Origin of the sequence: Oceanicaulis sp. HTCC2633, from assembly GCF_000152745.1 — a bacterium.
Taxonomy (GTDB): Bacteria; Pseudomonadota; Alphaproteobacteria; order Caulobacterales; family Maricaulaceae; genus Oceanicaulis.
The window spans coordinates 929,456-984,651 of record NZ_CH672428.1; the positions used below are offsets into that span (position 1 = coordinate 929,456).

At 63.4% G+C, this 55,196-nt stretch carries 56 protein-coding genes, 1 tRNA gene and 1 pseudogene (2 of these 58 running past the window's edge); 29 read left to right on the plus strand and 29 right to left on the minus strand.

The window, feature by feature from the left end; all coding sequences use genetic code 11:
• The 3 genes in view from OA2633_RS04495 to OA2633_RS15190 are tightly spaced (at most 59 nt apart) and all read right to left on the minus strand, a layout consistent with a single transcriptional unit that may run on beyond the window.
• A protein-coding gene (locus tag OA2633_RS04495) for a hypothetical protein (RefSeq protein WP_009801300.1) crosses the window boundary here: on the minus strand, positions 1 to 327 show its beginning. 1,002 nt of this gene lie to the left of the window's left edge; only the first 327 of its 1,329 coding nucleotides appear in the window; the start codon lies at positions 325 to 327; the stop codon falls past the left edge of the window.
• 50 nt (positions 328 to 377) lie between these two features.
• Positions 378 to 1,151: a putative hydro-lyase gene (locus tag OA2633_RS04500; RefSeq protein ID WP_009801301.1), complete on the minus strand. Its 774-nt coding sequence runs from the start codon at positions 1,149 to 1,151 to the stop codon at positions 378 to 380.
• A 59-nt stretch (positions 1,152 to 1,210) separates the two neighbouring features.
• Positions 1,211 to 2,707: a LytTR family DNA-binding domain-containing protein gene (locus OA2633_RS15190; protein WP_009801302.1), complete on the minus strand. Its 1,497-nt coding sequence runs from the start codon at positions 2,705 to 2,707 to the stop codon at positions 1,211 to 1,213.
• 108 nt (positions 2,708 to 2,815) lie between these two features.
• Between OA2633_RS15190 and OA2633_RS04510 the strand changes: the two genes are divergently transcribed.
• The gene (locus tag OA2633_RS04510) at positions 2,816 to 3,862 is read left to right on the plus strand and encodes a serine hydrolase (protein ID WP_009801303.1); all 1,047 of its coding nucleotides are present in this window, start codon (positions 2,816 to 2,818) and stop codon (positions 3,860 to 3,862) included.
• Positions 3,863 to 4,046: 184 nt separating this feature from the next.
• Here the strand turns inward: OA2633_RS04510 and OA2633_RS04515 are convergent, their stop codons facing one another.
• Positions 4,047 to 4,658: a DNA-3-methyladenine glycosylase gene (locus OA2633_RS04515; protein WP_009801304.1), complete on the minus strand. Its 612-nt coding sequence runs from the start codon at positions 4,656 to 4,658 to the stop codon at positions 4,047 to 4,049.
• A gap of 135 nt (positions 4,659 to 4,793) precedes the next feature.
• Between OA2633_RS04515 and OA2633_RS04520 the strand changes: the two genes are divergently transcribed.
• The 3 genes and pseudogenes from OA2633_RS04520 to OA2633_RS04530 all read left to right on the plus strand — a co-directional run.
• Positions 4,794 to 6,896: a TonB-dependent siderophore receptor gene (locus OA2633_RS04520; protein WP_009801305.1), complete on the plus strand. Its 2,103-nt coding sequence runs from the start codon at positions 4,794 to 4,796 to the stop codon at positions 6,894 to 6,896.
• A gap of 17 nt (positions 6,897 to 6,913) precedes the next feature.
• Entirely contained in the window at positions 6,914 to 7,501 is a 588-nt protein-coding gene (locus OA2633_RS04525) for a hypothetical protein (protein ID WP_009801306.1), read from the plus strand.
• 68 nt (positions 7,502 to 7,569) lie between these two features.
• Positions 7,570 to 8,610 (plus strand): annotated as a pseudogene (locus tag OA2633_RS04530) (PepSY-associated TM helix domain-containing protein); the annotation flags it as partial.
• Between the two features lie 413 nt (positions 8,611 to 9,023).
• Here the strand turns inward: OA2633_RS04530 and OA2633_RS04535 are convergent.
• The 4 genes from OA2633_RS04535 to OA2633_RS15755 all read right to left on the minus strand — a co-directional run bounded on the left by OA2633_RS04535 (position 9,024) and on the right by OA2633_RS15755 (position 11,113).
• The gene (locus OA2633_RS04535) at positions 9,024 to 9,455 is read right to left on the minus strand and encodes a hypothetical protein (RefSeq protein WP_009801308.1); all 432 of its coding nucleotides are present in this window, start codon (positions 9,453 to 9,455) and stop codon (positions 9,024 to 9,026) included.
• Between the two features lie 66 nt (positions 9,456 to 9,521).
• Complete coding sequence (locus OA2633_RS04540) at positions 9,522 to 9,797, minus strand: hypothetical protein (RefSeq protein WP_009801309.1); 276 nt, start codon at positions 9,795 to 9,797, stop codon at positions 9,522 to 9,524.
• 703 nt (positions 9,798 to 10,500) lie between these two features.
• Positions 10,501 to 10,758, minus strand: a complete 258-nt coding sequence (locus OA2633_RS16040; RefSeq protein WP_009801310.1) for a hypothetical protein — start codon at positions 10,756 to 10,758, stop codon at positions 10,501 to 10,503.
• Complete coding sequence (locus OA2633_RS15755; RefSeq protein ID WP_162010966.1) at positions 10,724 to 11,113, minus strand: AbiV family abortive infection protein; 390 nt, start codon at positions 11,111 to 11,113, stop codon at positions 10,724 to 10,726. Before OA2633_RS15755 ends, OA2633_RS16040 begins: the two co-directional genes overlap by 35 nt.
• Positions 11,114 to 11,125: 12 nt before the next feature.
• Between OA2633_RS15755 and OA2633_RS04545 the strand changes: the two genes are divergently transcribed.
• Positions 11,126 to 11,209, plus strand: a tRNA-Leu gene (locus OA2633_RS04545).
• 303 nt (positions 11,210 to 11,512) lie between these two features.
• On the opposite strand, the gene OA2633_RS04550 is transcribed toward OA2633_RS04545, so the two are convergent.
• Both OA2633_RS04550 and OA2633_RS04555 read right to left on the minus strand, forming a co-directional pair.
• Positions 11,513 to 12,133 carry an ATP-dependent Clp protease proteolytic subunit gene (locus OA2633_RS04550; protein WP_009801311.1) on the minus strand — a complete coding sequence of 207 codons (621 nt, stop codon included), beginning with the start codon at positions 12,131 to 12,133 and terminating at the stop codon, positions 11,513 to 11,515.
• Between the two features lie 137 nt (positions 12,134 to 12,270).
• Positions 12,271 to 13,023, minus strand: a complete 753-nt coding sequence (locus OA2633_RS04555; protein ID WP_009801312.1) for a molybdopterin-binding protein — start codon at positions 13,021 to 13,023, stop codon at positions 12,271 to 12,273.
• 71 nt (positions 13,024 to 13,094) lie between these two features.
• Between OA2633_RS04555 and sfsA the strand changes: the two genes are divergently transcribed.
• The 4 genes from sfsA (at position 13,095) to map (ending at position 16,920) form a co-directional block, all read left to right on the plus strand.
• Positions 13,095 to 13,796, plus strand: coding sequence for a DNA/RNA nuclease SfsA (gene sfsA / locus OA2633_RS04560; RefSeq protein WP_009801313.1), 702 nt, complete (start codon positions 13,095 to 13,097; stop codon positions 13,794 to 13,796).
• Entirely contained in the window at positions 13,793 to 14,302 is a 510-nt protein-coding gene (locus tag OA2633_RS04565; RefSeq protein WP_241760691.1) for a thioesterase family protein, read from the plus strand. Before sfsA ends, OA2633_RS04565 begins: the two co-directional genes overlap by 4 nt.
• Positions 14,303 to 14,391: 89 nt before the next feature.
• The gene (locus OA2633_RS04570; RefSeq protein WP_009801315.1) at positions 14,392 to 15,996 is read left to right on the plus strand and encodes a M28 family metallopeptidase; all 1,605 of its coding nucleotides are present in this window, start codon (positions 14,392 to 14,394) and stop codon (positions 15,994 to 15,996) included.
• Positions 15,997 to 16,095: 99 nt separating this feature from the next.
• A complete protein-coding gene (gene map, locus OA2633_RS04575) occupies positions 16,096 to 16,920 on the plus strand; it encodes a type I methionyl aminopeptidase (protein WP_009801316.1) in 825 nt (274 codons plus the stop codon).
• A 498-nt stretch (positions 16,921 to 17,418) separates the two neighbouring features.
• On the opposite strand, the gene gltX is transcribed toward map, so the two are convergent.
• Positions 17,419 to 18,771, minus strand: coding sequence for a glutamate--tRNA ligase (gene gltX, locus OA2633_RS04580; protein ID WP_009801317.1), 1,353 nt, complete (start codon positions 18,769 to 18,771; stop codon positions 17,419 to 17,421).
• 160 nt (positions 18,772 to 18,931) lie between these two features.
• Here gltX and OA2633_RS04585 point away from each other — a divergent pair, with 160 nt between their 5' ends.
• From OA2633_RS04585 to OA2633_RS04600, 4 genes are all read left to right on the plus strand, one after another.
• Positions 18,932 to 19,723, plus strand: coding sequence for a DUF3667 domain-containing protein (locus tag OA2633_RS04585; RefSeq protein ID WP_009801318.1), 792 nt, complete (start codon positions 18,932 to 18,934; stop codon positions 19,721 to 19,723).
• Positions 19,720 to 20,721, plus strand: coding sequence for an NADP-dependent oxidoreductase (locus OA2633_RS04590; RefSeq protein WP_009801319.1), 1,002 nt, complete (start codon positions 19,720 to 19,722; stop codon positions 20,719 to 20,721). Before OA2633_RS04585 ends, OA2633_RS04590 begins: the two co-directional genes overlap by 4 nt.
• A gap of 199 nt (positions 20,722 to 20,920) precedes the next feature.
• Positions 20,921 to 21,352: a PaaI family thioesterase gene (locus OA2633_RS04595; RefSeq protein WP_009801320.1), complete on the plus strand. Its 432-nt coding sequence runs from the start codon at positions 20,921 to 20,923 to the stop codon at positions 21,350 to 21,352.
• A 56-nt stretch (positions 21,353 to 21,408) separates the two neighbouring features.
• A complete protein-coding gene (locus tag OA2633_RS04600; protein ID WP_009801321.1) occupies positions 21,409 to 22,131 on the plus strand; it encodes a hypothetical protein in 723 nt (240 codons plus the stop codon).
• Here the strand turns inward: OA2633_RS04600 and OA2633_RS04605 are convergent.
• Positions 22,116 to 22,307 carry a hypothetical protein gene (locus OA2633_RS04605; protein WP_040612472.1) on the minus strand — a complete coding sequence of 64 codons (192 nt, stop codon included), beginning with the start codon at positions 22,305 to 22,307 and terminating at the stop codon, positions 22,116 to 22,118. The genes OA2633_RS04600 and OA2633_RS04605 overlap by 16 nt on opposite strands.
• Before the next feature lie 208 nt (positions 22,308 to 22,515).
• Here OA2633_RS04605 and OA2633_RS04610 point away from each other — a divergent pair, with 208 nt between their 5' ends.
• Positions 22,516 to 22,782, plus strand: coding sequence for an HU family DNA-binding protein (locus OA2633_RS04610; protein WP_009801323.1), 267 nt, complete (start codon positions 22,516 to 22,518; stop codon positions 22,780 to 22,782).
• A gap of 92 nt (positions 22,783 to 22,874) precedes the next feature.
• On the opposite strand, the gene OA2633_RS04615 is transcribed toward OA2633_RS04610, so the two are convergent.
• The 4 genes from OA2633_RS04615 to OA2633_RS15195 form a co-directional block, all read right to left on the minus strand.
• Positions 22,875 to 23,924: an FAD-dependent oxidoreductase gene (locus tag OA2633_RS04615; protein WP_009801324.1), complete on the minus strand. Its 1,050-nt coding sequence runs from the start codon at positions 23,922 to 23,924 to the stop codon at positions 22,875 to 22,877.
• Positions 23,925 to 23,948: 24 nt separating this feature from the next.
• Entirely contained in the window at positions 23,949 to 25,325 is a 1,377-nt protein-coding gene (locus OA2633_RS04620) for a class II 3-deoxy-7-phosphoheptulonate synthase (RefSeq protein ID WP_040612474.1), read from the minus strand.
• A gap of 149 nt (positions 25,326 to 25,474) precedes the next feature.
• Positions 25,475 to 26,878, minus strand: a complete 1,404-nt coding sequence (gor, locus tag OA2633_RS04625) for a glutathione-disulfide reductase (protein ID WP_009801326.1) — start codon at positions 26,876 to 26,878, stop codon at positions 25,475 to 25,477.
• A gap of 97 nt (positions 26,879 to 26,975) precedes the next feature.
• A complete protein-coding gene (locus OA2633_RS15195) occupies positions 26,976 to 27,449 on the minus strand; it encodes a DUF2059 domain-containing protein (RefSeq protein WP_009801327.1) in 474 nt (157 codons plus the stop codon).
• Positions 27,450 to 27,505: 56 nt separating this feature from the next.
• Between OA2633_RS15195 and radC the strand changes: the two genes are divergently transcribed.
• Positions 27,506 to 28,219 (plus strand): DNA repair protein RadC, encoded by a 714-nt coding sequence (gene radC, locus OA2633_RS04635; RefSeq protein WP_083783199.1) that lies wholly within the window; start codon positions 27,506 to 27,508, stop codon positions 28,217 to 28,219.
• 21 nt (positions 28,220 to 28,240) lie between these two features.
• Here radC and OA2633_RS04640 read toward each other — a convergent pair whose 3' ends face one another.
• Positions 28,241 to 28,630, minus strand: coding sequence for a VOC family protein (locus OA2633_RS04640; RefSeq protein WP_009801329.1), 390 nt, complete (start codon positions 28,628 to 28,630; stop codon positions 28,241 to 28,243).
• 36 nt (positions 28,631 to 28,666) lie between these two features.
• Here OA2633_RS04640 and OA2633_RS04645 point away from each other — a divergent pair, with 36 nt between their 5' ends.
• The 6 genes from OA2633_RS04645 to OA2633_RS04670 all read left to right on the plus strand — a co-directional run bounded on the left by OA2633_RS04645 (position 28,667) and on the right by OA2633_RS04670 (position 36,218).
• Positions 28,667 to 29,911: a threonine synthase gene (locus OA2633_RS04645; protein ID WP_009801330.1), complete on the plus strand. Its 1,245-nt coding sequence runs from the start codon at positions 28,667 to 28,669 to the stop codon at positions 29,909 to 29,911.
• Positions 29,912 to 30,019: 108 nt separating this feature from the next.
• Positions 30,020 to 31,306 carry an MFS transporter gene (locus OA2633_RS04650; RefSeq protein ID WP_009801331.1) on the plus strand — a complete coding sequence of 429 codons (1,287 nt, stop codon included), beginning with the start codon at positions 30,020 to 30,022 and terminating at the stop codon, positions 31,304 to 31,306.
• A 69-nt stretch (positions 31,307 to 31,375) separates the two neighbouring features.
• Entirely contained in the window at positions 31,376 to 32,680 is a 1,305-nt protein-coding gene (purB, locus tag OA2633_RS04655) for an adenylosuccinate lyase (RefSeq protein ID WP_009801332.1), read from the plus strand.
• A 209-nt stretch (positions 32,681 to 32,889) separates the two neighbouring features.
• Positions 32,890 to 34,677, plus strand: a complete 1,788-nt coding sequence (locus tag OA2633_RS04660; RefSeq protein WP_009801333.1) for a murein L,D-transpeptidase — start codon at positions 32,890 to 32,892, stop codon at positions 34,675 to 34,677.
• Between the two features lie 2 nt (positions 34,678 to 34,679).
• The gene (locus OA2633_RS04665) at positions 34,680 to 35,702 is read left to right on the plus strand and encodes a D-Ala-D-Ala carboxypeptidase family metallohydrolase (RefSeq protein WP_009801334.1); all 1,023 of its coding nucleotides are present in this window, start codon (positions 34,680 to 34,682) and stop codon (positions 35,700 to 35,702) included.
• A gap of 84 nt (positions 35,703 to 35,786) precedes the next feature.
• Positions 35,787 to 36,218, plus strand: a complete 432-nt coding sequence (locus OA2633_RS04670; protein WP_009801335.1) for a thioredoxin family protein — start codon at positions 35,787 to 35,789, stop codon at positions 36,216 to 36,218.
• A gap of 69 nt (positions 36,219 to 36,287) precedes the next feature.
• Here the strand turns inward: OA2633_RS04670 and OA2633_RS04675 are convergent, their stop codons facing one another.
• Positions 36,288 to 36,608 carry a DUF1476 domain-containing protein gene (locus tag OA2633_RS04675; RefSeq protein ID WP_009801336.1) on the minus strand — a complete coding sequence of 107 codons (321 nt, stop codon included), beginning with the start codon at positions 36,606 to 36,608 and terminating at the stop codon, positions 36,288 to 36,290.
• 292 nt (positions 36,609 to 36,900) lie between these two features.
• Here OA2633_RS04675 and purC point away from each other — a divergent pair, with 292 nt between their 5' ends.
• Genes purC through purL form a run of 4 tightly spaced genes read left to right on the plus strand, consistent with a single transcriptional unit; the run spans position 36,901 to position 40,838 of the window.
• Positions 36,901 to 37,662: a phosphoribosylaminoimidazolesuccinocarboxamide synthase gene (gene purC / locus OA2633_RS04680; protein ID WP_009801337.1), complete on the plus strand. Its 762-nt coding sequence runs from the start codon at positions 36,901 to 36,903 to the stop codon at positions 37,660 to 37,662.
• A complete protein-coding gene (gene purS / locus OA2633_RS04685) occupies positions 37,659 to 37,901 on the plus strand; it encodes a phosphoribosylformylglycinamidine synthase subunit PurS (RefSeq protein ID WP_009801338.1) in 243 nt (80 codons plus the stop codon). Before purC ends, purS begins: the two co-directional genes overlap by 4 nt.
• Before the next feature lie 31 nt (positions 37,902 to 37,932).
• The gene (gene purQ / locus OA2633_RS04690; protein ID WP_009801339.1) at positions 37,933 to 38,598 is read left to right on the plus strand and encodes a phosphoribosylformylglycinamidine synthase subunit PurQ; all 666 of its coding nucleotides are present in this window, start codon (positions 37,933 to 37,935) and stop codon (positions 38,596 to 38,598) included.
• Positions 38,595 to 40,838 carry a phosphoribosylformylglycinamidine synthase subunit PurL gene (gene purL, locus OA2633_RS04695; RefSeq protein ID WP_009801340.1) on the plus strand — a complete coding sequence of 748 codons (2,244 nt, stop codon included), beginning with the start codon at positions 38,595 to 38,597 and terminating at the stop codon, positions 40,836 to 40,838. Before purQ ends, purL begins: the two co-directional genes overlap by 4 nt.
• 70 nt (positions 40,839 to 40,908) lie before the next feature.
• On the opposite strand, the gene OA2633_RS04700 is transcribed toward purL, so the two are convergent.
• A complete protein-coding gene (locus OA2633_RS04700; protein WP_009801341.1) occupies positions 40,909 to 41,379 on the minus strand; it encodes a hypothetical protein in 471 nt (156 codons plus the stop codon).
• A 160-nt stretch (positions 41,380 to 41,539) separates the two neighbouring features.
• The gene (locus tag OA2633_RS04705; RefSeq protein WP_009801342.1) at positions 41,540 to 42,490 is read right to left on the minus strand and encodes a M20/M25/M40 family metallo-hydrolase; all 951 of its coding nucleotides are present in this window, start codon (positions 42,488 to 42,490) and stop codon (positions 41,540 to 41,542) included.
• A 96-nt stretch (positions 42,491 to 42,586) separates the two neighbouring features.
• On the opposite strand from OA2633_RS04705, the gene OA2633_RS04710 reads away from it, so the two are divergent.
• On the plus strand, positions 42,587 to 42,820 hold the full coding sequence (locus OA2633_RS04710) for a BolA family protein (protein ID WP_009801343.1): 234 nt from the start codon (positions 42,587 to 42,589) through the stop codon (positions 42,818 to 42,820).
• Between the two features lie 70 nt (positions 42,821 to 42,890).
• On the plus strand, positions 42,891 to 43,223 hold the full coding sequence (gene grxD / locus OA2633_RS04715; RefSeq protein WP_009801344.1) for a Grx4 family monothiol glutaredoxin: 333 nt from the start codon (positions 42,891 to 42,893) through the stop codon (positions 43,221 to 43,223).
• A gap of 128 nt (positions 43,224 to 43,351) precedes the next feature.
• Here the strand turns inward: grxD and rpsD are convergent, their stop codons facing one another.
• The 5 genes from rpsD to OA2633_RS04740 all read right to left on the minus strand — a co-directional run bounded on the left by rpsD (position 43,352) and on the right by OA2633_RS04740 (position 49,458).
• The gene (gene rpsD / locus OA2633_RS04720; RefSeq protein ID WP_009801345.1) at positions 43,352 to 43,969 is read right to left on the minus strand and encodes a 30S ribosomal protein S4; all 618 of its coding nucleotides are present in this window, start codon (positions 43,967 to 43,969) and stop codon (positions 43,352 to 43,354) included.
• 153 nt (positions 43,970 to 44,122) lie between these two features.
• Positions 44,123 to 45,610: a hypothetical protein gene (locus OA2633_RS04725; RefSeq protein ID WP_009801346.1), complete on the minus strand. Its 1,488-nt coding sequence runs from the start codon at positions 45,608 to 45,610 to the stop codon at positions 44,123 to 44,125.
• A 16-nt stretch (positions 45,611 to 45,626) separates the two neighbouring features.
• Entirely contained in the window at positions 45,627 to 46,307 is a 681-nt protein-coding gene (locus OA2633_RS04730; RefSeq protein WP_009801347.1) for a hypothetical protein, read from the minus strand.
• A 144-nt stretch (positions 46,308 to 46,451) separates the two neighbouring features.
• Positions 46,452 to 48,500, minus strand: a complete 2,049-nt coding sequence (locus OA2633_RS15200; RefSeq protein ID WP_009801348.1) for a methyl-accepting chemotaxis protein — start codon at positions 48,498 to 48,500, stop codon at positions 46,452 to 46,454.
• A gap of 193 nt (positions 48,501 to 48,693) precedes the next feature.
• On the minus strand, positions 48,694 to 49,458 hold the full coding sequence (locus OA2633_RS04740) for an RNA methyltransferase (protein ID WP_241760692.1): 765 nt from the start codon (positions 49,456 to 49,458) through the stop codon (positions 48,694 to 48,696).
• 129 nt (positions 49,459 to 49,587) lie between these two features.
• On the opposite strand from OA2633_RS04740, the gene OA2633_RS04745 reads away from it, so the two are divergent.
• Together OA2633_RS04745 and OA2633_RS04750 are read left to right on the plus strand one after the other, a co-directional pair.
• Positions 49,588 to 50,811 carry an NADP-dependent isocitrate dehydrogenase gene (locus tag OA2633_RS04745; protein WP_009801350.1) on the plus strand — a complete coding sequence of 408 codons (1,224 nt, stop codon included), beginning with the start codon at positions 49,588 to 49,590 and terminating at the stop codon, positions 50,809 to 50,811.
• A gap of 143 nt (positions 50,812 to 50,954) precedes the next feature.
• Positions 50,955 to 51,266 carry a hypothetical protein gene (locus OA2633_RS04750; RefSeq protein ID WP_009801351.1) on the plus strand — a complete coding sequence of 104 codons (312 nt, stop codon included), beginning with the start codon at positions 50,955 to 50,957 and terminating at the stop codon, positions 51,264 to 51,266.
• On the opposite strand, the gene OA2633_RS04755 is transcribed toward OA2633_RS04750, so the two are convergent.
• From OA2633_RS04755 to OA2633_RS15205, 4 genes are all read right to left on the minus strand, one after another.
• Complete coding sequence (locus tag OA2633_RS04755) at positions 51,263 to 51,613, minus strand: hypothetical protein (RefSeq protein WP_009801352.1); 351 nt, start codon at positions 51,611 to 51,613, stop codon at positions 51,263 to 51,265. The genes OA2633_RS04750 and OA2633_RS04755 overlap by 4 nt on opposite strands.
• A complete protein-coding gene (locus OA2633_RS04760; protein WP_009801353.1) occupies positions 51,613 to 53,346 on the minus strand; it encodes a cation:proton antiporter in 1,734 nt (577 codons plus the stop codon). Before OA2633_RS04760 ends, OA2633_RS04755 begins: the two co-directional genes overlap by 1 nt.
• 108 nt (positions 53,347 to 53,454) lie before the next feature.
• On the minus strand, positions 53,455 to 54,330 hold the full coding sequence (gene sigJ, locus OA2633_RS04765; protein WP_009801354.1) for an RNA polymerase sigma factor SigJ: 876 nt from the start codon (positions 54,328 to 54,330) through the stop codon (positions 53,455 to 53,457).
• Positions 54,330 to 55,196 carry the 3' portion of a hypothetical protein gene (locus OA2633_RS15205; protein ID WP_009801355.1) on the minus strand. 57 nt of this gene lie beyond the right edge of the window, so the window shows 867 of its 924 coding nt (coding positions 58-924); its start codon lies beyond the right edge, outside the window; its stop codon occupies positions 54,330 to 54,332. Before OA2633_RS15205 ends, sigJ begins: the two co-directional genes overlap by 1 nt.

Consider the following 55,196-nt stretch of genomic DNA (forward strand, 5'->3'; position numbering starts at 1 on the left):
AGGCGGATACGGCAGTTCGTTGCGTACATAGAACTCGCCCAGCCCCGGCCCGTACGCCAGCTCAAACAGGTGACGTTCTGCGTCGGTCAGCGCGAAATCGGGCTCGATCAGGTTGGCCGGCGCGGCCTTGTAATAGCTCGTCCCGATCAGGATGGCGCACATGCGCACCAGACCCGCAAGCACGCTGCGATCCAGGCGGTCAAAGTCCGCCTCCTCGGGAAACACGACCGTCTCTGTAAACGCGCCAATGCCGGGAACATCATATTCGAAGGCGTACCCGTTCTGCCCATCAAGGCGTCTGGGGAAGCAGAGGCGGAAGGAGGTCATGTCGGCTCGCGAAATTCGGTGTTGGACAGACCCTAGCGGGCCTTGCGCGCTTAAACCACCGCGTCGCGCTGCGCCGTGATGATCATGTGGCCGGGCTTGTGAAAAATCGCCAGCTCCGGCTTTGCGTCCAGCACCACAGCCTGGGGCGTCACCCCGCACGCCCAGAACACCGGTACATCGCCCTCTTCCAGGACAGGTTCATCACCGAAATCGGGCTGCATGATGTCCGCAATGCCGATCGCCGCCGGATCGCCGGCATGGACGGGCGCGCCGTGGCTGCCAGGAAACCGTCCGGTAATTTCGCTGACCCGCTCCACAAGCTCGGCCGGATATCCCCGCATGGAGACGACCATGCCGCCCGCAAACGGCCCAACCGGCGTGCACTCAAGATTGGTGCGATACATGGGCACATTGCGGCCCGCATCGATATGGCGAACCGGCAGGCCTTCGGCCAACAGCGCATGCTCGAAGGTGAAGGAGCACCCCAGCAGCAGAGCGACCAGGTCCTCGCGCCACAGCTCGGTCAGGTCCGTGCGCTCCTCGCTGAACTCGCCATTGCGGAACACCTCGAAGCGCGGCGCATCGGTGCGCACATCCACATCCAGCTTGGGGATGGTCGGATCGCCCGGCTCGCTCATGCCCAGAAGCGGACAAGGGCGCGGGTTGAGCTGAGTGAACAAGAGGAAATCATACGCCATGGAGGCCGGCAGAATCACCAGATTGGCCTGGGCGAAGCCCGGGCACAGCCCGGTGGTGGGCTGGTCAAAAGCGCCGGATCGAACCGCCGCAAGATGGGCGTCACGAAGCGAATGCGGGTCAGTCATTGCGAAGTCCTTGATCTGACGCCAGTTCACGTCAGTTCAGCGCAGCACGCAAGCCATGATTAACGACTCATTGCATCCCGGACCGCATCGACGCGAGAACGCCCCACCGGCGCCTCGGCGCCACCAACAAGGCTGAGCGCATAGCGACTGCCCGGACGGGTCAGCAACGCCTCCGTCTTGGCCATGTTCACCGCATAGGAGCGATGCACGCGCAGAAGTCCCGGCCCGGCCTCCTCCAGCACCGCCGCCAGCCCGCGCTGATCGAGCAGCCAGTCGCCGCCGCAGCGATGCACCTCGGTGTAATTGCCTGCGGCCTTCAGATACAGCACGTCCTCAAGCGCGACCCGGTGCAGGCGCCCGGTGGATTGCACCGTCAGCGCCGCCTGTTGCGGCGTGGCGTCGGTCGCCTGTGGTGCAGCGGCGGGCGATAAGAGGTCCGGCGCCCGCACCATCCACACCCCCAGCGCCACAGCGGTGATGGCGTAAACGCCCAGATCGATGAACCGCCCGGGCGCCACAAGGTTCAGGAACAGCAGCGCAATCCATACCCCCGCCATAGCCAGGGCGTTGCGGTCGAGCCGAATGCCAGCGAGCAGAGTCCACACCAGACTGCCCAGCAAGGCGCACATGGTCAGTAGGATGATCTTGCCGTCATAGCCGTCAAACAGGAGCACGCCCAAAAGGGCGCAGGCGGTCGTGATCCCGATGGCGGCGCGGCTCCAGACCCGCCCCAGCACCCAGCGCTTGACCAGAAAGCCCAGACAGCCCGCTGAAAAGCCCGCCATGCCCATCAAGATCACGGCCTGTCGGGGCTGATGCCAGCTATAGGGATAATTGACATAGGCGCGCGAGATTTCCGCGAGCGCGGCGATGACCAGAGCGCCCAGACCCGCCGCCAGCCAATACAGGGCTTTGTCCGCGCGGTCCTGTCCCAGACGGATCAGCCCCACGGCCAGAACGACCAGAATGCCCGCCAGCCCCAGCGTCGGCGCATAAAGGCGCAAAGACCGCCGTGCATCGGCGCGATAGGGCGTGGTGCCCACGGTTTGCAGGATCACCGCCGGATCATAGCCCGCGCGCGTGCTGGAGACCTCAAGCTCGATGATATTACCGCTGGGACGGATCAGGTTCGACGGCAGCGCGATCAGGCTGTCGATCGGCCCGGCCCGCTCTGGCCCGTCCGGGCCGAGGGGACGGCCCTTGGCCCCCACCCTCTCGCCATTCAGAAAAGCCAGAGCGGAAAACGGTCCCGACAACTCGAGCGCCATGGGGGCGCCGGTCTCAAACGCTTCATCGGGCGCCGCCCAGCGCACACGTACGACGCCTTGCGCCGGATCGACGCGCCATATCTGTGCGCTTGCCCAGTCTGAAGAGACCGAAGGATCGGCGCCCGGCGCCAGAACGCTGACCTCGCCCGCGCGCCAGATCAGCGTCTCTTCACCCGGCCAGGGAGCGATCAGGATCAGGGCGCAGACCAACGTCGCCAAGGCGGCTTCCCAAGGACGCAGGGTTTGCCCGATGCGGGCTGTCAAAGCCTTGAGCTGTTCACCCCGCATTTGAGCATTTCGTCCTTTTCAAGTTTCGCGGGCGCAAAACCGCCTGCAGACAGAGGGTGTTGGCGGTCACCGCCTCTCCCCACGCAAACGACAACAAGGACGCCTTTAATGCAAACCCTCATTGCCGCACTCGGCTCCGCCGCGCTGATCACCCTTCCGGCGATGGCCCAGAGCCAGACCGAAACCGCCCAGGCGATCTTTGATCAGTTCGCCGCCGGTTATCCCGCCCTCAACGCCACGGTGATGGTGAATGGCGAGATCGTCTTTGAAGCCGAGGGCGGCACGATGCGCAGCGATCACGATGGCGTCGATACGGACTATAACGTCTATTCAACGGCGAAAATGTTCACCGGCCTCGCCTTCGCCCGGCTGGAAGCCCATCAGGGGCTCGATCTCGATCAGTCCGTTCGCAATATCGATCCCGCCCTGCCCGACCCTTATCAGGACGTGACCTTGCGCCAGCTCCTCAGCCATACCGCAGGCGTGCGCGGCTATACCGGTGATACCGACTGGATCGCGTTCAATGATCTGCGTTGCGAGCTGCCGTCAGACGCACTGGGCCATTTCATCAACGATCCGCTGATCCATGCACCCGGCGCACGCCATGAGTACACCACTTATGGCTTTGTGCTGTTGAGCCATCTGCTGGTCGAACTAACAGGCTCGGACAGCTTTGACGCGGCCATGGAGCAAACACTCGGCGACGCCTATCTGGCGCACAAGGATTCCCTGAACGCGGACAAGGCCACGCCCTATTTTGACGCCGGTGAAGGTCTTGAACCCATGCCCCTGTCAGCAGAGTGCAAATTCGGCGGCGGCGGTCTGATCGCCTCCAGCCGGGATCTGGCGGCCATGGGGTCCGCTCTGGTGGAAGGCCAGCTCTTGAGCGCTGAAGAAATTGACGCCGCCTTCCAGCCGATCCAGACGACAGGTGGTGACGCCGTGAGCTATGTCTACGGCATGGAAGCGGGTTTTGAGCCGAGCCTGAACCTGCATTACGCCGCCCATTCCGGCGGCAGCCCGGGCGGCCGCAGCTTTGTGATGGCCTATGTGGAGCCGCAAGTGGTTGTCGCCACAACCGGAAACGCCGACGGCGACAATCATTACCCGCTCGCCCTGGCCCTGGCGGACCTGTTCGCAGGCTACGCCCGATAAAGTCATCGGGCGCCCGGCTTGCACCGGGCGCCCGATCCAGGCGGAAACCAATGCGGTCGCTGCAGGCCGACCGATTGGTCCGCCACGGATGCGATCCGGATCAGCCCCGCTCACATGGCGCTGATCAGGGACCAGCACCGCATAAGAAACGCGCGCCGAGGCTTTTCGTTCACCGATCGTGCAATCACAGATCCGGCGGCGCGTCGGCATGGCGCCACATATAGCGCGCCAGATAGGAGCGATAGGGCGCAAACCGCGCCGCTGTCCGGACGGTCTTGCGGCGCTTGCTCGTCAGCTTTTCCAGGGTCTTGCGCGCCGTCACATCCCCATCAGGCCAGATATCCGGTTCGCCGAAATAGAAGATGTTGGCCATGTCCGCCGTCCAGCGGCCCACGCCCCAGATTTCGACCAGCCGGTCAGATCGGTCCTCAGGCGGCATCGCCCTGAGAACATCGGCCTCGAGCGCGCCCTGCCGGTTCGCCTCGGCAATGGCGAGCAGGGTCTTCACCTTGGCGCCGGACAAACCGCAGGCGCGCATCCGGTCGGCTTGATTCTCACAGAAGGTCTCAAGCAGGCTGTCCTGCGTCTCGCTCAACGCAGCAACCCGCGCCCAAATGGAGGCCGCGGCCTTCACGCTCAATTGCTGACCAGCCACAGAGCGGCACAGGGATAAAGGAAAGGCCAGGCTCGGAGCGCGCCAGGGCGCCAGCAGGCCCTGCCGCGCAATGGAGTGATGAAGCTCCGGGCTCAGATCCGCCGCAGCAGACAGGCAATGGTCGTGGGCATGCTGGGTCATGCCCCTATCGGGCCTGTTCGCGGAGAGACGGTCAACTGCGCGAGCCATATCGATTCTGCAATTCATTCTCATTTTATATTGATATTGAGAATGACACGCATTAAGCATGCCGCAGATTTGATACGGGGTTTTCTCATGACTTTCCGCTCCTCCCTGCTGGGCGCCTGCGCGCTCATGACGCTGGCGACTTCCGCCCATGCGCAAACCGAGACGAACACGTCCGGTGAAACCGAAGATGTGATCGTGGTCACGGGCGCTCTGGGCGCGTTCGGCGCCACCAAGTCCAGCGCACCGATCCTGGAGACCGCACGCTCTGTGTCGGTCGAGACGTCCTATGACTTCATCTCGCGCGGCGCCCTGAACCTCAGCGACACGCTCAATTACACCTCGGGCGTGCTGGGTCAGGCTTATGGCTTCGCCACCCGCGGCGATTTCTTCACCGTGCGCGGGCTCGACGTGCCGGAATATCGCGACAATCTTCAGGCGCTGTTCGGCAATTACAACAACACCCGTCCCGACCTTTACACCATCGACCAGGTGGAAGTGCTCAAAGGGCCGGCCTCTGTGCTCTATGGCCAAGGCTCTCCGGGCGGCATTGTGAACCTTGCATCCAAGGTCGCAGGACCGGATCTCGGTCAGGAGATCGTGGCGAGCTATGGCACGCATGACCGCGCCGAACTCGCTGGCGATTTCAGCACCACGCTGATCGAGGACACGCTCCATGCCCGCTTTGTCGGCGTGGTGCGCGACAGCGACACCCAGGTCGATTACGTCAATGACGACGCAATTGCGCTGGCGCCGTCCCTCACCTGGACACCGGGCGAGAACACCGAAATCAACCTGCTGTTCAACTATGATGACCGCGACGGCGACGCCGCCGGCCAGTTCATCCCGCTGACCGGCACCTATTATCCCGGCCCCAATGGCGAGACGATCGAGCCGAGCACCTATCTGGGCGAGCCTGGCTTCAACACCTATGAGACGGACTCCACCGCCCTCACAGTGATCGGCAGTCACCGCCTCAATGACATCTTCACGCTGGAAGGCACGGCGCGCTGGCGCGATTCCGGTTCCACCTATCGACAGACCTGGGTCGCCTTCGCGGGCGCAGGCGTTCCGCGCATCCTGCCCAATGGCGACAGCCGGTATGGCCGCCGCTGGTATGACAGCGAAGCCAGCTCCAAACAGCTCGCCTTCGACACGCGCGTGCGCGCAGATTTCGTGACCGGCGCGTTCGAGCACGAGGTTCTGGGGGGCGTAAACTATCAGAATGTCGAGCTGGACAGCGAGTCCTCCTACCTCCTGCAAGGCACGATCAATGTCTTCAATCCGGTCTATGGCGACGGTCTGCCGACCCAGGCCGAGATCGACGCCGTGCGCAGCTACACCTCCAGCGAGACCGACTATTGGGGCTTCTACCTGCACGACCAGATTTCCTGGGGGAACTGGATCTTCAATGCCGGACTGCGCGCTGATGAGGTGAGCAATGAAACCGGCGCCGTGAGCCAGGATGATGACGCGGTCACCTATTCGGTCGGGCTTCTGTACGCCTTCGATAACGGGTTCTCGCCCTATGTCAGCTATGCGGAATCCTTCGAGCCGGTGATCGGCATCGACAGCTTCACCAATCAGGCGCTCAACCCGCAGGAAGGCGAACAGGTCGAGATCGGCGTGAAATACCAGCCCGCCGGGACCCGCACCTATCTGACGCTGGCCTGGTTCGACATCACCCAGACCAACCTGCCGAACCCGGTCGCCCTGCCGACCGCACCGTCCCAGCAGGAGGGCGAAGCCAGCGTCACCGGTTTCGAGTTCGAAGGCGTGACCACGTTCGAGACCGGCTATGGCGACCTGAAGCTGGATGCGGCGCTGACGCTTCTCGACACCGAAGACGCCAACGGCATTCCCTTCTCGGTGATCCCTGACGAGCAGGCCTCGCTGTGGGCCGAGTTCCGCCCCGCCGCGCTTGACGCCCTGCGCATCGGCGCCGGCGTGCGCTATGTCGGCGAACGCGAGAGCAATGGGGTCAGCGTCGTCAATGGCGACATCGTGCGCATCGTGTCTGACAGCTACACCCTCGCCGACCTCCTCATCGGCTATGAGCTTGAGGACTGGAGCGTCGCTCTGAACGTCCGCAACCTCTTCGACGAAGCGTATTACGGCAGCTGCCTGGCGCGGGGCGATTGCTTCCCCGGCGAGGAGCGCACCGTCAATCTGCGCGTCGCGAAACGCTTCTAGGATCGAGTGCTGAGATCGTGGCGACCTCTTCGATAGCAGCACTGATCGTCGGACTGGCGCTGGGCCTTCTGGGCCTGGCGCTGGTCCGTCAGTCCTGGCTCAGGCGTCAGACCCGGCATACGGGTCTGATGGCGACGGGCTGGAGCCTGATGATCCTTGCCACAGCCCCCCTCGTGGTCGCGCTTGGCCCCGATCTGGGCGTTACCACTGCTTTCATGGCGCCCATGCTCGGCGCCATTGCGCTTTTGAGCCCGGGCATGATCCAGCCCGTCGGGGCAGCCTCAAACGCCGTCAGTCCGGCGAGCGCATCACGCACGCATTGGCTGGCGAGCTTGCGCACCCTCATCGTGTGCCTGCTGGCCGGTCCTGCCGCCCTGACCGTGACGCTGATTGCATCCATCGCCCTGCTTCGGATGACACAGGGCATTGGCTGGACCATGCCGGACAGCCTGTTGTTGGTCTTCCTGTTCGCGCCTCTCGCCTGGGCCGGGCTCGCCGTCATCAGCGCGCTCGACGCCCCCTTGCGCTGGCGCAGCGCCAGCCTCGCAGCCCTTGCCGCCGTGTTCGCCATCCTGGCGCTTCTACTTTCGCCTTCCATTTCGTGAGACGTCCCATGGCCGCCCCTGCCCGCCCTTCGATCTGGCCTGATCTGTCCGCCAAGCTGGTGGCGCGCATGCTGTCGGCCCATGCCGGCCTCGGCGTCATTCTGGGCGCCCTGCTCTACATCGTCTCGCTGAGCGGGGTTCTCGTGGTTTTCCACGCCGAGTTCGCCCGCTGGGAACAGCCGCATATCGTTGAGAGGCAGAGCGTGTCGCCCGAGCTGGCGCAAAGCGCAGCGCAGAGCGTGCTCGATCATGCGCGCGCCATGGACGATACCCCCGACGAGATCATGATCTTCATGCCGACCCCGGACTCACCGCGTCTGGCGGGCGGCTATGACGACAGCTACTGGTTCATCGATGATCAGGCCCGGCTGGGCGAGCGGATCGATCACGGCTTTTCCGAATTCCTGATCGACCTGCACTACTATCTGCACCTGCCCTCCACGCTCGGCCTGATCGTCGTGGGCCTGATGGGCGTGATGATGCTGGCGCTGGTGGTCTCGGGTTTTCTGGCCCATCCGCGCGTGTTCAGGGACGCCTTTCGCAGCCGCAAGCCCGGCAATGGCCAGCTCAGCCTGGCGGATCGCCACAACCGGCTGTCGGTCTGGGGCGCGCCCTTTCATGTCATGATCCCACTGACCGGCGCCGCCCTGGGGCTGGCGACGATTGTCGCTTTGGTGCTGGCCCAGTCCGAGCCCGAAATGACAGTGACGGACATGTTCGACACGGTGTTCGGCGCGGGCGCCGAACAGACGGCGCCCGCCGGCCCCCTGCCGGACGCCGCGCAGGCCTTGCGGGTGGTGGCAAAAGACTTCGCCGAAGACGGGCTGATCCCGTGGATCATCCAGATCCACCATCCGGGCGAGGACGAGCAGACGCTGCAGATCCTGACCGCCGCGCCCGACCGCCTGATCTTCGGCGAATACCTCCAGTTCTCACCCGATGGCCGCTTCATCGGCCAGACCGGGCTAGAGAACGGGGAGTTCGGTCAACAGGCCATGGCGTCCGTCTACAACCTGCATTTCGGCAATTGGGGCGGCGCGCCGATCAAGCTGGTCTATGTCGCGCTCGGCCTCGCCCTGTGCGTGGTGTGCGTCAGCGGCGTTCAGCTCTGGCTCTACAAGCGCGCCCGCAAGAAAGGCCCCCAGCCCCGGCTTGAACGCGCCTGGATCGCCCTGGTCTGGGGACCGGTGGCGCTGATCGGACTGTGCCTGACGCTGGATCGGGTCTTCGGGATTGCAGATTCGCTGCTGGCGCCGGTCTTCTGGATCGGCCTGGTCGCCCTCGCCGGTCTCAGCCAATTCGCCCCCTCCAAGGCAGGACTGTCCTGCGGTCTCAAACTGACAGGATCAACGCTGCTCCTGATTGGCGCCAGTGCGCATTTCCTAGCCTATGGGGCCAGCGGCTATCAGAACCCGGCCGCCTGGGGCGTGTTCGCGGGCATCATCCTGAGCGCCCTGCTGCTGACAGGCGACGCACTGCGCCAACCTCGCGCCGGGGTGACGCCTGCCGTGGTCCCGGGAGACTAGATCAGGACCACGGAGTCTTCATCGTGATTAGGCAAGGGGTCCGAAATTGAGCCGTCGCATCCCAGCCAGCCCAGCACATCGCTCCAGTCGGTGAAAGAGCGCGCATCCACGGCGCGTTCTCGCAAGAGATCCACCATGAGCGCCGCTGGGCGGCTGTTTCGCCCGCTGCTGAGATAGCTGACCCGTAATCCGGGCGGCACATGGATGCTCATGCTCAAGGCCAGCTCTGAATACTCGTTGATCAAACGCCGCAGGACCGCCGCCCTGTAATCAATGATGAGACCGCTCAGAACCGGGCGAGCGAGCCGCCTTGCCAGATCCCGGATCAAAGCCGCAGACTGCTCGAGCGTACCCCCTGCCCCCAGAGCGAAGCACCAAACCCTTGGCGCTTCAAAGATCAGCTGACTGGCGTAGACGGGATGCTTCATCCTGCCGCCTTGCCCGATTATAATTTAATAACTTCTGAGCGATTTGAGCGACGAGGCGCATTCTTGCTAGAGCCAAACAGTCGAAGGAATGGGATCCACCGCATACGGACAGCCAAGCCATTTCGCCATGACCTCCCACTCCGCGAAACCTCGCACGAACAAACCGTTCTCAATCAGCAGTTTGATCATTAAAGCCGCTTGTGGCGCATTTCGACGATTGGTCAGATAGGCCACCTGAAAATAGGGCGGCAGAAAGAGACTGAACCGTTTCGCCAGTTCCGCGAATTCACCGGCCATCAAGTTCAAGCGCGCCGCACGATAATCAATGATCAGTCCGCTCAAACGCTCTTCGACTATTCGCCTTGAGAGTCTTTGAAGGTTTCTGACTGATTTGTCTATGGTGACTTCACCGCCTACAGCCGCATACCAGATATTTGGCGCCTCGTGCAGCAAGAAGCGCGCATACAGTGATCTATCCAAAGCCAGGACCCACTACAAATGACTACCTAAACTTCACTTGTTTGTAAATTTGGATTCGATAGATGCATATTGGCAATATGTATGATTATTTTTTACAGTTAATAATTTCTATTCCTATAGAGCCGAATAAGTCATGAAACTCCAGCAAGCTACAATTGCATAAAATCCAGATTGGGGATTCTTTGCATCCAATTACATCATTTTTATGGTAACTGCTCTTGATTATCACGAAAACCTTCGCATCAGGATTGTCAAAGGTCAGGCCTTACTCGCCATACGTGTAAAGCGCTTACTCCTGTGGCCGCAGCGTAGCGAGGAGCGAAAGTCCGGACGGTGTTAAGCATCGGGAAAAACTGGTGCGGGCGGCCGGAGTCGAACCGGCACGGGCGTTGCCGCCCAACGGATTTTAAGTATTATCGCACGAAGTTCAGATGGTAAAACCAATCACCGTTTTCGCTAAGCTATGCTTGGAGATAACTCATACGCGCTCGATCTAATTTTAGAGCCCTCGCGTCACATGTGACGCGAATTGTGACGTCTCGCGTCACATACTTACTGATCCGCGTCACATTACGTCGTCATCAACATTGAAATTTTGAAAGTCATCCGACCAATGAAGGCTGAACAAATACAACCCATTCTTAATTTCCTGAATAAATCGCAGACACTCCTCTGATGATATAACATCAAGATCATCATACAAAGCAGTCATTCTTGCCAAATTCGTGGAAAAAGCCCCATCCACAATTGCTGTATTGGGCCAATCATCAGAACGAACTGAAAGCAAATCAATGACTTTTAGATAAAGCATCACGATATCCATCGCTCTCCCTATCTACACTTAAATTCTCCGAAAAATAAGATAAGAATTTTTCTACCATAACCTCATCTTTATTGGAAAATTTAATATTCTTTATAACGCTAGCAATAACTTGATCAGCGGACATGAAAAAGCTGTTTGAGTAAATAATCCAACGCAGGGCTCTTCGCAGCTTCTTTTTATGATCTTCTAAATCCTTCGTACTTGCCTCCCCTTCTGCCCGAAGAATGGCTTTTCCTAGCTCCTCAAACGCATGAACGGACAGCACATAGGCCGATCTGATACGCTTGTGGGTAAACAGCAATTCAGCATCCTCAATGAGCTGCTCGGCATTGCGATACGCTGGAGATCGGTCCAAAAACAAACTCTCGGCCCCTTGGTGGAATGGTAGACACAGCAGACTTAAAATCTGCGGCTTTCGGGCGTCCCGGTTCGAGTCCGGGAGGGGCCACCAAAGTCAAACAAGTTTAGCTCAAGAAATTGCCGCGTCACATGTGACGCGCCTCGTGACGCATAAGCGTAGCCTGAAATCACATAAAAGGTTGAGAGATGACAACTGGTTGGCAGGCGCCAACAATTGGAATTTTGAAACCGTTTCCAATAGTCGATTGTACTTTCAGTGCTTTTAAGTCCGGTGCGTCTACCAATTCCGCCACGCCCGCCGCGTGTGTTGCGCGAACACCGTTCGTTCTGAATACGAAACGGGCCGGACTTTTCCAAGTCCGGCCCGCTGTCGTTTGGCAGAAAGATAAGGCGGTTAGCGCTTGATCTCGTCCTGGCTGGTGATGATCTTGCCGCACAGGCCATATTCAACCGCATCCTTGGCCGAAAGCCAGAAATCGCGGTCGGTGTCCTTCTCGATCTGATCGAGCGACTTGCCCGTGGCGTCAGCGAAAATCTGGTTCAGACGCTGACGCATGGAGCGCATCTCACGGACCTGGATCTCGATGTCGGACGCCATGCCGCCCGCGCCGCCGGACGGTTGGTGCAGCAAGAAGCGGGTGTTGGGAAGCGCGTAGCGGTCTTCCTTATTAGCGCCCACATAGATCAGCGCCCCGGCGCTCGCCACCCAGCCCGAGCCGAGCACGATCACGCGCGGTTTGATGAACTTCATGGTGTCGTGGATCATGTCGCCCGATTCCACATGACCGCCCGGAGAGGAGATGACCATCAGGATCGGGTCGTCGGACTTGGCCGCCAGCGCGAACAGCTGGGCGCAGACCTCACGCGCCGTCTTGTCCGAAATGCCCCCGGTGATCAGGATGGTCCGGCTCTCAAACAGCGCCTTGCCCACATAATCGGGGGTTTTCGGCGCGTTATTGTCTTCGCCGTCTTCGTCGTCATTGCGGATGATCGGGTCGGTATAGCCGTAAGACATCAGCGGCGGTCCTCAAATCAGGCTGGAAGCCCTGAAGCTCAGGGCCGGTAAGGCAGGTTCAGGCCAAAACGTAAGATGGCCCGCGCGGGACGGCAAGCATGGCCTCCAGCGCGTTAAGGCGCGGTTGCTCCCCGCGCCTATTGCGCGAGCCGGTGCAGCGCCCGCTCCACCTCCGCCAGCGCCTCCGGATCCACGCCCCGCGCGACGAGCGCCACGCCGCGGGTGATGGAGCCGTCCTCGGTCTCCTGGAACCAGGGATAGGAGCCCAGCGACACTTCCGGATAATCGATCTGCAGCTGGCCCAGCGCTTCGGCCAGATCGCCTTCCCGCGCGCCCTCGAGCCGCACCGTGACAGACTGGGTGACAGCGCCCCGGGTCAGGCGCGGCGCGACATCCTCCAGCATGCCGCGGGCGATCTTGGGGACCCCGGCAAGGACGAAGACATTCTCGATCTGGAAGCCCGGCGCCCCGGTGACCGGATTATCGATCAGGATTGCCCCCTCGGGAATGCGCGCCATGCGCAATCGCGCGGTCGTGACCTCGGTCTTGGCGCGGGCGTACCAGTCTTCCAGGATGGCGAGCGCATCGGCCCGCACGTCTATGCTGCGTCCGAAGGCGGCGGCGACCGCGTCGGCGGTGATGTCGTCATGGGTGGGCCCGATGCCGCCCGTGGTGAAGACATAATCGCACCGCGCGGACAGCGCCTGAACCGCCTCGATGATGGCGTCCTGGTCATCGGAGACGATTCGCACTTCCTTGAGGCCGATACCCAGCGGCGCCAGGAACTCGGCGATCTGCTGCACATTGATGTCACGGGTGCGGCCCGACAGGATTTCATCGCCAATGACGACAATCCCCGCGCTGACGGTCTTGTTCCCGGTTTCACTCATGGCCGCCCCTCTCTTGCGTGCGTGGTCGGGCAGACTATGGTCCGCCCCTTCCCGCTCTCCAAGGTCTTGTGATGCGATTTCCCGCCCCGCTCCATCCCGGCGTCCTGATCAAGCGCTATAAACGCTTCCTGGCCGATGTGGCGCTGGACACCGGAGACACCGTCACCGCGCACTGCCCCAATCCGGGCTCCATGATGGGATTGAAGGAGCCGGGCAGTCGCTGCTGGCTCAGCCATGCCGACGACCCCAGACGCAAGCTCAAATACACCCTGGAGGTTCTTGAAGCCGACGGCGCCCTGGTGGGCATCAACACCCACCGCCCGAATGCGCTGGCGGAAGAGGCCATCCGGGAAGGACGCATTCCCGCCCTGTCCGGCTATGGCAGCCTCAGGCGCGAGGTGAGATACGGCGTCAATTCGCGCATCGACCTGTTGCTCGAGAGCGAAGACCGGCCGGCCTGCTATGTGGAGGTGAAGAACTGTCATCTCATGCGCACCCCGGGGCTGGCGGAGTTTCCGGACAGCGTGACGACACGCGGCGCCAAGCATCTGGGCGAGCTCAGCGAGATGGTGCGTCAGGGCCATCGCGCGGTGCAGCTCTTCATCGTGCAGCGTCCCGATTGCGACGCGCTGTCCCCGGCGGAGGACCTGGATCCCGATTACGCCCAGGCTCTGCGTGACGCTGCGGCTGCAGGCGTCGAGGTCCTCGCCTGGGCGTGCGCAGTGACGCTGGACGGGATAGAGGTGATCCGCGAGATCGAGGTGAGACTGTGAGCGAGACCCACGTGCTGAACCCTGAAGACGCCGGCTGGGACCTGCCCCGGCCCTTCATCCTGCCCGTCACGGTGAAGACGGAGGATATCGACGACTTCGATCACGCCAACAATTCGGTCTATCTGCGCTGGGCGGACCAGACCGCCTGGGCGCACTGGGAGGCGGACGGCTACACCCGTCAGAATTGCCGCGATCTTGATCGCGGAATGGCGATCCTGCGCACCGAGGCGGACTATCTGGGTCATTGCCGCAAGGACGAGGACATCGCATGCGCCGTGTGGATCGCCCGGTCAGACGGCAGATTGCGCGCCGAGCGCTGGTACCAGTTCCGTCGCGTCTCGGACGGAGAGACCGTTTTCCGCGCCGTCACGAAACTGGTCTGCTTCCAGCTCAGCACAGGCAGGCCGGCGCGAATGGTGGACAGTTTCGCCCGCCATTACGGCAAGCCCGCCGAGGATCTCAGCCAGGCGGCGGACGCGCTGGACGCCCGCCTGAAACGCGGCTGAAAACCGGCCCATCTGCGCATTACAGACCGGAAAGTTTTCCCGCCGCCTGGACAGGCCTATAGTCCGCGCGTGATTAAGGGGAGACTTTCATGCGTTCCATTCTTGCTGCTGCGGCCAGTGCCCTTGTGCTGACCGCCTGCGCCACCGTTCCGGCGCCCGAACAGGCCCAGACCCAAACCGCTGCGCCGGTTGTGGCGGCGTCCTCCATCGAAGCCCATATCCGCTTCCTGGCTGACGACCTGCTTGAGGGCCGGGAAGCCGGTGAGCGCGGCTATGACATCGCCGCCGCCTACATGGAGAGCCAGTTCCGCCTGATCGGCCTCGAGCCGGGCGGCATGGACGGCTATCGCGCGCCGGTTCCGCTTCAGGTGATGTCCGCGAACCAGGACGAGGCGAGCTTCGTTCTCAACGGCGAATCCCTGACCCCGGGCCAGGACTTCGTCGTGTCCGCACATGCTGCGCTCGATGAAGCCAGCATCGAGGCGGACGCCGTCTTCGTCGGCTATGGCCTCGACGCGCCGCAACTGGGACTTGATGATTACGAGGGCCTCGATGTGGAGGGCAAGATCGTGGTGGTGCTGATGGGCACGCCGGGCGAGCTGCCGTCTGACATTTCCGCGCACCTCAATTCCAGCCGCACCAAGGCGCAGTACGCCGCCGACAATGGCGCGATCGGCATGATCGCCGTGATGCCTGAGGGTCTGTCGCGCTTCACCTTCGAGCGCATGGCGCCCTACGCCGCCGGCGAGAGCATGACCACCGAAGCCGCCTCCGCCGCCTCGGAGCTGCAGGTGCGCGCCGCCATTTCCGACGCGGTTGCAACGCGCATGTTCGAAGCGGCCGGTCAGGACTATGCCGCCATGGTCGAGGCCGCCATCAATGGCGAGACGCCCGAGGGCTTCGACTTCAACCAGACCCTCGCCCTGTCCGCCAAGACCGAGCGCGAAATGGTCTATTCCGACAACGTGGTCGGCGTTCTGCCGGGCTCTGATCCGGCCCTGGCCGACCAGCCGGTGATCGTGACCGCGCACCTCGACCATATCGGCATCTGCCGCCTGGAAGAGGATGTGGACCGGATCTGCAACGGCGCGCTCGACAATGCGTCGGGCTCGGCGATCATGATCGAGACCGCCCGCGCCATGGCCGAGATGGAGCGCCAGCGTCGCCCGGTGATCTTCGTCGGCCTGACCGCAGAAGAAAAAGGCCTGCTGGGTTCGGCGCATATCGCCGCCAACATCACCCCGGCCATGAACGGCATGGTCGCCAACGTCAATCTCGACATGCCGGTCATCCGCTACGAGTTCAACGACCTGATCGCCTTCGGCGCCGAGCATTCCAGCCTGGGCCCGATCGCGGAAGCCGCCGTGGCCAGCGCCGGCGCGACCCTGTCGCCCGATCCGCTCCCGCAACAGGCCCTGTTCGTGCGTTCGGACCACTACAACTTCGTGCGCCAGGGCGTGCCTTCGCTCTTCCTGATGACGGGCTTTTCCAGCCCCAATCCCGAGGATGATGAAGGCCAGGGCTTCCTGAACTTCCTGGGCGGCGACTATCACAGCCCGGGCGATGAAGCCGATGCCGGCGTGATGTTTGACCAGGGCGCCAAGTTCGCCAACATCAACCTCGCCATCATCGAGGCGATCGCCAATTCCGACGAGACCCCGCACTGGAACGAAGACAGCTTCTTCGCCCAGTAGACCCTCGGTACTGCGAACGAATGCGCGCCCGGGCCCGTGGAACATTCCATCACGGCCCGGGCGCGTTTATATAGGGGTCAGGCAACGAACGGATGAGACGTGACTGACACCGGGCTAGAGATCGACGACGCGCCGACGCGCGATGGGCATATCAAGCGCCACAAGCCGGAAGATTTCGACGGCATGCGCAAGGCCGGGCAATTGTCCGCGCGTGCGCTCGACATGCTGGTCGATCATGTAAAGCCCGGCGTCACCACCCAGGAACTCGACGACCTGGTTCGTGAATTCTATCTCGACCACGGCGCGGCTCCGGCCACGATCTTCTATCGCGGCTACACGAAATCGAGCTGCACCTCGATCAATCACGTCGTCTGTCACGGCATCCCCAACAAGAAGCCCCTGCGCGAAGGCGACATTGTCAACATCGACGTGACCTGCGTGCTGGACGGCTGGCATGGCGACACCTCGCGCATGTTCGGCGTGGGCGAGGTCAAGCGCAAGGCGTCCCGCCTTGTCGAAGTGACCTATGAAGCCATGATGCGCGGCATCGAGATGGTCAAGCCGGGCAATACGTTCGGCGATATCGGCGCCGCCATCCAGGAATATGCCGAATCCCAGCGCTATTCGGTGGTGCGTGATTTCTGCGGCCATGGTCTGGGGCGCCTGTTCCACGACGCGCCCAACGTGCTGCACTTTGGCGAGTACGGCACCGGGCCGGTGATCGAGGAAGGCATGTTCTTCACGATCGAACCCATGCTCAATATCGGCAAGCCCGGCGTGAAGATCCTCAATGACGGCTGGACCGCGGTGACCCGCGACAAATCCCTGTCGGCCCAGTTCGAGCATTCTGTGGGCGTGACGAAAGACGGCGTCGAGATCTTCACCAAATCGCCCGCCGGTCTCGATCAGCCGCCCTGCGGCTAGGCGCGAACTTATCCGCCCCCTCTGAGAGTCGAGCCATACTGCTCCTCGTTCCTTCCATGACGGGCGGCCGGCGCGTTCAGGCTGGGAGGGGCGGGATGTCCCGAGGACAGAGGCCGTAACGCAGCCCCTGGCCGAAAGGGCGGGCCCTCACCGGGCGGTCCAGGGCAGCGGCGTCTGATGAGACGCTGACTGCACCGGCGGCGCGACAGCGCAGAAGTCTCCGGACGGTGACCCTGAAAAATCATCTCAAGCGCGGGAGCCGGGTCCGGTTCTCAAACTGCACATCTTCAACACAAGACGACCCGCTCTCGCGCGACCCGTCTTATGCTTTCCCCTGCGTTGGCGCGCGGGGTTGTTGGTGCATGGGTCCCCGGGTCAAGCCCGAGGACCGAGATTTGGAGCTTTAACCTCTCCGCCTTCGGACGTGATCCGGAGGCCCATAAACAAAAAACCCCGGAGCCTGGCTCCGGGGTTTTGTCATTCACATGAAAGCCAGATCTAGACGGTCACGCCGTTGAGACGCGCCTTGGCTTTTTCTGCACCGATCAGCGGCAGGAGCTCGGCCATTTCCGGTCCGCGTTGCTGGCCGGTCAGCGCCATGCGCAGCGGCAGGAACAGGGTCTTGCCCTTGCGACCCGTCGCCTCTTTCAGCGCGTTGGTCCAGACGCCCCAGCTGTCCGCGGTCAGCTCGCCTTCGGGCAGAAGCTCGGCGGCCTGGGCGGCGAAGTCGGCGTCTTCATCGGCGATGGCCGGAGTGACCGGGCCCTCGATCAGACGCGCCCATTCCACCACATCCTTGAGCACGGTCAGGTTCGGACGCACGGCCAGCCAGAAGGCTTCGCCGCCATCTGCATCCAGCCCGGCCAGGCGATCGCGCACATCCGCGTAATCCATGGCGTGCACCAGCTTGGCGTTCAAACGCCTGAGTTCTTCAGGATCAAAGCGGGCCGGGGTGCGCGAGAGCTTGCCAAAATCGAACTCGTCAGCGAGCTGTTGCAGCTCGGAGCGCGCATCCACGGCGTCAGAGGTGCCGATCTTGGCGAGCAGCGAGCAGACCGCCATCGGCTCATAGCCTTCGATATCGCGCAGGTCTTCGATGGACAGCGAGCCCAGACGCTTGGACAGCTTGTCGCCATCCGCTCCCACCAGCAGGGCCATATGGCCCATGGCGGGCGCCGACCCTTTGCCGCCCAGCGCCTCGAAGATCTCGATCTGCGCGGCGGAGTTGGTGACATGGTCCTCGCCGCGGATGATGTGGGTGACCTTTGAATCGAGGTCATCCACCACGCTCGGCAGGGTGTAGAGATAGCTGCCATCGGCGCGGATCAGGATCGGATCGGAGACAGAGCTGGTCTCGATATGGCTCGGCCCGCGCACCAGATCGGTCCATTCGATGCGCCCGCCCGACAATTTGAAGCGCCAGTGCGGCTTGCGGCCTTCGGCTTCCAGCTTGGCTTTCTCTTCATCGCTGAGGCTCAGCGCGGCGCGGTCATAGACCGGCGGCTTGCCCTGGGCGCGCTGGATCTTGCGTTTGCGATCAAGCTCGTCCTCGGTCTCGTAGCACGGATACAGCAGGCCCTTCTCGATCAGCGCAGCCTTGGCGGTCTCGTATTTGTCGAAGCGCTCGGACTGCTTGAACGTCTTGTCCCAGCTCAGACCCAGCCAGGTGAGGTCGGCGCGGATCGCATCCTCGAATTCAGCGGTGGAGCGCTCCAGGTCCGTGTCGTCGATGCGCAGCAGCACCTGCCCGCCCTGGCCCCGCGCGAACAGGACGTTCATCAAGGCGGTGCGCACATTGCCCACATGCAGCTTGCCGGTGGGGCTGGGGGCGAAACGGACTTTCACGGTCATGGATATCGACTCTGATTATGAGACAGGCGCGCGACGGGCGCGCGAACTAAAGCGCGGCTTTAGACCGCCGCCCTCGCGTCGTCAAACGGGTGAGTGCGGAGAAACGCTTGATGATTGAAGCGGACAAGGCGATCCTTGCCGCCTTCGCTGGGGGAAAGTGATGAGCCAAGAGCCGCAAACGCCGGTCGGTCCGGGACCCAAAGGGCCCCAGCTCGATGACATGCTCGACAGTCTGATGGGCTGGAACCGCAGCTTCATCCGGACGCTCAAGGACGGCTTTCTCAAGCCTGAAGAGGTCGCAGGCGCGATCCTGCAGCAGGAAAGCTCAAGCTACGCCAACCCCATTCGGCTGCTGGTCTTCCTGTTCGGGATCTACATGACCCTGACGGTCTTCATGGTCGGTCCGGATGCGCAGAATGTGGAAGCCTTCACGCCCGCCGCCCCCGAAGTCCTGAACGCCTGGCTGATCGCACAAGGCTCCAGCCTGGAAGAGGTCAATGAAGTCTGGAGCTTCTGGCTGCAGATCATGATCTGGCCGATCATGGTGATTTCCTCCCTGCCCTACGCGCTGCTGTTCAAGGCCTATGCGCCCGGGCGCACGCTCTACGGCGCGGTGCTGGTCTATCTGACCACCATCAACACGATGACAGCGGCCCAGATCCTCCTGACGCTGGTCCTTGCGATCTTCATGGACAATGCCGCGAGCGTCGCTCTGGGTCTGCTGATGGTCATGGTCCTGTATTTCTACATCACCGGACGCGTGATCTACGCTCACTACGCCCGGACGCTGACGGGCACGATACTGAAGCTCTTTTCCTTCGTCCTGTTGACCCCCGTCACCATAGTGATCACCTTGCTGCTTCAGGTCCTCACCTTCGATCAGGTTATGGAGCATCGCTTTGATCTGAACGTGTCGGACATCATCGAGCTGAGGGGAGACACAGCGCCATGAATTCTCGCGAAATCCGCCTGACCCAGCATTTCACGGGCCCCGTGAAATCGGACTATTTCGAGATGGCGGAGGTAGAGCTTCCCGAACCGGGCGAAGGCGAGGTTCTGGTCAGGAACGCCTGGCTGTCCGTCGACCCCTACATGCGCGGTCGCATGATCGGCGTGAAAACCTATATCGACCCTTTCGAGGTCGGCGCCCCGCTTGAGGGCGGCGCGGTCGGACAGGTCGTTGCGTCCAATGCCGACGGCTTTGCCGAAGGCGACTGGGTCATGAGCATGAAGGGCTGGCGCGAAGGTTATGTGGCGCCCGCCAACACCCTCACCAAGATCGACGCCAGCGTGCTTCCGCCTGAAGCCTATCTGGGCGTGGCCGGTCTGACCGGCATGACCGCCTATATCGGCCTCAAGCGCATCATCGAACTCAAGGCTGGCGAAACCCTGTGGATGAGCGCAGCGGCCGGCGCGGTCGGCTCGGCCGGCGTTCAGTTCGCCAAGGCCATGGGCGCCAATGTCATCGCCACCGCCGGCGGCGAGGAAAAGACGGCCTTCTGTTCTGAAATCGGCGCGGACGCCGTGGTCGATTACAAGGCCACGGACGATCTCGCCGGCGCCGTGCGCGCGGCGGCCGAGCCGTTCGGCGGCGTGGACGCCTATTTCGAGAATGTCGGCGGCGATCACCTGCAAGCCGCGCTCGATGTCATCAAGCCCCATGGCCGCATGGCCGTTTGCGGCATGATTGCCCGCTATAATGACGACCAGCCCCTGCCCGGCCCGACCAACCTCACCCAGATCATCGCCAAGAAGCTCAAGGTCCAGGGCTTCATCCTGTCAGACCATTTCGATCTGCAGGGCGAGTTCATCTCGGATCTGTCGGACTGGATGATGGCGGGCAAGGTGAAAACCCGCGACACCGTCTATGAAGGCATCGAGCAGACCCCGGACGCCTTCATGGGGCTCTTCACAGGCGCCAATATCGGCAAGATGCTGGTCAAGCTCTGACGCTGCGCCGGTCCGGCGACGCCAACACAGTCGCCGGACCGGACTTCAACACGGCCTTGATTCCAAGGCTACATTCACAAGGCGAGTTCCAGTCGGCTCGACACGCCTGTTATACGTCTTGTGAAGACTTTGGTTCTAATGGTTACCCGTACCGTTATTCGAGACAGGACGGTCGTCTGTCAGAGGACCGAGGGTTTCCATGAACGTAGATCAGTTGAACGCGCGTGCAGAGGGCCGTCTCGCCGGCCTTGTCGGGCTTGAGGTTCTCGAGGCCACTCAGACCCGCATTCGCGGAGCGCTTGTGGTGCGGCCCGAATTGCAGGCGCCGACCGGTTTCCTGCATACGGCGACCATCATCGCCATGCTCGACACCCTCGCCGGGTATGGCGCGGGCATGAACATGCCTGATCGCGCCATCGGCTTTACGACCATCGAAGTCTCCTCGAGCTTCTTCGGAACCGCCCGCGAAGGCCGGGTCATCGGCGAAGCCGTCCCCATTCACCGCGGCAGCACCACCCAGGTCTGGTCGGCCAATTGCTGGCGCGAGGGCGACAACAAGGAAATCGCGGTCTTCCGCTGCACCCAAATGGTGCTCTACCCCCAGCGGCGCGGCGATCACAAGGAAGACTAGCTTCAACGCGAGCGCGTTTCGGGCCACACTGTCCCTTCCGGGGCAAGGGGGCGCGCATGAGCGGGTCAGAGATTGAGGATCAGGACCGCAAGGATCGCGAGGATCTGATCGAAGACACGCTGGGCTTCAATCTGCGCAGCATCAAAACGCTCTACGCCTTGCTGGCCAGCCCCCGCTCGGTCATGCGGGCCATTGTGGAGCGTGACCGTGAACGCTTCACCCCCATGATCCGTCTCTTTCTGGGGCTGATGGGCGTGCAGGTCGCCCTGTCAGTCATCTGGGGCGGCCATGCCGGCATACTCGAACAGTCGCTCAGCCGGCTCTCTGAAGAGCAGCTGCAGGACCTGCAGACCCTGGTCGACAGACCGCTCGACGAATTCTACGCCATTTTCGGAACCATCATCGGTTTCCTTCAGCCCATCCTGGTCGGCCTGTTCACCGCGGGCTCGGTGCTGGTCCTGCGCCTGATGGGCGAACGTCGCCCCTTCAGCGTCAATCTCAACCTGATGTTTGCGACCCTCAATGCCGGCAGCACGATCGGTCTGGTGGTGATGATACCCCAGACCCAGCTGGACCTTCCCTGGTCGATCGGGATGGGTCTGGTGATGCTGGGGTATTTCCAGGCGTTCTTCAGAGGCATGCCCGAAAGCATCATCGGCACGGGCTTGAAGCGCTGGGGTTACAGCCTGCTCATGACGCTGGTTCTGATCATCCTGATCCTGATCGCCGGCCTCGTCATGCAGGTCACGGCCTTGTTCGGCGCCTATATCTGGCCCTGACGCGCCGCGCGTTGCATCCGCCCGACTATGCCGCCGCCTATGACCGCGGCGACAAAGCAGGCCAGCGTGCCGTTTCCGAACATGTGAACGAAGCCTGCATAGGACAGGCAGGTGGCGGCGACCGCGAGGCCGATGGCGCTGATTCTGTTCAGCCATGAGACAGGTGCGTAGGTCATGGTTTCCTGAGAGCAAACAACAGGCCGTTTTCGTAGCCATTTGTTTACCATAACGCGTAATTTCCCGTTAGGACTGCACACCAATTCAGCGGAAACGCCTGTATAGCCTTGCAATCAACGATCAGAATCGCGCTTCATGGCGCTGTCCAACGTTGGCGGGTTGCGATTCCCACGCTTCCGCCTTTTTTAAACCAAGGGGGGAACCCTGATGAATAAATCTGAACTCGCCAAAGCCATCGCCGACAAAGCTGGCATCACCAAAGCCCAGGCCAGCGACGCAATCGACGCGTTCGCAGACGCCATCGTCGGCGCAGCGAAGTCTAACGACTCCGTGCAGCTGGCGGGCTTCGGCACCTTCCACGCCAAACACCGCGAAGCGCGCGAAGTGCGCAACCCGCGCACCGGCGAAAAAATGATGTCCAAAGCCAAGACGCAACTGGCCTTCCGCCCGGCGTCTGCGCTGAAAGACATCTAAGCGTTTTCCGCCCCCGGGCGGACATGCTGATGCGAAACCGCCGCCCGAAAGGGCGGCGGTTTTCTTTTGCGGCTACGCGCTGAGGCCTGGGATCAGGCGCTGGCCGGGAAGAGACGCTCCATCGCAGCATCGGCCGCCTCAAGCGCCCCCTCGATAAGGCCGCCATGTCCTTGCGACGCCTCCGCGCCCGCAAAGGCCAGACGCCCCTCAAGCCAGGTCTGCGACAAGGCCGGCTCGCCATACGGGGGATGCTCGCGCGGTCCGGGGCTGTCGGCAGGGGTCGCGGTGAGCGGATCGGACGCCCAGTCCTTGAACACGATCTCGACCGGGCGCCCGGCCTCGGCGCCAAACAGGCGCTCCAGCTGGCTCAGGGTCTCGGCCTGCAACGTCACCGCCCGACGTTGCCGGACGCCATGCGGCCAGCCGTAAAAGCCAAAGAGCGCAAACCGGCCCGCTTCATCATCGCTATGGTCCACCACTTCCATCAAAGGTCCGACCTGGCTGACCGCCGAGCCTGACAATCCCGCCTCACGCCAGAACGGCGCGTCGTACCGCAGCGATATCTTGGCGTGCGCGGCCATCCAGGTGGGCCAGCGCGTCAGCGCCGCCTTCAGCGTATCAGGCAGCAACGGGCTGAAGCTCCAGCCTGCAATCAGCGGCGGCGGCGCAGCAAGGATCACATGGCGCGCCTGAATACCCTGCCCGTTCGCAATCCGCACCTCGACTCCCTCGCCTGCAAGCGCGATTTCATGCACATGCGCGTTCAGGGCCAGCCTGTCAGGCGGAAGGGCTTTGGCCAGACGCCGGGCCAGCTCATACGGGCCGCCTTCCAGCCGCGCCGCATCGGCGTAGCGTTTGGGAAAATCCAGCGTCTGCACGCCCGCCGCCGTTTCATACCGCAAGGCGCCGCGCTCGGGCTGGGCGAAGACGCGAAGGCCGAGGGCCTCGATCAGGGCGCGCACGCGCGGCTGGTGCGCGGGCCAGACCCAGGACGGTCCCAGATCCAGCCCGGCTTCGGCATAAGCGCGACCGCCAACCCGGTCCCGCGCTTCAACGATCTGATAGTCGAGCCCGAGGGCCTGCGCGCGCGTCGCCGCACGCAGGCCGCTGATCCCGGCTCCGATGATCACAAGGTCCAGCATGGCCCCGAGGTCGAGTGAGACCGTCTATTCCGCGGCGACCTGACCGCGCTTCAGGCCCTGGGCGGGCTTGAGGGCGTCCGAGATCTGGAAGGCCATCTCCAATGCCTGATCCGCGTTCAGGCGCGGATCGCAATGGGTGTGATAACGGCTCGACAGGTCCGCTTCGGACAGATGACCGGCGCCGCCGACGCATTCGGTCACGTCCTGCCCCGTCATCTCGAAATGCACCCCGCCCGGCTCGGCGCCCTCGGCGCGCAGCACCTCGATGAAGGTGCGCAGCTCGGCCAGCACCTTGTCGAAGTCCCGCGTCTTGTAGCCATTGGCGGCCTTGTGGGTGTTGCCGTGCATCGGGTCACACGACCAGATCACATTGCGGCCCTCGGACTGCACCTTGCGCACCAGCGGCAACAGGCCATCGGCCACCTTGTCCGCGCCCATGCGCACATACAGGATCAGACGGCCCGCCTCGTCGCGCGGATTGAGCACGTCGATCAGACGGATCAGTTCGTCGGGATCGAGCGTCGGGCCGCATTTGAGTCCGATCGGGTTCTCGATGCCGCGCATGAACTCCACATGGGCATGGTCCGGCTGACGAGTCCGGTCGCCAATCCACAGCAAATGGGCGCTGGTGTCGTACCAACGGCCCGAATTGCTCTCCATCCGGGTCAGGGCCTGCTCGAACGGCAGGTGCAGCGCCTCGTGTGAGGTGAAGAAATCCACCCCTTCCAGAGACGGCGCGCCGTCCGGGGTCACGCCGCAGGCGCGCATGAAGGCCAGCGCCTCGCCAATCCGGTCCGCGTATTCCTGATAGCGCTCGCCCGCCGGGCTGCCCGCCAGGAAATCCAGCGTCCACTGGTGCACGTTGTGCAGGTCGGCATAGCCGCCCGACGCCAGCGCCCGCAGCAGGTTCAGCGTCGCGGCCGACTGGTCATAGGCGCGGATCAGACGCTCGGGATCGGGCACCCGCGCCTCTTCGGTAAAGGCCATGTCATTGATGGAATCCCCGCGATAGCTCGGCAGGGTGACGCCATCGATGGTCTCGGTGTCTGACGAGCGCGGCTTGGCGAACTGGCCCGCTATACGGCCCACCTTCACCACCGGCTTGGCGCTGGCGAACGTCATGACCACCGCCATCTGCAAGAGCACGCGGAAGGTGTCGCGCACGGTCTCGGCGGAAAACTCCTTGAAGCTTTCGGCGCAATCACCGCCCTGCAGCAGAAAGGCCTGACCCGCGGACACATTGGCGAGCTGGCTCTTCAGCCGACGCACCTCGCCTGCAAAGACCAGCGGAGGGCGCTTGGCGAGCTCGGATTCCACCCAATAGAGCTTGTCCATATCGGGATAAGCCGGCATTTGCTTGCCAGGTTTGGATCTCCAGCTCTCAGGGCTCCACAGGGTCATGGCCTTCGCCTTTCTCGTATTTGGCCGGACATAGTAACGGCGATTGTGCAACGCAGTAAGCCCCGAAGGTCCGCTTCGGGGCGCACTGCGTGCAAAAAGCAACGATGATGGTTACGGGGTGATGCATTCACCCCACAGGATCGACGACTTTATTCCGCAGCGCGCAATTCGGGCGGGATCCACTTCTCCTTCATGGTCACCAACTCCTCGGCGACACTGGGATGGACCGCACAGGTGGCGTCGAACTGCTCCTTGGTCAGCCCCGCCTTCACGGCAATGCCGACCGCCTGGATGATCTCCGGGCTGTCATCGCCCACCAGATGCACGCCGATCACGACCTGATCGGAGGGGCGCACGATCATCTTCATCATCATGCGGTCGGGATGATCCGTGATGATGCCCTTCATGGGCCGGAACTGGGATTTGTAGATATCCACCTCGCCATACTGATGGCGGGCCTCGGCCTCGGTCAGCCCGACCGTGCCCACGGGCGGCTGGGTGAAGACGGCGCTGGGAATGGTGGAATGATCATAGGCGTTCGGCTTGCCGCCGAAGACCGTGTCCACAAAGGCCGCGCCCTCGCGGATCGCCACCGGGGTCAGGTTCACGCGGTCTGTGACATCGCCCACCGCATAGATGTTCTCAACGCTGGTCCTGGAGTATTCATCAACCTTGATCGCGCCCTTCTCATCGACCTCGACGCCCGCCGTCTCCAGACCCAGGCCCCGGGTATAGGGATCGCGGCCAATCGCGAAGACGACCTGGTCCACATCCTCGATCACATCGCCATTCTTCAGGGTGACGCGCTTGGTTTTCGCGTCCTCGTCAACCTGCTCGACCTTCTCGAACACGGTATGGGTGATCACGCGCACGCCCGCCTCCTTGAGGCCTTCATGGACGGCGGTGCGCACATCATCATCAAAGCCGCGCAGCACGGTCTCGCCCCGGTAGACAAGGCAGGTCTCGACCCCCAGTCCGGCGAAGACCTGGGCGAATTCGACCGCGATATAGCCGCCGCCGGCGATCACGATGTGCCTGGGCAATTCGGGCAGGTGAAACAGCTCGTTGGACGTAATGGTGTGCTCGACGCCCGGAAGGCTCTCGTCCTTGTTGGGCGCGCCTCCGACGGCGATCAGGATGTGTTTCGCCGTCACCGTACGATCCTGATTGACAAGGCGTATGGTGTTCGGCCCTTCAAGCTCGGCGCGGTCCTCGATCAGCTCGACGCCCGCATTGGCGAGATTGCGCGAATAGATGCCCGACAGACGATCCACTTCCGCATTCATCGTGTCGCGGAAGGTCGGCCAGTCAAAGCTCGGCTCGCCCACATCCCAGCCATAGGCCCTGGCCTGCTTGAAGCTCTTGGAGAAGCCGGACGCGTAGACCATGTATTTCTTGGGCACGCAGCCGCGGATAACGCAGGTGCCGCCGGGACGGTATTCCTCGGCCACGGCGACCTTTTTGCCCATCATGGCGCTCAGACGCGAGGCCCGCACGCCGCCAGAGCCTGCCCCGATTGTGAACAGGTCATAGTCAAACTCGTGATCGGCCATGTCGCGCCCTTCCGTGATTCAGTCTCGTCAGTGTGCGTATGTGTGCACACTGACCGGTTAGGTCAAATCACGGGGGTGTGGAAGATGGGGAAACCGCTTACTCGGTCATGATGGCGTCGATCTGAGGCTGTATGCCCATCATGGCCGAAATGCCCAGCTGCTCGGACACCCGCCCGACCTGGTCCATGAGCTGGGGCATGGCCACCACCAGCTTCTGGCCGGTCTCGGTTTCATAGAAGGCGTTGATCTCTTCCAGCTCTTCCAGCGTGAACGCTTCGGCATAGGCCGACGCGCTCTGGACGATGATCTGCGGGACAAGATCGGTCAGGGTCTGCTCGATCAGGGCCATGGCCTGCGCGATCTGGGCGTCAGAGGCTGTCGCGTACTGGCTTCGCAGGGCCGGCTCCATGCTGGGCATCATCATGCCCATCATCATGGCGGCCGCATCGGCGCTGCCTGTCAGCTCCATCATGCGCTCGGCCTCGGCGAGACGCAGTTCAGGATCGCTCTGCGCCAGGCTTGGCGCCGTGAGAAACAGGGCGGCGCTGACGGCCAGGACAAGACGGATCATATTTCCCCTCCAAGATCACTCGATAGCGGCTATTCTCCTATCAGGCGAATAGCAGTCTGGCGAGCCCCACATTGAGCGAATCCCCAAAGTCCCCAACACCTTCTCACCATGCCGGCCATCGCGACCGATTGCGGGCGCGCTTTGCCGAGGCCGGCGGTCCGGGGCTCGCAGACTACGAGCTTCTGGAACTGGCCCTGTTTCGCTCCATTCCCCGCCGCGACGTCAAACCGCTCGCAAAGGCGCTGATCGCCCGATTTGGCGGTCTGGGCGGGGTGTGCGCAGCGGACCTGCATCAGCTCAAGGAGGTGAAGGGCGTCTCTGAAAAGACCGCGCTCGATCTCAAGCTGATCGAGGCTCTGGCGGTGCGCATGGCGCGTGAACAGGTGGTGGGACGGCCGATTCTGTCAAGCTGGTCGGCGCTTCTCGATTATCTGCGCACCGCGCTTCAGCACGCCGCCACCGAACAGTTCCGGGTTCTGTATCTGGACAAGAAGAACCGCCTCGTCGCCGACGAGCATCAGGCGCGCGGCACGGTGGATCATGCGCCCGTCTATCCGCGCGAAGTGGTCAAGCGCGCCTTGGCGCTCGACGCCAGCGCGCTCATCCTCGTGCACAATCACCCCAGCGGCGATCCCACCCCGTCCCATGCCGATATCGAGATGACCAAGCTCGTCATCAGCGCCGCCAAACCGTTCAACATCGTGGTCCATGACCATCTGGTGATCGGGCGCGAACGGACCGCGAGCTTCAAGAGTCTGGGATTGCTTTAGAAGGGCGGGACAGCCAGCCCGCTAGGCCGGCGGCGTTCCCGGCTCCCACAGCTCGATCTTCACCCCGTCAGGATCCATCACCCAGGCGAAGCGGCCATAGTCAAAGCTCTGAGGCTCGCCGATCAGATCGGTTCCCGACGCCGCGATACGTTCAAGCAGGGCGTCCAGATCCGACACGATGAGATTGATCATGAAAGTCTGGGCGGACGGTTCGAAATAGTCCGAGCCGCTCTCGAAACGGGCGAAGATCGTGCGTGCCCCCTCCCCGAAGGCTTTCGCCGCATCCGCATGGGCGAAATCAAATCCCCCATAAGAATTAAGCTCTAAACCCAGAACCTCTTGATACCAGCGCTTGCTCGCGTCAGGATCGCCGGACTTCACGAATATGCCGCCAACACCCAGAACCGGCATGCCTGCCTCCTTCTCAACTTGCCCTCACGGTGACCCATGCGCCCTGCCCCGTCCAATTATTTCACCCATCTTGAGTGCTCCATGACGGGGACGCGACTGGACAAGGACACGGCGCATAACCTGTCTCCCGAAGGCTGGCCGCTGCTGGCGCGCTATGACCTTGAGACGATGAAGCGCGAGGTAGACCGCGACGCCATCGCCGCTCGTCCCGCCCATGAAGAAGCCGGGTTCTGGAAATGGCGCGAGCTGTTGCCGGTCGCGCGGAACGAGGACGTGGTCTCTTTGGGCGAGGTGGACACGCCTTTGATCGAAACGCCGAAGGTGGCCGCCGCGCTGGGGCTCACCGCCCCGCTCTGGGTCAAGGATGAGGGCCGCCTGCCCACCGGCAGCTTCAAGGCGCGCGGTCTGGCGCTGGCGGTGTCCATGGCGAAATCGTTTGGCGTGAAGACCATGGCGATGCCCACCAATGGCAATGCCGGCGCAGCGCTCTCCGCCTATGGTGCGCGAGCCGGAATGACCACCTATTCCTTCTGCCCCGCCGATACGCCCGAGGTGAATGTGCGCGAGATCGCGGCGCAGGGCGGGCAGGTGTTCCGGGTGAACGGGCTTATCCACCAGTGCGGCGCCATAGTGGGCGCGCTCAAGGAGGAGATGGGCTGGTTTGACGTCTCCACCCTCAAGGAGCCCTACCGGATCGAGGGCAAGAAGACGATGGGGATCGAGCTCGCCTGGCAAATGGGCTGGAAACTGCCCGACGCCATCTTCTACCCCACCGGCGGCGGCACCGGCCTGATCGGCATGTGGAAGGCCTTCGACGAGATGGAGAGACTGGGCTGGATCGGCTCGGAGCGTCCGAAGATGTTCGCCGTGCAGGCCGAGGGCTGCGCGCCCATCGTCAAGGCGTTTGAGGCGGGCGAAGAGCACGCGCCCGAATGGCTGGACGCCCATACATTCGCGTCGGGCATTCGCGTGCCCAAGGCGATTGGCGGTTTCCTGATCCTGCGCGCCGTGCGTGAAAGCGGCGGGTCGGCGCTGGCGGTTTCAGACGCCCAGATCGAAACGGCGCGCCAGCTCTGCGGACGCGAAGACGGTCTGCTGTTGTGCCCGGAAGGCGCCGCCACCCTGGCCGCCTGTCAGTCCGCCTTGTCACAGGGTCTGATCCAGAAGGATGCCGAAGTCGTATTGTTCAATTGCGGATCCGGGCTGAAATACCCGCTGCCCGACCTGGCCCGAACCCTTGATCGCACCCAGCCCATAACCCCGGCCATGCTGGCGCCGTGAAGGACGCTCTGAAAACCCTCACTGAATTGTAATGAACACGCCGCTTTAACGGAATCGTCTCTCTATCGCATAACCCGGCCTCTTTTGAGCCGCCCCCGAGGGATCGCCATGAGCACCCCCGCGCCTTTCACCGCGAAACGACCCGCCGCCAGAAACGCCTGGACGGCTCTGGGCGTTCTGCTTGTGGTCTACCTCGTCAACTTCATGGACCGGCAGGTCTTTGCCGTGCTTCAGGAAGAGTTCCGAACCGATCTCAACCTGAGCGACAGCCAGCTGGCCTTGCTGGGGGGCACGGCTTTCGCCCTGTTCTACGCCACCCTGGGCATTCCCATCGCCATCCTGGCCGACCGCACCAATCGGGTCCGGCTGATCGCGGCGGCGTGTGTTGTCTGGAGCGTGTTCACCGCGCTCTCGGGCATGGCGTCCAACTTCATCCAGATGCTGCTGGCCCGCATCGGCGTGGCGTCGGGCGAGGCTGGCGGCGTATCGCCGTCCTACTCGGTCCTGTCTGACTATTTCCCGCCCTCCAAACGCGCTTTCGCCATCGGCCTGTTCTCGGTGGGCGCGCCGCTGGGGCTGACCGCCGGTTCGGCTCTGGGCGCCTTCATCGCCGACGCGCTGAGCTGGCGCTGGGCCTTCGTGCTGGTCGGCCTGCCGGGCGTGCTGCTGGCGCTGGTGCTGGTGGTTCTGGTCAAGGAACCGCGTCGGGGCATGTTCGACACCGAAGCTCTGCGCGCGCAGAAAGCCAATGCGCTTGGCGCCCTGAAGCTGGTCTTCGCCACGCCCTCGCTGCGCCTGTTCACGGCGGCGGCGGCCGTCACCTCCTTTGCCGGATACAGCCTGTATCAATGGGCGCCCTCCTTCCTCATCCGCTCTCAGGGCATGACCCTTGAGGAAGTGGGCGCCGGGCTGTCGCCGCTCTTCGCGCTCGGACTTGTCGGCTCCGTGGCGGGCGGCTGGATCGCGGACCGGATCGGGCCAAACCGCCCCGAAGCCTATGGCGTCATTCCCGGACTGACTCTGCTGCTGACCGTGCCCTTCTTTCTGGGCGGGCTGATGGTGCGCGATGGCGGGATGAGCCTGATCTTCTTCGCCATTCCGCTGCTGCTCAGCTATGCTTGGATCGGTCCGGGGTTGGCCGCGACCCAGACCCTCACCCCGCCGGCCTCTCGCGCGGCGGTGGCGGCCATCATCGGCTTCTTCAACAATCTTATCGGCATCGGCCTCGGACCGCTTGCGGTCGGCGCGCTCTCAGACTTCCTGCGCCAGAGCCACAGTGAAGGCGAAGCCCTGCGACTGGCGCTGATGGCGGGCAGTTGCGCCTTCGCCCTGGCGGCGGCGCTGTTTGTCGCGGCGGGCTATGCGCTCAAGCGTGATCTGAAGTCGCGGACTTGACGCGGCGGGCCGGTTGGCGCTGTTTGCGCGCAAACTTCACCGTTTCGCTAGACGTGAGAGCCGCGCCCCATGATCCCTCGCTATACCCGGCCTGAAATGGCCGACATCTGGTCGCCCCAATCGAAATACCGCATCTGGTTCGAGATCGAGGCCCACGCCACCGACAAGCTGGCCGAGCTGGGCGTGGTGCCCGCCGACGCCGCCAAGGCGGTCTGGAAAGCCAGGGACATGGAGTTCGACGTCGATCGCATCGACGAGATCGAACGCGAGGTGAAGCACGATGTCATCGCTTTCCTGACCCATCTGGCCGAGCTTGTCGGCGAAGACGCCCGCTTCGTGCACCAGGGTCTCACCAGCTCTGACGTTCTGGACACCTGCCTTGCGGTGCAGCTCAAGCGCGCCTCTGATGTGCTGCTGGAGGGTATGGACCGTCTGCTGGCGGCGCTGAAGAAGCGCGCCTTCGAGCACAAGATGACCGCCTGCATCGGCCGCAGCCACGGCATCCACGCCGAGCCGACCACGATGGGTCTGAAGTTCGCCCGCTTCTACGCCGAGATCGACCGCAACCGCGCCCGTCTGGCAGCGGCGCGCGAGGAGATCGCCACCTGCGCGATTTCCGGCGCCATCGGCACCTTCGCCAATGTGAACCCGGCGGTTGAGGCTCATGTGGCCGAAAAGCTCGGCCTGGCCATCGAGCCGATCTCCACCCAGGTGATTCCGCGCGACCGCCATGCGGCCTTCTTCGCCGTGCTGGGCCTGATCGCCTCTTCGATCGAGAACATCGCCATCGAGGTGCGCCACCTTCAGCGCTCGGAAGTGCGTGAGGCGCAGGAATTCTTCTCCAAGGGCCAGAAGGGCTCCTCGGCCATGCCGCACAAGCGCAACCCGATCCTGACCGAGAACCTGACGGGTCTGGCGCGTCTCGTGCGCTCCGCCGTCACCCCGGCGATGGAAAACGTGGCGCTCTGGCATGAGCGGGACATTTCCCACTCGTCCGTCGAGCGCGGCATTGGCCCGGACGCCACGGTGCATCTCGATTTCGCCCTGCACCGCACCGCCTCGATGATCGAGGGCCTGATCGTGCATGAGGACCGCTGCCGTGAGAATCTGGAAGCCTATGGCGGCATCCACAATTCCCAGCGCGTCCTGCTGGCGCTGACCCAGGCTGGCGCGTCGCGAGAGGATTCCTATCGTCTCGTCCAGCGCAACGGCATGAAGACCTGGGATGAAGGCGGCAAGCTGGTCGACCACCTCAAGGCGGATGAAGGCGTGACCGCCCTTCTGACGAACGCGCAGATCGAAGCCTGCTTTGACGAGGGCTATCACTTCAAGCACGTGGACACGATCTTCGACCGGGTCTTCGGCGAGAGCTGATCGCAACCTTCCACCTCGAAGAACGAGAAAACGCCGCCCGTTCGGGCGGCGTTTTTATTGGGGACAGATGGACGGGGACAACGCACAAACGAACGAATAGGCAAAAGGTTCCAAACATTTCGCACAAAACTGCACATACATATTTCTTGGAACCCAGCCCCTGCACTCCGCTTTGATCAAGTTCACCGGCGCTACCCGTGAGCTTGATAATGAAACACTACAAATCCACTGCTGCCGCCTTTGTTCTCGCAGCCGCGATAACCTCCCCCTCCCCGGCCTTCGGACAGAGCTCCACCGTGCTCTCCAGTCTCGAACCCGACATTGTGGGCGAGCAGACCGGCCCGGCCGGCCGCATCCCAGATGGCAGCCTCTCTTCGGCCATTGAAGCCGTCCTTGATCCCGCCCCTCAGTCTGGCGCGCACGATCCCGACCATGCTGTTGATGAAGCCCTTTACGCGGCTTACGCCATGCGTGTCTTCGATCCGATCTGGACGCAAGACGGCGCCCAGGCCCTGATCACCGCCTATGCCGAAGCGCCCGGCGAAGGCCTGTTGCTCAGCGACGAGGTGCTGCGCACCCTGCGAGAGGCTTCGCGCGCCCTCGACGCCGACGATGCCGAGGCGGCGGCGCGGGCGGACATTCGCCTCTCAGCCGCCTTTATCGCCCTCGCGGATCGCCGCCTGAACGGGCAGGCCGCGCCCACCGCCGACATGAGCGATACGCCCCTGCCCCTGGACCAGATGTTGCCGCGGGCGGGCGCGGGCGTACTGGATTACGAGCAGCTTTCCGTCACGCATCCCGAGTATGAGGACCTGATCAAGGCGCGGCGCACCTATGACGGCTATATCAAGTCCGGCGGCTTCACACAGGTGCCCGAACCTGAAGGTCTTCTGGAGCTTGGAGACTCAAGCCCGGTTGTCGAAACGCTTCGTGTTCGGCTGCGCGAGGAAGGCTATCGGATCGAGCGCCCGCGTCGGCCGTCTCTGATGGCGGAAAGCCAGCCGCCCCTGACCCAGGTGTCCTTCATCACGGCGCCCGACGCCGCCGCACCTGTCAGCGCGGCGGACTGGCGTCGTGAAATGCAAAGCTTCTCCCCAGAGCTTGAGGCCGCCCTGCGGGACTTCCAGGCGCATAATGGTCTGGAAGTGGACGGTGTGCTCGGCCCGGCGACGATCGCCGCGCTGAATGTCAGCGCCGAGGACAAGCTGGCGCGGATCGACGCCAATCTCGAGCGCTGGCGTCGCGCCTCTCCCGATCTGGGCGAGCGCTATGTTGAAGTGAACATTCCGGCGTACACCGCACGCGCCGTTCGCGATGGCGACACCGAGCTCGAAATGCGCTCGATCGTCGGATTGCCCGCGCGCCAGACCCCGCTGATGAGCGAACAGATTGAACACATTGTCGCCAATCCGCACTGGTATGTGCCCGAAAGCATTCTGGTGCGCGACAAGCTGAGCCATATCCGCGAAGACGAGGCCTATCTGGAAGATCGCGGCTACAAGGTCGTCGATCGCGATACGGGCGAGCCGCTGAGCGCGGAAACGATCGACTGGAGCGCAGACGGAATCGCCGACCAGGTCCGCCTGATCCAGGATCCGGGCGACAATAACGCCCTGGGCGAGCTGAAGATCATGTTCCCCAATCAACACTCGGTCTATCTGCATGGCACGCCGAGCCGCCATCTGTTCGAGCGCGACCAGCGCGCCTTCTCTTCAGGCTGTATTCGTCTGGAGGATCCCCAGGCCATGGCGGCCTGGGTGGTCGAGGCCGTCACCGATCAGAACGCAGAAGCGATGATCGCCCAAGCGGTCGCTTCCGGCGAGAACCAGCACATCGCGCTGGACGCGCCCCTGCCCGTTCATGTGGTCTATCGCACCGTCGAGGTCGAGGACGATGGCGACGTGATCTTCCACCATGATGTCTATGACCGTGACCCGGCGCTGATTGCGCTGATCCACAATTCGCCGCTGACCGTTCGCAATCCGGAGCAGATCTAGGCATGAAACTGAGCGCATCCGCACTCACACTCAGCCTGTGCCTGGCGAGCTCGACCGCCTGTCAGGGCCAGACGCCGACACAAACCCCCGACCCTGATCGCGCCAGCCTGTCAGAACCGGCAGAACCGGTGACCGACAGGAAGGCCGCGTTGAAGGACCGTCTGGCCGAGCTGGCGGGCACCGAGCCCTCGGCGGAGACGGCCCTGCCCGTGAGCGTGAACGGGAACGCCATGCCGCATTCCATCTGGCAGGCGACCCTGATGCCGGGCGAGACGCTGGAGCTTGAAGCAGAAACGGACATCTCGGTCTCCATAGACGGCGGCGAACCTGCTGATCTCGACGCCACACACAGCTTCACCGCGCCGGAGACGCCCGGCGCGCACCAGATCCGCCTCTTTGATCTTGAGGGCGGGCACGCCCTGATCTCCGTCTTCGTCCTCAAACCCCTTGAGGGACAGGAGGTCGTGGAAGGCTATCGGATCGGGTCCTATCCGAGGAACACGCCCGAAGGTCTGATCCGGGTCACACGCGATGATCTTGATGTTCCGGTGTCGCCCAGCTTCACGCTGGGTCAGTTCCTGTGCAAGCAGCAGCCCGGACACTGGCCGAAATTCGTTCTGGTGAGCCCGAGCCTGCTCAACCGTCTTGAAGCCCTGCTGGCCGAAATGCGCGCAGACGAGCTGACCCGGGCCGAAAGCTTCTTCGTCATGAGCGGCTTTCGGACCCCCTTCTACAACACGGCCATCGGCTCGGCCCGCTTGTCGCGGCACATGTATGGGGACGCCGCTGACATCTATCCTGACGTGGAAGGCGGAGACAGCGTGATGGACGATCTCGATGGCGATGGTCGAGTGACGCGCGCGGACGCCAATTTCCTCTATGATTTCGCGGACCGTCTGTTCCGCAACCGCGAGGATCTCGATGCTGGCGGCATCGGCGCCTATGGCGCAAACGCCGTGCACGGTCCCTTTGTCCATGTGGACGGCCGCGGCAGCCGCGCGCGCTGGGGACGCGGAGAATCCTGATCGAGGTCCAGTTCACAGCGCTTTGATCGTGTCGTCAGGTCCGGGCTGATAGGATAGGTCGATCTCGAGTGGGAGCCGGCCTCAATGATCCGCCTTTTCAGCCTTGCACTGCTCGCAATGAGCCTTCTGAGCGGCTCCGGCCATGCGCAAGCGGACCCGGACGGCGAGCCTCGCCTGGTCGCGGCGCTCTTCCGCTCGAACTGGTGCGGCCCGTGCAAGGTTCTCGAGCCGCGCTATGAGCGTGTGATGGCGAGCTATGCCGAGGCGCCGCTGGAGCGGGTGCGGTTTGATTCGTCCTTCGGAAGACGCGGCGCGCTCGCGGAGCGGGCCAGCGAGGAAGGCATCCGGTCGGTCTATGACTCCGTGAACGGGGCCACCGGTTTTGTCCTGCTGATTGATCGCGACACCCAGGACGTGCTGGCGCGCATCACGATGGAGTATTCAGACGCGGACATGGCCGGCGCGCTCGATTACGCGCTCGAGGTCGTCTCCGATCGCGAGGACTTCGGCCTCTAGCCCTCGCCCGACATGAAACCGGCGGCGCAGAGCCTGCGCCGCCGGTTCCGGATCAGGATGAGACAGGGTCTAGCCGTTGCGAACCTGCTCGCGCGCTTCTTCGAGAAGCTGCTCCATCTTGTGACGGATCTGGTGATCGCTCTGCTCGATGCCGCGGGCGTCGAAATCGCCGCGCACCTTGCGGAACACGTCCTCGTCGCCGGCTTCCTCGAAATCGGCTTTGACGACGTCCTTGCCATAGGCTTCGGCGTCATCGCCGGTCAGGCCCATCAGCTCGGCGGCCCACAAACCCAGAAGCTTGTTGCGGCGCGCAACCGCCTTGAATTCCAGCTCCTGATCGTGAGCGAATTTGTTTTCAAACGCGTTTTCGCGATCGTCAAAACCTGACATGGCGGTGGTCCTTCAACCCCAGACATCGATACTGTTGAGGGAAAGAGTTAGCCTCAGCGGCGCGGTTTATCAATCGCGTTGCCCGGAGCGGAAACAGGCTTCAGCACAGATATTGATGTAAGGGCCTGCCTCGCGTATGTAGGCGCCACGATAGCGGCCCGCGGCGACGGGCCGTTTCGCGTTTCTCATGGCATGGCCCGGGCGCGACGTCTCTGTTCCCAGCGACATCAAAGCGGGCTCACGCCCCACTCGCGCGCCGCAAGACGCGCCTCAAGCCGGAGCGAGGCTGCCGATGTCCCGCCGCAAAATGCTTTACGAAGGCAAGGCCAAGATCCTCTACGAAGGTCCGGAACCCGGCACCGTCGTGGCCTATTTCAAGGATGACGCCACCGCCTTCAACGCCCAGAAGAAAGCCGTGCTGGAAGGCAAGGGCGTTCTGAACAACCGGATCTCCGAATTCGTGATGGAGAATCTGGGCCGTATGGGCATCCCCACCCACTTCATCAAGCGCCTGAACATGCGCGAGCAGCTGCTGCGCGAAGTGGAGATCATTCCGCTTGAGGTCGTGGTGCGCAATGTCGCCGCCGGCTCCATCGCCAAGCGCTTCGGCCTGACCGAGGGAGATCCGCTGCCGCGCTCCATCGTCGAATTCTATTACAAGAACGACGCGCTGGAAGACCCGATGGTGGCCGAAGAGCACATCACCGCCTTCAACTGGGCGACCACCCAGGACATGGACGAGATGATCGCCATGGCCCTGCGGGTGAACGACTATCTGTCCGGCATGTTCATGGCCGTCGGCATCCGGCTAATCGACTTCAAGCTCGAATTCGGCCGCGTGTACGACCAGAACGACATGCCGCGGGTGATCCTCGCTGACGAGATCAGCCCCGACAGCTGCCGTCTGTGGGACGCCCACACCAATGAGAAACTCGACAAGGATCGGTTCCGCCGCGATCTCGGCAATGTGACCGAAGCCTACGCCGAAGTGGCCCGCCGCCTCGGCATCATGAAAGAAAACGGTTCCGTTACCGAAGAGGGGTCTCCGGAATGAAAGCGCGCGTTCATGTCTACCTCAAACCCGGCGTTCTGGACCCGCAAGGCCAGGCCGTCTCCAACTCGCTGAACCATCTTGGGTTCAATGAAGTTGCGGGCGTGCGTCAGGGCAAGCTGATCGAGATCGACCTCAACACCGCCGACGCCGAAGAGGCCCAGCAACGCGTGGCCGAGATGTGCGACAAGCTGCTCGCCAACCCGGTCATCGAAAATTACGACATCGAGCTGAGCGCCTAGGGCGCCCCGGCGAGCAAGAAGCGGATCCGACATGAAAACCGCCGTCATCGTCTTCCCCGGCTCGAACTGTGACCGCGATGCGGCCATGGCGCTCGAAGCCGTCACCGGCCAGAAGCCGGCCATGGTCTGGCATGAAGAGACCGAGCTGCCCGAGGGGCTGGACTTCATCATGGTCCCCGGCGGCTTTTCCTATGGCGACTATCTGCGCTCGGGCGCGGTCGCTGCGCGCTCGCCCATCGTCAATGACCTCAAGAAGAAGGCCGAAGCCGGCGTGCCCATGCTGGGCGTGTGCAACGGGTTCCAGATCCTGACCGAGGCCGGGCTGCTGGACGGCACGCTGATGCGCAACGCCTCGCTGCATTTCGTTTGCGAGAAAGCGCCGCTGCTGGTGGAGACGGCGAACACCCGCTTCACCAAGGGCTATGCCGACCGCAAGGAGATCCTCATTCCGGTCGCGCACCATGACGGCAATTACTTCGCCGACGAGGCCACGCTCGACCGGATCGAAGGCGAAGGCCAGGTGGTCTTCCGCTACGCCAACAATCCCAACGGCTCCGCCCGCGACATCGCCGGCGTCACCAATGCGGCGGGCAATGTGCTGGGCATGATGCCCCACCCCGAACGCGCGGTGGACGCCGATCACGGCGGAACCGATGGACTGGCCCTGTTTGAAAGCGTGCTGGGGAAACTGTCATGAGCGAAGCTGTGAACCCGCGTTACGCCGAAGGCATCACTGAAGAGATCGCCCTCGATCACGTCACCGCTGACGAATACGAGATCATCCTCAAGGAGCTCGGCCGCGCGCCGAACCTTGTGGAGCTCGGCATCTTCTCGGTCATGTGGTCCGAGCACTGCTCGTACAAATCCTCACGCCTGCACCTGTCCAAATTCCCCACCAAGGGCGAGAAGGTGATCTATGGCCCCGGCGAGAACGCCGGCGTCATCGACATTGGCGACGGTCAGGCCGCCATCTTCAAGATGGAGAGCCACAACCACCCCAGCTATATCGAGCCCTATCAGGGCGCGGCCACGGGCGTGGGCGGCATTCTGCGCGACGTCTTCACTATGGGCGCCCGCCCGGTGGCGCTGATGAACGCGCTGCGCTTTGGCGATCCCAAGCACCCCAAGACCCGTCAGCTGGTCGCGGGCGTCACCGCCGGCATTGGCGGCTATGGCAATTGCGTGGGCGTGCCGACGGTCGGCGGCGAGACCAATTTCGACAAGGGCTATAACGGCAACATTCTGGTGAACGCCATGGCCGTGGGCCTCGCGGACACCGACAAGATCTTCACCGCAGCCGCCCGCGAGCCCGACTTCCCCGTCCTCTATGTGGGCGCGAAGACCGGTCGCGACGGCATTCACGGCGCCACCATGGCGTCGGCGGAATTCGGTGAAGGCTCGGAAGAGAACCGCCCCACCGTTCAGGTCGGCGACCCCTTCACCGAGAAGAAGCTGATCGAGGCGTGTCTCGAACTGATGAGCGAAGACGCCATCAGCTCGATCCAGGACATGGGCGCGGCCGGCCTCACCTCCTCGTCCGTGGAGATGGCCTCTTCGGGCGGCCTCGGCATCGAGCTGGATCTCGATCACGTGCCCCAGCGCGAAGAGAACATGACCGCCTATGAGATGATGCTGTCGGAATCCCAGGAACGGATGCTGATCATCATCAAGCCGGGCCGTGAGCATGTGGCCGAGCGCATCTTCCGCAAATGGGATCTGGATGTCGCCACCATCGGCAAGACCGCGCCCCATGGCCGTCTTGTCCTGCGTCACAAGGGCGAAGTGGTCTGCGACCTGCCGCTCGACCCGATTGGCGAGAACGCGCCCAAATACGACCGGCCCTGGTTCCCCGCCGAAGCGCGCGGCTCCATCGATCCGGCGGACCTGCACCAGCCCGAACATCTGGGCGAAGTGCTGGCGAGCCTGATGGGCAGCCCGGACATGGCGTCCAAGCGCTGGATCTGGCGTCAGTATGACCGTCACGTCATGGCCGACACGGCCGCCAGCTCGGAAGATCCCGCCGACGCGGCCATCGTGCGTGTTCACGGCACCAACAAGGCGCTGGCGATCACCACCGATTGCACACCGCGCTATTGCTTTGCGGACCCGTTCGAGGGCGGCAAGCAGGCCGTGGCCGAAGCCTGGCGGAACCTCACCGCCGTGGGCGCCGACCCGATCGCGATCACCGATTGTCTGAACTTCGGCAATCCTGAACGCCCCGAGATCATGGGCCAGTTTGTGGGCTGCGTGGAAGGCATGGCCGAGGCCTGCAAGGCGCTCGACTTCCCGGTCGTGTCGGGCAATGTCTCGCTCTACAACGAGACCGATGGCGTCGCCATTCCGCCGACCCCGGCGGTCGGCGCTGTGGGCCTGATCCCGGACATGAGCCAGCGCATGGGCTATGGCGGCCTGAAAGACGGTCAGGTGCTGCTGCTGGTGGGTGAAACCCGCGGCGAGCTCGGCGCCTCGCTCTATCTGCGCGAGATCGAAGGCCAGGAAAAAGGCGCTTCGCCGCGCGTGGACCTGGCGGTCGAGAAACGCAATGGCGACTTTGTCCGCAGCGCGATCCGCGCGGGCAAGGTCAGCGCCGTGCACGACCTGTCTGACGGCGGTCTCGCCTGCGCGGCGGCCGATATGGCGATGGCGGCGGGCGTGGGCGTCAAGCTCGCCTATACCGGCGCCCTGCCCGTCTTCGCCTGGATGTTCGGCGAGGATCAGGGCCGCTATCTGATCGCGGCGGACGCGACCGACGCTGAAGCCCTGCGCGCCGACGCCAAGGCCGCCGACGTGCCGATGGACGTGGTGGGTCTGGCCGGTGGCCGCTTCATCTCCATCAATGGCGGCCACGCGGTTGACCTGATCCGCCTCAAGCAGGCCCATGAAGGCTTCATGCCGGCCCTGATGGACGGCGAGCCGGAGGCCCGCGTCGCCGAATAGGCTGCATCAAACGCGAATAAAAAAAGGCCGGGGCGTCGCCCCGGCCTTTTTCGTTCAGCCTGTCAGCCGATCAGCTGTTGCACTGGGCCAGCGCGGAATTGTGCGCGACAGCCTCTTCACCGGCGCCCAGCTCTGCGGCCCGGGCGAAGTCAGCGGCGGCGGAAGCATGGTCGCCTGCCAGCCAGTAAGCGCCCCCGCGGTTGGTGAAGGCTTCCCATCCTTCGGGATTACGCTCAATGGCCGTGGCGCAGGCGTCCGCCGTGCCGGCATCGCCTTCATTGGCGAGCGCGGCGCAAAGATTGATGGCGGCGGCGTTCTTGTTGCGGTTCGAGGTGCCAGACTCCAGCGCTTCTGACGCAAAGTGTGCGGCATTGCGCCAGTCACCCTGGTCCACCCGGCGTGCGGACTGTCGCACATCAGAGTTCGGGCCGGACACGCCGACAAACATCGGCTCGGTCGGGCATTCCTGCGCCTGAGCCCCGCCAAAACCGGCCAGAACAAGTGCTGCGCCAGCGAAAACAGTACGAAGTGCGGTGGACATGGTCCTCTCCCTGATGACACCCATGATCGGGTATGCGCCGTCAATTGCGACGTATACATAGGTGCATCACCACACTTTGAAAAGTGAACGGTGTTTATTTTTGTTATGATTTCATGCCGCGGCGCAATTGATGCGCCGCGGCAATCACTTGGCGAATTGGCTAGTTCTCCGAGCCACCGCCTACAACCGTATCGAGATCCGCATCGATGCGCTCGGCCAGCTCGACCGCCACGCTCACCGCGCCCAGGAAGAAGTCGGGATCAATGGTCTCGAACTCGTCAGACGGCTGGTGATAGTGCTCGTGATCCTCGACCCCGAGATAGAGGAAGGGGATGCCGCCCATATGGAAGGCGCCCTGATCGGACAACAGCGTCCAGTCATTGCGCGGGTCTTCGTCCGGGCTGTCATAGCCCGCCGCGAGCGTGATCGACGCGTCGGCCGCACTCTCTTCCACGATCGGCGTCAGAGCCGGCGTGTGATACGGACCCGCCGCCCAGATATCATTGTCCGGGCTATAGCCCAGCATGTCGAAATTGAGATTGAAGGCGACGGGCGCCGCGCCCTCGACCGGGTTTGAAACCACCTCACGGGCGCCGCGCAGGCCGGATTCCTCGGCGTCGAACGCCATGATCAGGATGTCATGCCGGGGCGGGTTGGCGATGAAATGCTCGGCCGTCGCCAGCAGGGCGGCCACGCCCGAGGCGTTGTCATCGGCGCCGTTATAGATCTCGCCCGCTTCATTCTGGCCCACATGGTCGTAATGGGCGGTCACGGCGATGGCGCGCGAGCGATCTGCGCCCGGAATCACGCCGATCACATTGACGGCGTTCACGGTCTCGCGCGGGGAGTTCGGGTCGCGGAAATCGAGCGCCTGTTCATAGCTGAAGGGATGCTCATAGCTGTCGCCCACGGTATCGACGCCGATCTCGGTCAGGCGCTCGATGATATAGGCGCGGGCGCGGGCATTGCCTTCGGTTTCCACCAGGCGCCCCTTCATCTCGTCCGAGCTGATCACGCACAGATCCGCCCAGGGCTGCGGCTCGAGATCCGCGCAATCGGAGATGGCGGGGACGGTCATGACCGAGGTGAGAAGCAAGGCGGACAGCAACATCAGACGAATCTCCGTAATATCCCTGTGAAAGCTAGGGTTCCGGGCTCGCCCGGTGTGATGGTATGGCTCACCCTAGCACTGTGCAGGAGAGACGCCATGCCCATGAATGCTGAAGACATTGTCAGCCTCATCAAGGAAGGCGTGCCCGGCGCCGAAGTGGAGATCACCGATCTCGCCGGCGATGGCGACCACTACAAGGCCGTGGTGACCTCGGACGCCTTCTCCGGCATGCCGCGCGTGAAACAGCACCAGATGGTCTATGCCGCGCTCAAGGGCCGGATGGGCGGCGAGCTGCACGCCCTGGCGCTGGAAACCCGCACGCCGGACTGACGCATCGCGATTGAACTTTCCCGCTCGCCCTCCCATCTTTGGGCGAACGCACCATAAGGAACCCTCTGCAATGTCTGACGACGCCACCCAGGAAGCGATCAGGAAAGCCGTCACCGAAAACGACGTCGTCCTGTTCATGAAAGGCACCCCCACCTTCCCGCAATGCGGCTTCTCCTCGGTGGTGGCGCGCGTGCTCGATCATGTGGGCGTGGAATACGCCGCCGTGAATGTTCTGGAAGACCACGCCGTGCGCGAAGGCATCAAGGTCTATTCGGACTGGCCGACCATTCCCCAGCTCTATGTGAAGGGCGAGTTTGTCGGCGGCTGCGACATCATCAAGGAGATGTTCGAGGCTGGCGAGCTGCAGCAGCTCCTCAAGGAAAAGGGCCTGGTTGAGGCCTAAGCCCAAGGCCCCTCCAACGCACAAGAGCCCGCCTTTCGAGGCGGGCTTTTTTGTCCCTGATACTGACCCGACAAAGAAAAAGCCCGCTGCGATGCAGCGGGCTTTTCCGTGTCTCTTCGTCCTCGAAATTACGAGGAGTAGAATTCGACGACCAGGTTCGGCTCCATCTTCACCGGGTACGGAACTTCGTTGAATTCCGGCTTGCGGGTGTAGGTGGCCTTCATGGCTTTCGGATCGAGATCGATGTAATCGGGCACGTCGCGTTCCGGGGAGCCCAGCGCTTCAAGCACCAGAGCCATGGAGCGGGACTTTTCGCGCACCTCAACCACATCGCCCGGCTTGACCATGTAGGAGGCGATGTTGACGCGCTTGCCGTTCACACGGACATGGCCGTGGTTGACGAACTGGCGAGCCGCGAAGACGGTCGGCACGAACTTGGCGCGATACACGATCGCGTCCAGACGGCTTTCCAGCAGACCGATCAGGTTTTCAGCCGTGTTGCCCTTCAGGCGCTGCGCTTCGGTGTAGATGCGCTTGAACTGCTTCTCGGTGATGTTGCCGTAATAGCCTTTGAGCTTCTGCTTGGCGCGCAGCTGCAGACCGAAATCCGACAGCTTGCCGGCGCGGCGCTGGCCGTGTTGACCCGGGCCGTAGGAACGCTTGTTAACCGGGGACTTGGCGCGGCCCCAGATGTTCTCGCCCATACGGCGGTCAATTTTGTATTTCTGCGAATGACGCTTCGACATAGTCTTTCCTTCGTGACGCGGCCCGGCCCTGATCCCTCGGTCAGGGCAATTCAAACGGCGGTCCACGCATCGTCCGTTGCCATGAAAACAAAGCTCGTCCGGCAGGCCGGCGAGCGAGGGAAGCGCGGGTTATGAGCAAACACAGGCCCTGAGTCAATCACCGGACTGCCAAGACGCCTGTCGCCACAGGGTAAAGAGCGCACTGAGCGCACTCAGCCCCCCGACCGCCAGCAGCTTGAGCGCCAGACCGGGCGCGCTGACCTCCTGCAGGGCCGCCCAGTCCAGCAGGCAGGACGAGGCCTCATAGCCGTAACGGCCCGTTCCCCCGTCAGGCAGGGCGCAACCGGCAAACACCGACGCCTGGATCGCGCCCTGCGCCAGAACGCCCGCAACGCCAAGAATGATCAGGGCCAGAGCCAGCGCGGAGTGTCGGCAGCAAAGCGCAAAGGCCAGCGCCAGCAAGGGCGCCAGCATATGCAGGTCCTCGAGCCCGGCGGCGTAGCCCTGCAGCCCCAGTAGCAGCACGCTGAGGGTGAAGAGCGGCAGGATGAAGGCGAGCGCCCTGGCGAGCGGCGGCAGGCTGGACCAGTGAAACTCCCAGCGGATGAGGATGAAGACCAACAGCGCCAGCGGGACCAGCCGCCAACCCGGCTCAGGCAGGATGACCGACGCGCCTCCGTCTTCTGAAAAGCCTGCGACAATGGCCCATAGGCGCTCCAGAAATCCCGGCCCCAGCACCGGCGTCATGGGCGCGGCATGGGGGCTGGTCATCACATAGATCAGCCAGCCCGCGCCTATGAGCAGTGCAAGCCCTATGGCGAACAGGCGCAGGACCAGCCACTCGCCATCCAGAGAATCCTGCCTGTGCAGCGTCCATCCGCGCCAGACGAGATATCCGGCCAGCCCCGCCCAGATAAGGACGACCAGCGCATCCGCCCAGATCCCGAGCCCCAGCGCCAGCCCGAGCCCCAGGCTGGCCATCAGGTCATTGCGCCTGGACAACGCCATGAAAGCGACACTGGCTGCGCCAATGCAGGCCAGCGCCGTTCCGCTCCCGCCAGCCAGCGCCATCTGGGAGACAAATTGCGGGAAGATCAGCGGCCAGGCGGCCATCAGGGCGGCGCCCCGACCATCCAGATACCGGTAATGCACGGCCGCCGTCACTGCGGCTGCAAATCCCGCCATAGCCACCGACCAGAGGATCACACGGTAAAGCCGCAACCGCGCCGGCCAGCTCCATGACGAGGTCGCAAAGCGGACCGGAGCCAGCAAGGCCAGCGTCAGGGGACGGGCGCGGTAGCGTTCGGCGTCCGCGGCCGGCCCGGGCTGGGCGGCTTCAGCGACATCCGGGTGCGCGAACCGGGCGTATCCGGGCCGCCCCTCCTGCGCCAGAGAGCGCGGCCAGGGACCTGCAAAGCCCAGCGCGTCCGGGCTCAGGCGTGCGTCATCGGACAAGACCAGGCGTCCGGTCGATGCAAATGTCTCCAGAGCGGCCATCTGCGCGGCTTCCTGCCGTCCCTCAAAGGCCGGCACGAAGACGGCGTATCCCAGCCCCGCCAGAAAGACGCCCAGCAACATGCGCCGCCAGGCCGGGCCTAGAGCCTGATCGAGACGCAACAGAACGGCGCTCCAGAGCGTCATGACGCGCTCCTGCGCTTCAGCTTTCAGACAGGCGCGCTTCGCATTGCGCCAGTGTTTCGCCCTCGGCTTCCAGCGTCAGGCGGATGGAGCGAACCAGCACCGCCTGCCCGTCTCCCGCATCGCCGGGCCATATGCCCAGCCATTCCGCACCATTGGGTTGGGCCGCCGGAGAGACCTGATAACACAGCCCCGTCGTGGACCAGCTGTCGGTCACAGGGCGCAGGGTCCGCTCGGAATCACCGTGCCCCACGGTGAAATACCCCAGCCGGATCTGGTCGATCCGCGAATCGGGAGCGGCCTGCGCCTCCACTTCGAACCGCACGATGCGTCCGACGGCATTGGCTTCCCAATCGGCGGGCAAGGCCGCGCCGACGCCCGCAGACAACAGCCCCGCCGCTTCGAAGGAGGCGGTTGCGCTCAGACGTGCGATCGGTTCGCCCATAGGCCCGAATGTCAGCTCGAAACGCGTTCCGGGGCCCGGAATGAGCTGCCCCAGCGCCTCTCCCTCCATGACGAAGGATGAGTCGGTGATTTCAGGCTCAACGGTTCCAGGGCGCACATTCAGCGCCAGAACGATGAGACCGGACGCCACCAGCACGGACAGAGGCAGGAACACCCAGTCAGGCGGCGACCAGCGTCCGGAGCGACGCAGGATATCCAGGAATATAGTCGCGGTGCGGGGTTCAGTCTGGGCCATGACTCTGCTGGCGGATCCTTCAAACCCTCATTCACTATAGGATATCGGCGCGTCTGGATACCGCCTGACGCAACCCCGTCCTGAAAGGCTCAGGCCGCCCTCCCTGAGGGAGGACGGCCTGCACTCAGCCTCGCCTGCGGGGGATCAGGCGGCTGTAGGGACTATCTCGCTGCGCGACTGCCCGCTCTTGCGCCGCTCCGGGCCCCGATAGCCGGGGTCATCGCCTTCACGCCGGTTCAGCGGGCCTTCCTTGATCGCCTCGAAGAACTGCTCGACCGCTTCGCGCAGCGTGTCGGACTGGCTGGTGAAGGCGTCAGACGTCTGCTCAAGCAGGCCGGCCGCGCTTTCGGTATCAGCGACGGCCTCGCCCACATCGCGCACGCCCTTGGCCAGCGTGGAGGTGCTTTCGGCGGCGCGTGACGTGCTCTGGGAGATTTCGCGTGTCGCGGCCCCCTGCTCCTCGATCGCGCTGGCGATGGAGGCGGTGGCCTCGTTGATCTCTTCGCTCATCCTGGCGATCCCGCGTATGGAATCGACCGATCCGCTCATGGACGTCTGGATGTCGCGCACCAGACTGGCGACGCTCTCGGTCGCCTTGCTGGTCTGTTCGGCGAGATCCTTCACCTCGCTGGCCACAACAGCAAAGCCCTTGCCGGCGTCGCCCGCGCGCGCCGCCTCGATCGTGGCGTTCAGAGCCAGCAGATTGGTCTGTTCGGCGATGTCGTTGATGAGATCGATGACGTCATTGATGCTGGACACCCGGTCCGCCAGGGCCTCGATCTGATCCACGGACTGCTGGGAGCGCTCTCCGGCGTCCGACACCTTTTCAGACGCGCTTTCGGTCAGGCGGGCGATCTCCTGGATCGAGCTCGCAAGCTCTTCCGCCGCCGCAGCCACGGTCTCGACGCTGGACGCGGTCTCGCCTGCAGCGCCGTCGGCGGTCTTGGCCTGCTCGTTGGCGAAAGTGGCCTGGGAGTTCAGCCGGCCCGCCGTGTGACGCATCTCATGGGTGCGCTCGGCCAGAACCTTGAGAATGGTCTCGACCTTGTGACGGAAAACATCGATGGCCTCATGCGTCGCCTGGGAGCGCGCCTCGCGTTCCTTGCTGGCGGCCAGCGCCTCTGACTCCATCCGGATACGATTGATCTCGCCGGCGCGCAGATCCTCGACGGCGCGGAACAGGTCACCCAGCTCGTCCTTGCGCTCGACGCCGCTCACCTCGAATTGCAGCTCGCCGCGACGCACCCGGGCTATGCCGGCGACGACAGCGCCCACATTTGACATGATCAGGCGCACCACCATGAACGCGCCCAGAATGGCGAGACCGAGACCCACCACGCCCAGCAGCGTGCTGACCAGCTTCTGATGGGTAAACGCCGCCTCGATCTCATCGCCGGCCCTGTCCTGCAATTGCACCACGTCTGAAACGACAGTGCTGACCGCACCCGCCATTTGAGGCCCAAGCTGGTCCAGCTCGTTGCGGGCCAGAGCGTTCAGTTGCTCGGTTATGCCCACAGCGGCTTCAAACCGGCTGGCGTAGGTGGTGACGTCGTTCAGGATCGGCTGGACCGCTCCCGCCATGATCTGTCCATCCGACTGCAGCATGCGATTGAGCATGCCCAGCATGGTCTGGAGCTCGGACTGGGCCCGGTCGAAACTTGCGCCATATCCCTCGGTCAGCGCCCGGCGACCATAATAGCGCGCCTGGAGCAGGGACCGGATGCTTTCCGCCATCAGCAGCATAGACTGGTCCGCCCCCATCATTTCCGCCACGGCGAGCGTGTCGCCCATCTGTCCCAGAAGGCGGTCTTCGAACTCGGTCAGGGCCGTGATCTCTTCATCCAGAAGCTGGCGACGCGTGATGTACTGCTCAAACGCCTCGGCGTATTCATCCCCGAACTCATCCACCCGGGAGAGATCCTCGCGCACCGTGTCGTTGGACAGCCGGTTGCGGGCGGCCAGGATCTCGGCTTCAAGAAGCTCGCGCTTGGACCAGGCCTGATCGGCGATGGCGGGATCCCCGGTCACCCGGTAGACATAGGTGTCGTTCCGGAAGCTCGCGACAGTCTCCTGGATCTCGGCCATATCGACCGAAACCTGGGAAATGGTGCGGAAGCGGGCGAAATTCGCGCCGCTGGCGGAGGCGAACAAGAACCCCGCCACAACCATAACGATGACAATGACAGCCATCATTCCGAACCCGCCAAACAACTGGGTTCTCAACGACAATGAATTAAGCACGGTGCTCTCCCTGTAAGCACTTCACAGGCTTGCAGGATGACGCAAATTCGGCTCAGGATTGTAAATCACGTGCGCCTGTTCCCGCCACAGGGGATCGCGCCAGGCGATGTTTGGCAAAGCCCAATCAACTTCTGGATTTAATTGATTATTCGCGTTCAATACGCGCCTTGCCGCGTCCGATGGCGAGCGCCTTGATGACCCCGCGCAGGGTCCGGACCTCCTGCTGCGTTAACCCTCCCCGCGCAAATGCGTTGATGAGATTCTGCATCATCAGAGGCGTCTTTTCCGGCGGATAGAAGAAGCCTGCGCGATCAAGCTCCTGCTCGAGATGGGCGTAGAACGCCGTCATCTCCTGTTCTGTCGCCCGGTCATCAAGCGGTTTGAAATCCTCGGGCGTGGGCTCGCCCGCTCGCCATTCATGGGCGAACACCCCGACCGCCATCGCGAGATTGAGCGAGCTGAAACTGCGGTCCACCGGCAAGGTGATGATCGCATTCGACAAGGTGATCGCCGCATTGGGCAGGCCGGACTTCTCGGCCCCGAACAAGACGCCAACCCGCTGCCCGGCCTCCACATGCCCCCGGATCTCGGCCATGCCCTCACGCGCGGTGAAGACCGGCTTGACCATGTTGCGCGGCTGGGCGGTGGACGCGAATAGCAGCTGGCAATCGGCGACCGCCTCCTCGAGCGTATCGAAGACACGGGCGTCATCAAGAACCGGTGAGGAGGTCGCCATGGAGACGGCCTTCGGGTTCGGCCAGCCGTCGCGGGGATTGACGATCCGCAGCTCCGGGATCCCGAAATTGCCCATCACCCGGCACGCCGCGCCGATATTCTCGCCCATCTGGGGCTCGACCAGGATGAATACAGGGGTCTGGGGTTCGACCATGGTCGGGTCTGACTCAGTCACGGGCGCCCTCTTTCTCTTCACGCGAGGCGGTGCTAGACACCCGCCACACATTCGTCCACCCCTCGACACGGCATGTCGCACTCCCGAGCTGCGTCACCACATGCCCATAGAACATGGAAGACACGCTTCATGGCCAAGATCAAAGTCGACAATCCGGTCGTCGAACTCGACGGCGACGAGATGACCCGCATCATCTGGGCGCTGATCAAGGAAAAGCTGATCCTGCCCTATCTGGACATCGACCTGAAATACTACGACCTGTCGGTCCAGAAGCGCGATGAGACCAACGACCAGATCACCGTTGAGGCCGCTGAGGCCATCAAGCATTACGGCGTCGGCGTGAAATGCGCCACCATCACCCCGGACGAAGCGCGGGTGGAGGAATTCGGCCTGAAGCAGATGTGGAAGTCGCCGAACGGCACCATCCGCAACATTCTGGGCGGCGTGGTGTTCCGCGAGCCGATCGTGATCAAGAACGTGCCCCGGCTGGTTCCGGGCTGGACCAAGCCGATCGTCATCGGCCGTCACGCCTTTGGCGACCAGTACAAGGCAACCGACATGAAGGTGCCGGGTCCGGGCAAGCTGACCCTGACCTACACCCCGTCTGACGGCGGCGAGCCGATCACCCACGAAGTGTTCGACTTCCCGAGCGCAGGCGTGGCCATGGGCATGTATAACCTGGACGAGTCGATCCGCGACTTCGCCCGCGCCTCGCTGCGCTATGGCCTCGACCGTAAATGGCCGGTCTACCTGTCCACCAAGAACACCATCATGAAGGCCTATGACGGCCGCTTCAAAGACATCTTCCAGGAAGTCTACGAGAACGAGTTCAAGGCCGATTTCGACAAGCTGGGCATCATCTACGAGCACCGCCTGATCGACGACATGGTGGCGGCCGCGATGAAATGGTCCGGCGGTTTTGTCTGGGCCTGCAAGAACTATGACGGCGACGTGCAGTCCGACACCGTGGCGCAGGGCTTCGGCTCGCTGGGCCTGATGACGTCCGTGCTGATGACGCCGGATGGGAAAACCGTGGAAGCGGAAGCCGCGCACGGCACCGTGACCCGTCACTATCGCCAGCACCAGCGCGGCGAGAAGACCTCCACCAACTCCATCGCCTCGATCTTCGCCTGGACCCGCGGCCTGAAATACCGCGGCAAGATGGATGGCAACGAGCAGGTCGAAGCGTTCGCGGAAAGCCTGGAGCAGACCATCATCAAGACGGTGGAAGCGGGCTACATGACCAAGGACCTGGCGCTGCTGGTCGGCGACCAGCAAGGCTGGCTGTCCACCGAGGGGTTCCTCGACACCGTGGCCGAGCGCTTCGCCGAGGTCATGAAAGACAAGGTGTAAGGCGTTCCGCCTCACATATGATCTTGTGGAAAGGCCGGGCGAACGCCCGGCCTTTTTGCGTTCTCCATCCGCTGTCCAAAAATTCACTCGCGCGCACCAGGCCCTTTGGTGTTAAAGTCTCACTTTAATTCACGGAGGCCGTCATGAAACCTCGCCGCCTTGTGGTCCTCAGTCTGATCACCCCTCTCGCCCTGTCGGCGTGCGTGTCCGTCGACACCTATGACCGGCGCGCCGCCTTTACCCAGTGCCGGGAGATCAGCGACAGGGATGCGCGCGATCTCTGCATCGAGCGGAGCATGGAAGCGGCTCGGACCGAGCGCTACGAGAACGCGGAAGACTTCCAGCGCCGTCAGGAAGAGTTCGAGGATCGCTATGCCCGCGACCGCGCCATGGGCGTGCCCGAAGATCTCGCGGGTCGCCGTCCGAGCGACATTCTGGACGACCGCCCCAACTAGCCGACGGTTTCTGGCTGCTGGCCCAGCAGGAACAGCAGGGCCAGCATCAGGGCGAAGCCCGTGCCCAGAGCCCAGAGCAACCAGCGCCCGTGCCGCCAGGGCGCGCGGAAGCGGGACATCTGCACCAGAAGGTCTGCCGGATAGCCTGCGCAATAGAGCACATTCGCGGCCATCGCCATGACGATGAGCTCGGGCAGGCTGAGCCCGAACGCATTCCAGTTGACCACGTCCAGACCCTGAACCGTCAGCACCGCCATCAGCAGGATGGCGTTGTAGATCACCCGGCCGCGTTCCCAGAACACGAGCGCATCGCTGGCGACCGCCTGGAAGCTGACACTCTGGCTCATCAGACGACCTCCGAGGCGTAGACATCCTCGCGTTCCGCAGCGAGGCGGTCGCGCACCGTGTCCGCGCTCAGCCCCATATCCTCCAGCGCCCGGCCGGCAAGCTGAAGCGCCGCTTCGGCGGTTTCCAGGGTCACATGGCTGGCGCCCGCCGCTTCCAGCTCCGCCGCGTGGCGGCGGTCGCGCGCCCGGGCCAGGATCAGCGCGTCAGGGCGCAAGCGACGCGCCGTGCGCACCATGTCGGAGGCCTTCTGGGGATTGTCCACGGTCACGACGAACATGTCCGCCCGCGCAGCCCCGGCCCGCTCCAGAAACTCTTCCCGGCCTGCATCACCATAATAGACGGGCCAGCCTTCCTTGCGGCCATCGGCGACCTTCTGGGCGTTCATGTCGAGCCCGATCAGGGAGACATTCTCGGTTTCCAGCACCCGCGCCATGGTGCGTCCGACTCGGCCGAACCCGGCAATGATCACATGGCCCTCCAGCTCCAGAAGGTCAGCGGGCAGTTCGCCCTGCCCCTGCGCATCCTCGGGTTCAGAGGCGAGCTTGCGGCCGAGGGCGGCCAGGGCCGGCGTCATCAGCATGGACAGTCCCGCGATGGCCGCGACCAGAGTTGAAATGTCAGCGGGGATAATGTCGCCCGCGCTGGCGGTGGCGAGAACGACAAAGGCGAACTCGCCGGCCGGGGCCAGCAGGAAGGCGGCTTCCAGCGAAAGCCTATGATCGCCCGCGAACAGGCGGCAGGCGAGATAGACCAGCAGGGCCTTGACGATCAGCATGACCACGAGGCCCGCGATGACGACACCCGCATTCTGCCAGACTGCGCCCAGATCGAGGCCCATTCCGACCGTCATGAAGAAGACGCCCAGCAACAGCCCCTTGAACGGCTCCAGATCGATTTCAGCCTGGTGCTTGAACTCGGTCTCGCCCAGCATGAGCCCGGCCAGGAACGCGCCCAGCGCCAGGGACAGGCCGGCGCCTGCGGTCAGCATGGAAGCGCCCACAACGACCGCCAGGGTCAGGGCCATCAGGAGATCCCGGCCGCCCGCCTTGGCCACCAGCCGGAAGACCGGTCGCAACACCAGACGCCCCAGCAGCAGGATCCAGGCGAGCGCCAGCAAGCCCTGGAACAGGGCGCTCAGCAGCGCCTCGCCCAGATCGGCGCCGGAATCTCGGGTCAGAAAGCCCACCAGGATCAGGATGGGCGCCACCAGGATATCCTGCATCAGGAGAACCGCCAGGGACGCCCGGCCCACCGGCGCCGCCGTCCGGCGCTCCTCGGCCATGATCTGCATGACGATGGCGGTCGAGGACAGCGCCAGCGCCAGACCGATCACAAGCGCTGCGGGCGCGGTCTGACCAATGAAGAAGCATGCGGCGCCCAGAATGGCGGCGCTGCCGAAAGCCTGCAGCCCGCCCGCGCCAAAGACGGCGCGGCGCAATTGCCAGAGCCTCTTGAAGGAGAGTTCGAGCCCCAGAAGGAAGAGCAGGAAGAGGACGCCCAATTCCGCGAAGGGCTTGGCGGCCTCAGGCTCGGAGATCGTCACCCATTCCAGCACGCTGAAGCGTTCGGCCAGTCCGCCTAGCGCAAACGGGCCAAGCGCCAGGCCCGCGATGAGGAATCCCAGAACCGAGCTGAGCTTGAAGAGGCGAAAGAGCGGCACCACAACGCCGGCGGCGATCAGAAAGACCACCGCATCCTTCAGCCAGATTTCATAGCCATGCCCGTGTTCCATGATGCGCCCCTCATCGCCCGAATTGACGTCGAGATTAACCCTAAACGGGAAAATGCCGACGCTTTATGAATGAGGCGGACAAAAGGGGTGCGGCGAATGCGCTCTGATCTATCCGGGCCGCTTGACCGGAAGCTTGTCCGGATTGCGCATGGTGTAGAGCCAGCCAATGCGGGACGGCTCCTGACGCGACGGCGCCAGCGTCGTGACATGGTCCAGCGCGCCCCCCTCCAGAATCGCCATGCCCGGCGCGCCGTTCACCATCACCAGCACAGGTCTGGCGCCGATCTGCTTGCGGGTCGCCAGAGCATGCATGACCTGGGCGGTTTCATCGGCGCCATACAGCGGCCTGAGCGCGGCGCGCGCCTTGCCCCCGCCATCAGAGATCGCCACCACATCCTGGGCCAGAAGATCGCGAATGGCCTGAAGGTCGCCGCTGGCGCTCGCCTGCATCAAACGCTCCAGCAACCCCATCACCGCATCCCGGGAGGCGCCAAGCTGCATGGGGGCGGCGCCGGTCTTGGCCCGCGCCCGGCTGACCAGCTTGCGGCAGGCCGTCTCGCTCTTCTCCAAGACTGACGCAATCACCGCATAGGGCTCCTCGAACGTGTCATGCAGGACAAAGGCGGCGCGTTCGTCGGGCGTCAGGAATTCCATCACCCAGACCAGCGCCAGCTCGGCCTGCTGAACCGTCTCCAGCCGCGCCGTGAAGTCGCTGGCCGGGTCTTCCAGAACGGGTTCGGGCAGCCAGGGTCCGATATAGGACTCCCTGCGCGATCGCGCCCGTCTCAAAGCGTCAATGGCGAGACGGGTCGTGATCGTGCGCAGCCAGGCGGCGGGTTGGTCGAGCGTCTCGGGCTCGACCTTGCGCCAGCGCAGCCAGGCCTCCTGAACGACATCCTCGGCGATCGCCCGCTCGCCCAGCATCCGATAGGCGAGCGCCATGAGCGAAGGCCGTTCGGCTTCAAAGACGGCTGTCTGTGTCATCAGGACTGCACCGTTCGCGTTTCGCCATCCACCCTGAGCCTCAGGCAGGCCTGCCCGTGTCCCAGAGCGCGCTTGAGCAGAGGATAGCTGCGAGCCACCAGAACCGCATAGGCCACGGCGAGCGCGGCGCTCTGGCCATACTGGCGGATGATGGCGTGACGCAAGCCCTGAACGGCGTCATCGCGGCGCATCAGGGCCTGGGCAAAGCGAAAGCCCAGGGCTGCGCTGTCTTCCGTGCGATCGAACGCTCCATCGATCAGGGCGTTGATCACGGAGGGGCTGACCCCGCGGGCCAGCAACATGTCCACAGTCAGCTGGGCGCAAGGTCCGCAATCCTCTTCCAGCATGGCGCCCAGCGTCGCCCCGGCGGTCAGCAGGTCCGGCGCCGCCCCCTGAAAGGCCGCGAGTCCCTGAAACTGCTGGAAGCGCACCAGCGTGTCCGGCGCCATTTCGGTGATTTCGTGCAGATAGCTGGCGTCATAGGACCATTGCCGCTCGAAGCGCTCTGTCAGCTTGTGCTGCAGGTTTCGCCCCCCAATTCCGGGAGCGAGCGCAGGCACTCTGAAAAGGGCGAAACCGGCGGCGATCACAGGGGCGATGACACCGAAGAGATCAGTCCCAAGCGCCCCCAGGCTGGTCGGGCCCATGGCGACCAGCCCGACGGCATGCAAGCCCGCATGAAGCGCAGGCCAGCTCAAGCCGGCCATCATCAGGCCTCGCGCGCCCATCCAGGCGCCGACGGCCAGAACGGCGCCGGACGCCAGAAAGGCGAAGCCGATATCAAGAACAAAGTGCGCATTGTAGGGCCCGGTCATCCGCACGCCGGGCGTCAGCGCATACCAGAGCGGGCCGGACAACAGCATGGT

Excerpts from the sequence above, each read along its gene's own strand:
- OA2633_RS04500 (WP_009801301.1), bottom strand. The coding sequence starts at position 1,151 with ATGACTGACCCGCATTCGCTTCGTGACGCCCATCTTGCGGCGGTTCGA.
- OA2633_RS15190 (WP_009801302.1), bottom strand. The coding sequence starts at position 2,707 with ATGCGGGGTGAACAGCTCAAGGCTTTGACAGCCCGCATCGGGCAAACC.
- OA2633_RS04510 (WP_009801303.1), top strand. The coding sequence starts at position 2,816 with ATGCAAACCCTCATTGCCGCACTCGGCTCCGCCGCGCTGATCACCCTT.
- OA2633_RS04515 (WP_009801304.1), bottom strand. The coding sequence starts at position 4,658 with ATGACCCAGCATGCCCACGACCATTGCCTGTCTGCTGCGGCGGATCTG.
- OA2633_RS04520 (WP_009801305.1), top strand. The coding sequence starts at position 4,794 with ATGACTTTCCGCTCCTCCCTGCTGGGCGCCTGCGCGCTCATGACGCTG.
- OA2633_RS04535 (WP_009801308.1), bottom strand. The coding sequence starts at position 9,455 with ATGAAGCATCCCGTCTACGCCAGTCAGCTGATCTTTGAAGCGCCAAGG.
- OA2633_RS16040 (WP_009801310.1), bottom strand. The coding sequence starts at position 10,758 with ATGGATATCGTGATGCTTTATCTAAAAGTCATTGATTTGCTTTCAGTT.
- OA2633_RS04550 (WP_009801311.1), bottom strand. The coding sequence starts at position 12,133 with ATGTCTTACGGCTATACCGACCCGATCATCCGCAATGACGACGAAGAC.
- OA2633_RS04555 (WP_009801312.1), bottom strand. The coding sequence starts at position 13,023 with ATGAGTGAAACCGGGAACAAGACCGTCAGCGCGGGGATTGTCGTCATT.
- sfsA (WP_009801313.1), top strand. The coding sequence starts at position 13,095 with ATGCGATTTCCCGCCCCGCTCCATCCCGGCGTCCTGATCAAGCGCTAT.
- OA2633_RS04570 (WP_009801315.1), top strand. The coding sequence starts at position 14,392 with ATGCGTTCCATTCTTGCTGCTGCGGCCAGTGCCCTTGTGCTGACCGCC.
- gltX (WP_009801317.1), bottom strand. The coding sequence starts at position 18,771 with ATGACCGTGAAAGTCCGTTTCGCCCCCAGCCCCACCGGCAAGCTGCAT.
- OA2633_RS04585 (WP_009801318.1), top strand. The coding sequence starts at position 18,932 with ATGAGCCAAGAGCCGCAAACGCCGGTCGGTCCGGGACCCAAAGGGCCC.
- OA2633_RS04590 (WP_009801319.1), top strand. The coding sequence starts at position 19,720 with ATGAATTCTCGCGAAATCCGCCTGACCCAGCATTTCACGGGCCCCGTG.
- OA2633_RS04595 (WP_009801320.1), top strand. The coding sequence starts at position 20,921 with ATGAACGTAGATCAGTTGAACGCGCGTGCAGAGGGCCGTCTCGCCGGC.
- OA2633_RS04600 (WP_009801321.1), top strand. The coding sequence starts at position 21,409 with ATGAGCGGGTCAGAGATTGAGGATCAGGACCGCAAGGATCGCGAGGAT.
- OA2633_RS04605 (WP_040612472.1), bottom strand. The coding sequence starts at position 22,307 with ATGACCTACGCACCTGTCTCATGGCTGAACAGAATCAGCGCCATCGGC.
- OA2633_RS04610 (WP_009801323.1), top strand. The coding sequence starts at position 22,516 with ATGAATAAATCTGAACTCGCCAAAGCCATCGCCGACAAAGCTGGCATC.
- OA2633_RS04615 (WP_009801324.1), bottom strand. The coding sequence starts at position 23,924 with ATGCTGGACCTTGTGATCATCGGAGCCGGGATCAGCGGCCTGCGTGCG.
- OA2633_RS04620 (WP_040612474.1), bottom strand. The coding sequence starts at position 25,325 with ATGACCCTGTGGAGCCCTGAGAGCTGGAGATCCAAACCTGGCAAGCAA.
- gor (WP_009801326.1), bottom strand. The coding sequence starts at position 26,878 with ATGGCCGATCACGAGTTTGACTATGACCTGTTCACAATCGGGGCAGGC.
- OA2633_RS15195 (WP_009801327.1), bottom strand. The coding sequence starts at position 27,449 with ATGATCCGTCTTGTCCTGGCCGTCAGCGCCGCCCTGTTTCTCACGGCG.
- OA2633_RS04640 (WP_009801329.1), bottom strand. The coding sequence starts at position 28,630 with ATGCCGGTTCTGGGTGTTGGCGGCATATTCGTGAAGTCCGGCGATCCT.
- OA2633_RS04645 (WP_009801330.1), top strand. The coding sequence starts at position 28,667 with ATGCGCCCTGCCCCGTCCAATTATTTCACCCATCTTGAGTGCTCCATG.
- OA2633_RS04650 (WP_009801331.1), top strand. The coding sequence starts at position 30,020 with ATGAGCACCCCCGCGCCTTTCACCGCGAAACGACCCGCCGCCAGAAAC.
- purB (WP_009801332.1), top strand. The coding sequence starts at position 31,376 with ATGATCCCTCGCTATACCCGGCCTGAAATGGCCGACATCTGGTCGCCC.
- OA2633_RS04660 (WP_009801333.1), top strand. The coding sequence starts at position 32,890 with ATGAAACACTACAAATCCACTGCTGCCGCCTTTGTTCTCGCAGCCGCG.
- OA2633_RS04665 (WP_009801334.1), top strand. The coding sequence starts at position 34,680 with ATGAAACTGAGCGCATCCGCACTCACACTCAGCCTGTGCCTGGCGAGC.
- OA2633_RS04670 (WP_009801335.1), top strand. The coding sequence starts at position 35,787 with ATGATCCGCCTTTTCAGCCTTGCACTGCTCGCAATGAGCCTTCTGAGC.
- OA2633_RS04675 (WP_009801336.1), bottom strand. The coding sequence starts at position 36,608 with ATGTCAGGTTTTGACGATCGCGAAAACGCGTTTGAAAACAAATTCGCT.
- purC (WP_009801337.1), top strand. The coding sequence starts at position 36,901 with ATGTCCCGCCGCAAAATGCTTTACGAAGGCAAGGCCAAGATCCTCTAC.
- purS (WP_009801338.1), top strand. The coding sequence starts at position 37,659 with ATGAAAGCGCGCGTTCATGTCTACCTCAAACCCGGCGTTCTGGACCCG.
- purQ (WP_009801339.1), top strand. The coding sequence starts at position 37,933 with ATGAAAACCGCCGTCATCGTCTTCCCCGGCTCGAACTGTGACCGCGAT.
- purL (WP_009801340.1), top strand. The coding sequence starts at position 38,595 with ATGAGCGAAGCTGTGAACCCGCGTTACGCCGAAGGCATCACTGAAGAG.
- OA2633_RS04700 (WP_009801341.1), bottom strand. The coding sequence starts at position 41,379 with ATGTCCACCGCACTTCGTACTGTTTTCGCTGGCGCAGCACTTGTTCTG.
- OA2633_RS04705 (WP_009801342.1), bottom strand. The coding sequence starts at position 42,490 with ATGTTGCTGTCCGCCTTGCTTCTCACCTCGGTCATGACCGTCCCCGCC.
- OA2633_RS04710 (WP_009801343.1), top strand. The coding sequence starts at position 42,587 with ATGCCCATGAATGCTGAAGACATTGTCAGCCTCATCAAGGAAGGCGTG.
- grxD (WP_009801344.1), top strand. The coding sequence starts at position 42,891 with ATGTCTGACGACGCCACCCAGGAAGCGATCAGGAAAGCCGTCACCGAA.
- rpsD (WP_009801345.1), bottom strand. The coding sequence starts at position 43,969 with ATGTCGAAGCGTCATTCGCAGAAATACAAAATTGACCGCCGTATGGGC.
- OA2633_RS04725 (WP_009801346.1), bottom strand. The coding sequence starts at position 45,610 with ATGACGCTCTGGAGCGCCGTTCTGTTGCGTCTCGATCAGGCTCTAGGC.
- OA2633_RS04730 (WP_009801347.1), bottom strand. The coding sequence starts at position 46,307 with ATGGCCCAGACTGAACCCCGCACCGCGACTATATTCCTGGATATCCTG.
- OA2633_RS15200 (WP_009801348.1), bottom strand. The coding sequence starts at position 48,500 with ATGATGGCTGTCATTGTCATCGTTATGGTTGTGGCGGGGTTCTTGTTC.
- OA2633_RS04745 (WP_009801350.1), top strand. The coding sequence starts at position 49,588 with ATGGCCAAGATCAAAGTCGACAATCCGGTCGTCGAACTCGACGGCGAC.
- OA2633_RS04750 (WP_009801351.1), top strand. The coding sequence starts at position 50,955 with ATGAAACCTCGCCGCCTTGTGGTCCTCAGTCTGATCACCCCTCTCGCC.
- OA2633_RS04755 (WP_009801352.1), bottom strand. The coding sequence starts at position 51,613 with ATGAGCCAGAGTGTCAGCTTCCAGGCGGTCGCCAGCGATGCGCTCGTG.
- OA2633_RS04760 (WP_009801353.1), bottom strand. The coding sequence starts at position 53,346 with ATGGAACACGGGCATGGCTATGAAATCTGGCTGAAGGATGCGGTGGTC.
- sigJ (WP_009801354.1), bottom strand. The coding sequence starts at position 54,330 with ATGACACAGACAGCCGTCTTTGAAGCCGAACGGCCTTCGCTCATGGCG.